This is a genomic window from Pseudomonas sp. 13B_3.2_Bac1 (assembly GCF_025466205.1).
Lineage (GTDB): Bacteria > Pseudomonadota > Gammaproteobacteria > Pseudomonadales > Pseudomonadaceae > Aquipseudomonas > Aquipseudomonas fluorescens_H.
This window is the reverse complement of the sequence record NZ_JANLOG010000110.1, coordinates 1-42,060: the sequence shown is the minus strand read 5'-3', so window position 1 is coordinate 42,060 and position 42,060 is coordinate 1. Positions and strand designations below refer to the sequence as shown.

General features: G+C 60.7%; 42 protein-coding genes. 13 read left to right on the top strand and 29 right to left on the bottom strand.

Translation table 11 applies throughout. The features are described 5' to 3' along the window. The first annotated feature begins 107 nt into the window (after positions 1-107). The 6 genes from NTD85_RS17905 to NTD85_RS17880 all read left to right on the top strand — a co-directional run bounded on the left by NTD85_RS17905 (position 108) and on the right by NTD85_RS17880 (position 6,916). The gene (locus tag NTD85_RS17905) at positions 108-1,001 is read left to right on the top strand and encodes a 2-hydroxy-3-oxopropionate reductase (RefSeq protein WP_003222962.1); all 894 of its coding nucleotides are present in this window, start codon (positions 108-110) and stop codon (positions 999-1,001) included. 161 nt (positions 1,002-1,162) lie between these two features. Continuing rightward, positions 1,163-2,437, top strand: coding sequence for a glycerate kinase (locus NTD85_RS17900; protein WP_201138374.1), 1,275 nt, complete (start codon positions 1,163-1,165; stop codon positions 2,435-2,437). Next, positions 2,434-3,849 carry a pyruvate kinase gene (pyk, locus tag NTD85_RS17895; RefSeq protein ID WP_003222958.1) on the top strand — a complete coding sequence of 472 codons (1,416 nt, stop codon included), beginning with the start codon at positions 2,434-2,436 and terminating at the stop codon, positions 3,847-3,849. The genes NTD85_RS17900 and pyk overlap by 4 nt, the downstream gene beginning before the upstream one ends. 201 nt (positions 3,850-4,050) lie before the next feature. Then, positions 4,051-4,965 (top strand): urea transporter, encoded by a 915-nt coding sequence (locus tag NTD85_RS17890; protein WP_262142821.1) that lies wholly within the window; start codon positions 4,051-4,053, stop codon positions 4,963-4,965. A 22-nt stretch (positions 4,966-4,987) separates the two neighbouring features. Next, complete coding sequence (locus NTD85_RS17885) at positions 4,988-5,812, top strand: ion transporter (protein WP_003222956.1); 825 nt, start codon at positions 4,988-4,990, stop codon at positions 5,810-5,812. 105 nt (positions 5,813-5,917) lie between these two features. After that, positions 5,918-6,916, top strand: a complete 999-nt coding sequence (locus NTD85_RS17880) for a sulfate ABC transporter substrate-binding protein (RefSeq protein WP_003222955.1) — start codon at positions 5,918-5,920, stop codon at positions 6,914-6,916. Between the two features lie 185 nt (positions 6,917-7,101). Here the strand turns inward: NTD85_RS17880 and NTD85_RS17875 are convergent, their stop codons facing one another. Beyond that, positions 7,102-7,722 (bottom strand): DUF5666 domain-containing protein, encoded by a 621-nt coding sequence (locus tag NTD85_RS17875; protein ID WP_262142820.1) that lies wholly within the window; start codon positions 7,720-7,722, stop codon positions 7,102-7,104. A gap of 243 nt (positions 7,723-7,965) precedes the next feature. Between NTD85_RS17875 and NTD85_RS17870 the strand changes: the two genes are divergently transcribed. After that, positions 7,966-9,153, top strand: a complete 1,188-nt coding sequence (locus NTD85_RS17870) for an MFS transporter (RefSeq protein WP_047292599.1) — start codon at positions 7,966-7,968, stop codon at positions 9,151-9,153. A 54-nt stretch (positions 9,154-9,207) separates the two neighbouring features. Here the strand turns inward: NTD85_RS17870 and NTD85_RS17865 are convergent, their stop codons facing one another. Then, a complete protein-coding gene (locus NTD85_RS17865) occupies positions 9,208-9,612 on the bottom strand; it encodes a type II toxin-antitoxin system HicB family antitoxin (RefSeq protein WP_003222952.1) in 405 nt (134 codons plus the stop codon). Further along, on the bottom strand, positions 9,612-9,824 hold the full coding sequence (locus tag NTD85_RS17860) for a type II toxin-antitoxin system HicA family toxin (protein ID WP_262142819.1): 213 nt from the start codon (positions 9,822-9,824) through the stop codon (positions 9,612-9,614). The genes NTD85_RS17865 and NTD85_RS17860 overlap by 1 nt, the downstream gene beginning before the upstream one ends. 267 nt (positions 9,825-10,091) lie before the next feature. On the opposite strand from NTD85_RS17860, the gene NTD85_RS17855 reads away from it, so the two are divergent. Then, positions 10,092-10,979: a LysR family transcriptional regulator gene (locus NTD85_RS17855; RefSeq protein WP_262142818.1), complete on the top strand. Its 888-nt coding sequence runs from the start codon at positions 10,092-10,094 to the stop codon at positions 10,977-10,979. Positions 10,980-11,085: 106 nt separating this feature from the next. On the opposite strand, the gene NTD85_RS17850 is transcribed toward NTD85_RS17855, so the two are convergent. From NTD85_RS17850 to ccmA, 10 genes are all read right to left on the bottom strand, one after another. Beyond that, positions 11,086-11,490: a hypothetical protein gene (locus NTD85_RS17850; RefSeq protein WP_262142817.1), complete on the bottom strand. Its 405-nt coding sequence runs from the start codon at positions 11,488-11,490 to the stop codon at positions 11,086-11,088. 28 nt (positions 11,491-11,518) lie between these two features. Next, the gene (gene ccmI / locus NTD85_RS17845) at positions 11,519-12,721 is read right to left on the bottom strand and encodes a c-type cytochrome biogenesis protein CcmI (RefSeq protein ID WP_262142816.1); all 1,203 of its coding nucleotides are present in this window, start codon (positions 12,719-12,721) and stop codon (positions 11,519-11,521) included. After that, positions 12,718-13,188 (bottom strand): cytochrome c-type biogenesis protein, encoded by a 471-nt coding sequence (locus NTD85_RS17840; protein ID WP_262142815.1) that lies wholly within the window; start codon positions 13,186-13,188, stop codon positions 12,718-12,720. Before NTD85_RS17840 ends, ccmI begins: the two co-directional genes overlap by 4 nt. Then, a complete protein-coding gene (locus NTD85_RS17835; protein WP_210559214.1) occupies positions 13,185-13,721 on the bottom strand; it encodes a DsbE family thiol:disulfide interchange protein in 537 nt (178 codons plus the stop codon). Before NTD85_RS17835 ends, NTD85_RS17840 begins: the two co-directional genes overlap by 4 nt. Beyond that, entirely contained in the window at positions 13,718-15,706 is a 1,989-nt protein-coding gene (locus NTD85_RS17830; protein ID WP_003222946.1) for a heme lyase CcmF/NrfE family subunit, read from the bottom strand. The genes NTD85_RS17835 and NTD85_RS17830 overlap by 4 nt, the downstream gene beginning before the upstream one ends. 3 nt (positions 15,707-15,709) lie before the next feature. Continuing rightward, positions 15,710-16,165, bottom strand: coding sequence for a cytochrome c maturation protein CcmE (ccmE, locus tag NTD85_RS17825; RefSeq protein WP_003222945.1), 456 nt, complete (start codon positions 16,163-16,165; stop codon positions 15,710-15,712). Continuing rightward, positions 16,162-16,338 (bottom strand): heme exporter protein CcmD, encoded by a 177-nt coding sequence (gene ccmD, locus NTD85_RS17820; RefSeq protein WP_003222944.1) that lies wholly within the window; start codon positions 16,336-16,338, stop codon positions 16,162-16,164. The genes ccmE and ccmD overlap by 4 nt, the downstream gene beginning before the upstream one ends. After that, positions 16,335-17,090 carry a heme ABC transporter permease gene (locus tag NTD85_RS17815; protein WP_003222943.1) on the bottom strand — a complete coding sequence of 252 codons (756 nt, stop codon included), beginning with the start codon at positions 17,088-17,090 and terminating at the stop codon, positions 16,335-16,337. The genes ccmD and NTD85_RS17815 overlap by 4 nt, the downstream gene beginning before the upstream one ends. A gap of 78 nt (positions 17,091-17,168) precedes the next feature. Further along, the gene (gene ccmB, locus NTD85_RS17810; protein WP_262142814.1) at positions 17,169-17,837 is read right to left on the bottom strand and encodes a heme exporter protein CcmB; all 669 of its coding nucleotides are present in this window, start codon (positions 17,835-17,837) and stop codon (positions 17,169-17,171) included. Continuing rightward, complete coding sequence (ccmA, locus tag NTD85_RS17805; protein ID WP_262142813.1) at positions 17,834-18,469, bottom strand: cytochrome c biogenesis heme-transporting ATPase CcmA; 636 nt, start codon at positions 18,467-18,469, stop codon at positions 17,834-17,836. The genes ccmB and ccmA overlap by 4 nt, the downstream gene beginning before the upstream one ends. 197 nt (positions 18,470-18,666) lie before the next feature. Between ccmA and NTD85_RS17800 the strand changes: the two genes are divergently transcribed. Both NTD85_RS17800 and NTD85_RS17795 read left to right on the top strand, forming a co-directional pair. Beyond that, a complete protein-coding gene (locus tag NTD85_RS17800) occupies positions 18,667-20,247 on the top strand; it encodes a flagellar hook-length control protein FliK (RefSeq protein ID WP_262142812.1) in 1,581 nt (526 codons plus the stop codon). After that, the gene (locus NTD85_RS17795; protein ID WP_003222939.1) at positions 20,244-20,573 is read left to right on the top strand and encodes an EscU/YscU/HrcU family type III secretion system export apparatus switch protein; all 330 of its coding nucleotides are present in this window, start codon (positions 20,244-20,246) and stop codon (positions 20,571-20,573) included. The genes NTD85_RS17800 and NTD85_RS17795 overlap by 4 nt, the downstream gene beginning before the upstream one ends. Positions 20,574-20,697: 124 nt before the next feature. On the opposite strand, the gene NTD85_RS17790 is transcribed toward NTD85_RS17795, so the two are convergent. The 15 genes from NTD85_RS17790 to NTD85_RS17720 form a co-directional block, all read right to left on the bottom strand. Then, on the bottom strand, positions 20,698-21,090 hold the full coding sequence (locus NTD85_RS17790) for a DUF2802 domain-containing protein (protein WP_003222938.1): 393 nt from the start codon (positions 21,088-21,090) through the stop codon (positions 20,698-20,700). Then, a complete protein-coding gene (locus NTD85_RS17785; protein WP_003222936.1) occupies positions 21,091-21,576 on the bottom strand; it encodes a chemotaxis protein CheW in 486 nt (161 codons plus the stop codon). A gap of 90 nt (positions 21,577-21,666) precedes the next feature. Next, entirely contained in the window at positions 21,667-22,617 is a 951-nt protein-coding gene (locus NTD85_RS17780; protein ID WP_262142811.1) for a CheW domain-containing protein, read from the bottom strand. A gap of 2 nt (positions 22,618-22,619) precedes the next feature. Beyond that, the gene (locus tag NTD85_RS17775; RefSeq protein ID WP_003222933.1) at positions 22,620-23,408 is read right to left on the bottom strand and encodes a ParA family protein; all 789 of its coding nucleotides are present in this window, start codon (positions 23,406-23,408) and stop codon (positions 22,620-22,622) included. 43 nt (positions 23,409-23,451) lie between these two features. Next, positions 23,452-24,342, bottom strand: a complete 891-nt coding sequence (gene motD / locus NTD85_RS17770) for a flagellar motor protein MotD (RefSeq protein WP_003222931.1) — start codon at positions 24,340-24,342, stop codon at positions 23,452-23,454. Positions 24,343-24,357: 15 nt separating this feature from the next. Continuing rightward, a complete protein-coding gene (locus NTD85_RS17765; protein ID WP_003222929.1) occupies positions 24,358-25,098 on the bottom strand; it encodes a flagellar motor protein in 741 nt (246 codons plus the stop codon). Beyond that, a complete protein-coding gene (locus NTD85_RS17760) occupies positions 25,098-26,240 on the bottom strand; it encodes a chemotaxis response regulator protein-glutamate methylesterase (RefSeq protein WP_103520805.1) in 1,143 nt (380 codons plus the stop codon). The genes NTD85_RS17765 and NTD85_RS17760 overlap by 1 nt, the downstream gene beginning before the upstream one ends. Positions 26,241-26,289: 49 nt before the next feature. After that, positions 26,290-28,563 carry a chemotaxis protein CheA gene (locus NTD85_RS17755; RefSeq protein ID WP_262142810.1) on the bottom strand — a complete coding sequence of 758 codons (2,274 nt, stop codon included), beginning with the start codon at positions 28,561-28,563 and terminating at the stop codon, positions 26,290-26,292. Between the two features lie 35 nt (positions 28,564-28,598). Continuing rightward, positions 28,599-29,387: a protein phosphatase CheZ gene (locus tag NTD85_RS17750; RefSeq protein ID WP_003222924.1), complete on the bottom strand. Its 789-nt coding sequence runs from the start codon at positions 29,385-29,387 to the stop codon at positions 28,599-28,601. A gap of 18 nt (positions 29,388-29,405) precedes the next feature. Beyond that, positions 29,406-29,777, bottom strand: coding sequence for a chemotaxis response regulator CheY (locus NTD85_RS17745; protein ID WP_024012118.1), 372 nt, complete (start codon positions 29,775-29,777; stop codon positions 29,406-29,408). A 166-nt stretch (positions 29,778-29,943) separates the two neighbouring features. Next, positions 29,944-30,684, bottom strand: a complete 741-nt coding sequence (gene fliA, locus NTD85_RS17740) for an RNA polymerase sigma factor FliA (RefSeq protein WP_003222919.1) — start codon at positions 30,682-30,684, stop codon at positions 29,944-29,946. Continuing rightward, on the bottom strand, positions 30,681-31,511 hold the full coding sequence (fleN, locus tag NTD85_RS17735) for a flagellar synthesis regulator FleN (protein WP_003222917.1): 831 nt from the start codon (positions 31,509-31,511) through the stop codon (positions 30,681-30,683). Before fleN ends, fliA begins: the two co-directional genes overlap by 4 nt. A 113-nt stretch (positions 31,512-31,624) precedes the next feature. After that, complete coding sequence (flhF, locus tag NTD85_RS17730; RefSeq protein WP_003222914.1) at positions 31,625-32,965, bottom strand: flagellar biosynthesis protein FlhF; 1,341 nt, start codon at positions 32,963-32,965, stop codon at positions 31,625-31,627. 11 nt (positions 32,966-32,976) lie between these two features. Beyond that, complete coding sequence (flhA, locus tag NTD85_RS17725; protein ID WP_003222912.1) at positions 32,977-35,106, bottom strand: flagellar biosynthesis protein FlhA; 2,130 nt, start codon at positions 35,104-35,106, stop codon at positions 32,977-32,979. A gap of 174 nt (positions 35,107-35,280) precedes the next feature. Then, positions 35,281-35,940 carry a hypothetical protein gene (locus NTD85_RS17720; protein ID WP_262142809.1) on the bottom strand — a complete coding sequence of 220 codons (660 nt, stop codon included), beginning with the start codon at positions 35,938-35,940 and terminating at the stop codon, positions 35,281-35,283. A 522-nt stretch (positions 35,941-36,462) separates the two neighbouring features. On the opposite strand from NTD85_RS17720, the gene NTD85_RS17715 reads away from it, so the two are divergent. Beyond that, positions 36,463-36,822 (top strand): DUF6124 family protein, encoded by a 360-nt coding sequence (locus NTD85_RS17715; protein WP_262142808.1) that lies wholly within the window; start codon positions 36,463-36,465, stop codon positions 36,820-36,822. Between the two features lie 163 nt (positions 36,823-36,985). Here the strand turns inward: NTD85_RS17715 and NTD85_RS17710 are convergent, their stop codons facing one another. Beyond that, complete coding sequence (locus tag NTD85_RS17710; protein WP_103522545.1) at positions 36,986-37,228, bottom strand: hypothetical protein; 243 nt, start codon at positions 37,226-37,228, stop codon at positions 36,986-36,988. Between the two features lie 645 nt (positions 37,229-37,873). Between NTD85_RS17710 and NTD85_RS17705 the strand changes: the two genes are divergently transcribed. Both NTD85_RS17705 and NTD85_RS17700 read left to right on the top strand, forming a co-directional pair. Further along, positions 37,874-38,233: a DUF6124 family protein gene (locus tag NTD85_RS17705; RefSeq protein WP_262142807.1), complete on the top strand. Its 360-nt coding sequence runs from the start codon at positions 37,874-37,876 to the stop codon at positions 38,231-38,233. Between the two features lie 343 nt (positions 38,234-38,576). Continuing rightward, on the top strand, positions 38,577-41,525 hold the full coding sequence (locus NTD85_RS17700; RefSeq protein ID WP_262142806.1) for a hypothetical protein: 2,949 nt from the start codon (positions 38,577-38,579) through the stop codon (positions 41,523-41,525). The last annotated feature ends 535 nt before the right edge of the window (positions 41,526-42,060 follow it).

Genomic DNA, 42,060 nt, shown 5'->3' with positions numbered 1-42,060 from the left:
CCAAATTATAGACCCGCCCCCCCCCCCCCCCCCCCCCCCCCCCCGCTCCCACCCAAGGCAACACTCCCTATTTCGCTTGAGCAAGACAAAAACAAGAGGATTTTCTCATGGCTAAAATCGGATTTATCGGCACCGGCATCATGGGCCACCCAATGGCTTCGAACCTGCAGAAAGCCGGTCACAGCCTGTTCCTGTCGGCGCACCACGACGCCGCTCCGGCCGATCTGGTCGCCGCTGGCGCCGTCGCTCTGGCCAATCCGCGCGAAGTGGCGCAGGAAGCTGAATTCATCATCGTCATGGTCCCGGACACCCCGCAGGTCGACGACGTGCTGTTCCGCGCCGACGGCGTTGCTGCCGGCATCGGCAAAGGCAAAGTCGTGATCGACATGAGCTCGATCTCGCCGACCGCCACCAAGGCCTTCGCCAAGAAGATCAACGAGAAAGGCGCGCAATACCTCGACGCCCCGGTATCCGGTGGTGAAGTCGGCGCCAAGGCTGCGACCCTGAGCATCATGGTCGGTGGCGACGCCGATGCCTTCGAACGCGCACTGCCGCTGTTCCAGGCCATGGGCAAGAACATCACTCTGGTCGGTGGCAACGGCGACGGTCAGACCGCCAAAGTGGCGAACCAGATCATCGTCGCGCTGAACATTCAGGCCGTGGCTGAAGCCCTGCTGTTCGCCTCGAAAAACGGTGCTGATCCGGCCAAGGTGCGTGAAGCGCTGATGGGCGGTTTCGCTTCGTCGAAGATCCTCGAAGTGCACGGCGAGCGCATGATCAAGGGCACCTTCGATCCGGGCTTCCGCATCAGCCTGCACCAGAAGGACCTGAACCTGGCCCTGCAAGGCGCCAAGGAGCTGAACATCAACCTGCCGAACACCGCCAACGCCCAGCAAGTGTTCAGCACCTGCGCGGCCATCGGTGGCAGCAACTGGGACCACTCGGCGCTGATCAAGGGTCTGGAACACATGGCCAACTTCTCGATTCGCGACAAAAAATAAAGCCACTGCCCCACCGCTTGAACCTGTGGGAGCGAGCTTGCTCGCGAAGAGGGCGTATCAGTCGACATGGATATTGCCTGATCCATCGCTTTCGCGAGCAAGCTCGCTCCCACAGGGATCTCTACCGCCCTTTCGAATAACAAGAATTCCGGGAGCCCGCCATGTCGGTCGATCCGCAACAACTGCTGCGCGAGCTGTTTGCCACAGCCATCGACGCGGCCCATCCGAACCAAGTCCTCGAAGCCCATCTACCTGCTGATCGCAGCGGTCGGGTGATCGTCATCGGTGCCGGCAAAGCCGCAGCTGCCATGGCGCAGGTGGTCGAGCGCTGCTGGCAGGGTGAAGTATCCGGTCTGGTGGTGACCCGTTACGGTCACGGCGCTCCGTGCGAAAAAATCGAAGTGGTCGAAGCCGCGCACCCGGTGCCGGACGCCGCCGGCCTGGCCGTGGCCAAGCGTGTGCTGGAACTGGTCAGCAACCTGAGCGAAGACGACCGCGTGATCTTCCTGCTCTCCGGTGGCGGCTCTGCCCTGCTCGCCCTGCCGGCCGAAGGCATTACCCTGGCCGACAAGCAGTCGATCAACAAAGCCCTGCTCAAATCCGGCGCGACCATCGGCGAGATGAACTGCGTGCGCAAGCACCTCTCGGCGATCAAGGGTGGCCGCCTCGGCAAGGCCTGCTGGCCTGCCACTGTGTATACCTACGCAATTTCCGATGTGCCGGGCGACCTCGCCACGGTCATCGCTTCCGGCCCGACCGTGGCCGACCCGAGCACTTCTGCCGAAGCGCTGGCGATCCTCAAGCGCTACAACATTGAAGTCCCGGCGTCGGTGCGCAACTGGCTGCAAAGCCCGGAATCGGAAACGGTCAAACCCGGTGACCCGAGCCTGGCCCGCAGTCACTTCCAGTTGATCGCCCGCCCGCAGCAATCGCTGGATGCCGCGGCGGTGAAATGCCGTCAGGCCGGTTTCAGCACACTGATCCTTGGCGACCTGGAAGGTGAGTCACGTGAAGTGGCGAAGGTCCACGCCGGCATCGCTCGGCAGATCATCAACCATGGTCAGCCGTTGGCGGCGCCGTGCGTGATTCTTTCCGGTGGTGAAACCACGGTCACCGTGCGCGGCAATGGCCGTGGCGGACGCAACGCCGAATTTCTCCTGAGCCTGACCGACAGCCTCAAGGGTCAGCCCGGCGTTTATGCGCTGGCCGGTGACACCGACGGCATCGACGGCTCGGAAGACAATGCCGGCGCGATCATGACCCCGGACAGCTACGCCCGCGCCGCGGCCCTCGGTTTGAGCGCCAGCGACGAGCTGGATAACAACAACGGTTACGGCTACTTCGAGGCGCTCGACGCGCTGATCGTCACCGAGCCGACCCGCACCAACGTCAACGACTTCCGCGCCATTCTGATCCTTGAGAACTCTAAATCATGACGCCTGATAAAAAGGTCAAAATCCTCGCCACCCTCGGGCCTGCCGTCGACGGCATCGACGACATCCGTGAGCTGGTCGAGGCTGGGGTCAACATCTTCCGCCTGAACTTCAGCCACGGCGATCACGCCGACCACGCCCAGCGCTATCAGTGGATCCGCGAAGTCGAGCGCCAGCTCAACTATCCGCTGGGGATCCTGATGGATTTGCAGGGGCCGAAACTGCGCGTCGGCAAGTTTGCCGACGGCAAGGTGCAGTTGCATCGTGGTCAGGCGTTCCGCCTCGATCTGGACGCTACGCCGGGCGATGAACGCCGAGTGAATCTGCCGCACCCGGAGATCATCGCCGCGCTCGAAGCCGGGATGGATCTGCTGCTGGATGACGGCAAACTGCGCCTGCGCGTGGTCAGCAAATACTCCGACGCGATCGACACCACCGTGCTCAATGGCGGCGAGCTGTCGGACCGCAAAGGCGTCAACGTACCGCAAGCGGTGCTCGACCTCAGCCCACTGACCGCCAAGGATCGCCGCGACCTGAGCTTCGGTCTGGAGCTGGGTGTGGACTGGGTGGCGCTGTCGTTCGTGCAACGTCCGCAAGACATTCTCGAGGCCCGCGAACTGATCGGCGACAAGGCGTTCCTGATGGCGAAAATCGAGAAGCCGTCTGCAGTTGAACAACTGCGTGAAATCGCCGAACTGAGCGACGCGATCATGGTGGCTCGCGGTGACCTCGGCGTCGAAGTACCCGCCGAAAGCGTGCCGCAGATCCAGAAAAACATCATCACTACCTGCCGCGAGCTCGGCAAACCGGTGGTGGTGGCGACGCAGATGCTCGAATCGATGCGCTTCTCCCCGGCACCGACCCGTGCTGAAGTCACTGACGTGGCCAACGCTGTGGCTGAAGGCGCGGATGCGGTGATGCTCTCGGCCGAAACCGCGTCCGGTGAATACCCGCTGGAAGCGGTGCAGATGATGAGCAAAATCATCCGTCAGGTGGAGAACGGTCCGGACTATCAGACTCAACTCGACGTCAGCCGACCGAAAGCCGAAGCAACGGTGTCCGATGCCATCAGTTGCGCGATCCGCCGCATCAGCAACGTGCTGCCGGTGGCGGTGCTGGTCAACTACAGCGAGTCGGGCAGCTCAAGCCTGCGGGCGGCGCGGGAGCGGCCAAAAGCGCCGATCCTCAACCTGACGCCGAACCTGCAGACGGCACGACGCTTGAGCGTGGCGTGGGGTATTCACTCGGTGGTCAACGATCGTCTGCGTCAGGTCGATGAAGTGTGTTCGACCGCGCTGGAAATCGCCCAGGCTCAAGGAATGGCCGAGCGTGGCGATACGTTGCTGATCACTGCCGGGGTGCCGTTCGGGCAGCCGGGATCGACCAACTCACTGCGGATCGAAACATTGATCTGACTAGCGACACAAAACCTGTGGCGAGGGAGCTTGCTCCCGCTTCGGCTGCGCAGCAGTCGTCGCTTTTAGGGCATGACGGTTTTCACAGAAGAACCGCATTAACCCATGTTGGGGCCGCTTCGCGACCCAGCGGGAGCAAGCTCCCTCGCCACAGTTATTGGCAAGACCCTTTGATTGTCCCACTGCCCAGATTTTTTCAACATGCCTGCCAATCATTTCAACACCCACTGCCCCGACTGGGCCGAGGCTTTGCTCAACGGTTTCAGTCAAATATTCCTCCAGCGCCATCCGCTCTGCGGCCTGTTGTGCCTGCTGGCGATCCTGCTCACTGCGCCGGTGCTGTTTGCCGGCGCGCTGCTCGGTGCGGTCGCTGGATTGCTCACCGCACAACGGCGTAACTATGCCAAGGCTGATCGTCAGGCCGGATTGTTCAGTTACAACGGCGTGCTGCTCGGCTTGTTGCTGAGCCTGTATTTCCCTTGGTCGCCAATGTTGCCGCCGCTGATCCTGGCGGCCGGCGGCCTGAGTGCGATGGTCACACAGCAATGGCTCAAACACGTGTACCGCAGTCGATCGATACCGGCTTATACCTCGCCGTTCGTGGCAATCAGCTGGATCCTGTTGCTGTTCGCCGAGCCGTCCGCGCCGACAGCGCACATCGAGATGAACACGCTGAATTTGCTCGCCGCTGAGTGGCGTGGACTGGGTCAGGTTATGTTCCTTGATCATCCACTGGCCGGCGCATTGATCGCCATTGGCCTGTTGATCGCTGATCGCCGCGCCTTTTGCTGGGCATTGTTCGCGTCGGCCATCGGCCTGGCGTCGAGTCTGCTGCACCACGAAAGCAGCACCGCGCTACTCGGACTGGGCAGCTACAACGCGGTACTCGCCGCCCTCGCCTTCAGTACGCAGCGCCAGCAACCGTGGCTGCCGCTGCTGGGCATCGTCCTTGCGCTGCTGGTCACCCCGTTGTTTGCCGCCCTTGGCCTGGCGACGCTGACCGCGCCGTTCATCCTCGCCGGCTGGCTGATCCGCGCTGGCGCGCAGATGCTCGGCAACAGCGCTGTCGAAAGCCCGTCTTGCGCTCATGGGGAGAATCAACCTAGGCTGCGCTGATTTTATGGCCAGGGCGACTTGCATGAACAACAACGACACGTGGCGCAATCGCCTGTACGTGATCATTTTCCAGACCGACACCGTGGCCGGGCGCCGTTTCGACAGCACCCTGCTGCTGATCATTCTGGCAAGCCTGGTGGTGGTGATCCTCGACAGCATCGATGAAGTCCACCAGAACTACGCCAACGTGCTGGCGTACATCGAATGGGGCTTCACCGTCATCTTCCTCAGCGAATACATCCTGCGTCTGTATTGCTCGCCCAAACCACTGCGCTACGCGTTCAGTTTTTACGGGCTGGTGGACTTGCTGGCGATCGTGCCCGGAATCCTCGCGCTGTATTACAGCGACGCGCAGTACCTGCTGATCATCCGGATCATCCGTATGCTGCGGATCTTCCGGGTGCTCAAGCTCGGCCCGTACCTGAAACAGGCCCACTACCTGCTCGACGCCCTGCGCGGCAGCAAGCAGAAAATCCTCGTGTTCCTGCTCAGCGTCTGCACGCTGGTCACGGTGTTCGGCACCTTGATGTACGTGGTCGAAGGTCCGGAACACGGCTTCACCAGCATTCCCAAAGGCATTTATTGGGCTATCGTGACGCTGACCACCGTGGGTTACGGCGACATCGTGCCCAGAACGGTGTTGGGCCAGATCATTTCGTCGCTGGTAATGATCACCGGTTACTCGATCATCGCCGTGCCGACCGGGATTTTCACCGCCGAACTGGCTACCGCCATGCGCGGGGGTCAGCAGCAACACGACTGCCCGGTCTGCTCGAAAAGCAGCCATGAACACGAAGCTTCGTTCTGCTCGCGTTGTGGCAATGCCCTGTTCAAGAAAATGGAATAAGCACAGAGCTTTTTAATCTTTAAGCGACTATGCCGCCCCGGCTATAGTCGCTGGCAAAACGGTATCACCCCCTACCGTCATCACCGACACAACAAGGAATGCGCAGTGAAAAAACTCTTTGGCGCCTCACTTCTCGCCGCTGGCCTGGCCCTGGGCAACATCGCTCAGGCGGCTCCGACTCTGCTGAACGTTTCCTACGACGTGATGCGCGATTTCTACAAGGACTACAACACTGCGTTCCAGAAACACTGGCAGGCTGAACACAACGAAAACATCACCGTGCAGATGTCCTTCGGCGGTTCGAGCAAGCAGGCGCGTTCGGTGATCGACGGCCTGCCGGCTGACGTCATCACCATGAACATGGCGACCGACATCAACGCCCTCGCCGACAACGGCAAACTGGTTCCGGAAAACTGGGTGACCCGCCTGCCGAACAACAGCGCGCCGTTCACCTCGGCCACCGTGTTCATCGTCCGCAAAGGCAACCCGAAAGCCCTGAAAGACTGGCCGGACCTGCTCAAGGACGGCGTGCAGGTGATCGTGCCGAACCCGAAAACCTCGGGCAACGGCCGCTACACCTACCTCTCGGCCTGGGGCTATGTGCTGAAAAACGGCGGTGACGAGAACAAGGCCAAGGAGTTCGTCGGCAAACTGTTCAAACAAGCGCCGGTGCTGGACACCGGTGGCCGCGCCGCGACCACCACGTTCATGACCAACCAGATCGGCGACGTGCTGGTGACCTTCGAGAACGAAGCCGAAATGATCGCCCGCGAGTTTGGCCGCGACCAGTTCGAAGTGATCTACCCAAGTGTCTCCGCCGAAGCCGAGCCACCCGTGTCGGTGGTCGACAAAGTGGTCGACAAGAAAGGCACCCGCGCCGCTGCCGATGAATACCTGAAGTACCTGTGGTCGCCGGAAGGTCAGGAAATCGCTGCGGCCAACTACCTGCGTCCACGTGACCCGGCAGTGCTGGCGAAGTACACCGACCGCTTCCCGAAAGTCGACTTCCTGTCGGTGGAGAAAACCTTCGGTGACTGGCGTTCGGTGCAAAAGACCCACTTCAATGATGGCGGAATCTTTGATCAGATTTATTCCGGCCAGTAAGGCTTAAGCGATAACGAAAAAGGCGACCTCGACAGGTCGCCTTTTTTGTGGGCATTGGAAATCACACAGTCCCCCCATGTGGGAGCGGGCTTGCTCGCGAAGGCGGTGTGTCAGATACATGTTTTTGACTGACACACCGCTTTCGCGAGCAAGCCCGCTCCCACAGGGGATTGTTTGTCAGCCAGTTACATCGGCGGCGTGACGCCATCCTTGCCGGCGGAAATCGATTGCGCCGTCAACGTGCCGTCTGCGTCCTGGGTCACGAAGCTGACAATCTTTACCCCGACCTTGAGCAAGCTGCGATCCCCCGGCGTCAGATTGACGATCGGCACGTCCTCCGGCACCAGGATCTTCTGCTGCCCGCCCTTGTAATTGACCGTCAGCACACGGCCATTGCTGACCACCAGATCACCGACGCTGCCATTGGTCATGCTGCTGCCCTTGGCCAGGTCGAATGGCCGATGGCCGTCGCCGCTGCCGGCCAGTTCCGGCGGGAACACATGCACTTCGAGCGCTTTCAGGGTTCCGTCCTCCTGGGGCATGGCGGCCGAGCCGATGTAGCTGCCGGGTTTGATGTCCTCGATATTGGCCAGGGTGACGGCGCGAATCCTGGTGTCCGGGTTCAACCGGATCACCACGTTCTCGCCGCTGTTGACGTGGACTTTCAGCGAGTCGGCGCCGACCCCGGTGATCTCGCCGCGCACGCCGAGACGCATACCCGGGGCATCGGCGGCCTGCACCGCAGTGGCACTGAGCAGGCCAAGCAAGGCAATCGTAGTCGTGTGACGCAGCAGCTGACGCAACATGGCAATCCTCCGTTGATGAACAGTAATAGCGCAGAAGCAAACATAAGCACGCTATCGAAGAACATGTAAGTGAATGTATCATCGACCCTCCCCGGCCGGACGCAAGGTTCGCCGATGGACGACACCCTGTTGGAAGCCAATCATTCCGCAACGGAATAACTGATATCGATCGAAGGCTTCTACCGCCGCTTCGGTACGTCCCTTAGCCTCACCGCATTCCCTTTCGCTGGATCGAGAAACCTTATGAACGCCACAACTCACGCAATGACCCGAGGCATGGTGCTGCTGTTCGCCTTCTGCTGCGGCGCCATCGTCGCCAACATCTACTACGCACAGCCAATCATCGGCCTGATCGCGCCAGACATCGGCCTCTCCGACACCATGGCCAGCTTCATCGTCTCGCTGACGCAGATCGGTTATGCGCTGGGCCTGTTCTTCCTGGTGCCGCTGGGCGACCTGCTGGAAAACCGTCGGTTGATGATCATCACCACGGTGGTGGCGATTGCCAGCCTGCTCGGCGCGGCGTTCACCAGTCAGCCCAACGTGTTCCTGCTGATCTCGTTGCTGGTGGGCTTCAGTTCGGTGTCGGTGCAGATCCTGATTCCGCTGGCTGCGCACCTGGCGCCAGAGGAATCCCGTGGCCGGGTGGTCGGCGGGATCATGGGCGGCTTGTTGCTGGGCATCCTGCTGGCGCGACCGGTGTCGAGCGTGGTCGCCGACCATTTCGGCTGGCGCGCGATGTTCATGATTGCTGCGGCGTTGATGGCAGCGATCAGCGTGGTGCTGGCACTGACCGTGCCCAAGCGCCAACCGGATCACAGCGCCACGTATGGCCAGTTGATCGGCTCGCTTTGGACCCTGCTGCGCCAGCAACCGGTGCTGCGTCAGCGCGCGTTTTATCAAGGCTGCATGTTCGCCACCTTCAGTCTGTTCTGGACCGCGGTGCCGCTGGAACTGGCGCGCAACCATGGCCTGTCGCAAAGCGAAATCGCGATCTTCGCCCTGGTCGGCGCCATCGGTGCCATCGCCGCGCCGATCAGTGGACGCCTGGCTGACGCCGGCCACACCCGCATCGCTTCGCTGCTGGCCATGCTGTTCGCCAGCCTGAGCTTCCTGCCCGCCTTCATCCACCCGGCCTACAGCGTGATCGGCCTGGCCGTGACCGGCGTGGTGCTGGATTTCTGCGTACAGATGAACATGGTCCTCGGCCAGCGCGCGGTGTACTCACTCGATGCCAAAAGCCGCGGTCGCCTGAACGCTTTGTACATGACCAGCATCTTCATCGGCGGCGCTTTCGGCTCGTCGGTGGCCAGTGCGGTGTATGAGCACGGTGGCTGGTTGTGGATCGTGATTGTCGGTAGCGCGTTCCCGCTGCTGGCGCTGGTACGGTTTCTGAGTGCGTCGCAGCGTGGTTCTTTGGCAACGGCGTAGGCATCCAGGCTCGCTCCCACAGGTTGCTCAATGGGCCTGAGGGAGCGATGACGCTTAATAGCGAACCAGTTTCTCCATCGCCGCATCCGCCAGAAACGAAGAGCGGCTTTTGACATTGTGTTCACGCACATAACGATCGATGCGCTGGATCACATAACCTGGCAACGTCACGTTGACCTTCTCGGTCTTGCCCATGTACGGCGAGATATCCAGCTCGAGCATCCCCCAGCCCATATCGGCAAACTCCGGATTATTGCGATGGGCCGCTGCCGACGTCGGCATGGGAATCGATTCCCCGTCCGCCGCTATCTCCTGCAGCATGATGTGAGCAATTTCAACGGCTGCGTTGTAGGCGTCCTCGAAGGTATCCCCAGCCGTGACGGCGCCGGGAATGTCAGGTATCTGAATACCGATGGCGGTGTTGTCGTCACCCCATTCGATGCAGATCGGATATTGCATTATGGATCTCCCTTGTTGCTGGCTGGCGGGTGGTGCAACCCGGCACGCCTCCTGATGCTTTTGACCGTCCCCAACGGTAAATCCTTTTTCGGGTGGGGAACGGGAATGGTGTAAGGGTTGTAACGGTGAGTGAAGATGTGATGACTGCCGGTGACTCGATCCAGCGTCCAGCCTGCCTCCTCCAGCTCCTTGATCAATAGACTGCTTTGCACCTGGCGCCTCCTTGCTCCGGCCGAATAAAAGTAACTCTAGAGTTATCTTTACTCAAGCACATAAATCTGCAGAACGACGTTCGGTTGTTTTACAGCATGTGATTGAATGGACGCGGATTACACTCAGCACCCTATTCCCTGTGGGAGCGGGCTTGCTCGCGAAGGCGTCGGATCAGCCAATACCTGTGCTGAATGTCAGACCGCTTTCGCGAGCAAGCCCGCTCCCACAAGGGGACTACGACAATTTTCAGATTTGCAGGAAGACTGATGGACCGCCTCGCCGCCATGGAAACCTTCGTCTACGTGGTCGAAACCGGCTCGTTTTCCGCCGCCGCCCGACGGTTGAATATCGGCCAGCCCGCCGTGTCGAAAACCATCGCTCAACTGGAAAAACGCCTGGCGGTCAGCCTGTTGCTGCGCTCGACCCGCGGCCTGACGCCGACCGAAGCCGGACTCGCGTTTTTCGAACGGGCCAGACGCGCCATCGACGAAGCCAACGAAGCCGATAACGCCGCCCGTGGCAGCGCCGGCGGTTTGCGCGGCAACCTGCGCATCAGCGCGGCGGTGACTTTCGGTCGCCTGCACGTCGTGCCGCAACTGGGGCCGTTTCTCGATCAGCATCCACAGCTGAACATCGACCTGATGCTCGATGACCGCAACATCAATCTGGTCGAAGAAGGCATCGACGTCGCCCTGCGCATGGGCCCGCTCAGCGACTCCAGCCTCACCGCGCGCAAGATCGCCGACTGCCGCCGCGTGGTGCTCGGCACCCCGGCCTACTTCGCCCGCCACGGCGAGCCGAGCTGCCCTGCCGATTTGAATCAGCACCAAGGCATCGTCTACAACCTCAGCGGCGGTGCCACCTGGACCTTCACCCAAGGCCGCGAACAGCAGACGCAAACCCTGACCGGCCGCCTGCGTGTCAGCGCCGCCGAGGGTTTGCGCGCAGCCGTGCTGGCCGATCAGGGCCTGGCCATCGCCTCGCAATGGATGTTCGCCCCGGAGCTGGCAAGCGGTGCGGTCAGGGCGGTGATGAGCGATTGGGGATTGCCGGATCAGGACCTGTGGGCAGTGTTTCCCACGGGGCGGATGGTCAGTGCGAAGGCGCGGGCGTTTGTGGATTATATGCAGGGGTTGTTGACCAGCGAATTGTGAAAAACAGCGAAATCAAAAGATCGCAGACTTCGCCAGCTCCTACAGGGTCATCCATACTGCCGGACAACATATAAAAAACGGCGATCCAGAGATCGCCGTTTTTTCATCACTGCCCGAACTGTTTGCCCAACCCCGGCGGCACGCCGTGGATATCGGTGTCTTCCCATGGGCCGTTGGGGCTGATCGAGCGGCTCCAGCCGTTGTTCCAGCGGAAGTAGGTGCGCTGGCGGTAGAAGGTGTTGGGCTGATCGTCGAGGACATAGACCCCGAGTTGCTGATCCCAGTGGCTGTTGCCGCCCGGTGGCGGGGCGAAGCTGGCTGAGGTGCGTGGGACTGGCTTGGACGGTTTGGCCGGGATGCTTTTGCCCGGGGTCGGCGCGGTCGACGGGGTCGGGCTTGGTTGCGACGGCGGGATCGGCGGCAGACTGGTGGTCGGTTCCGGTCGGTGCACCGCACAGGCGCTCATGCCCAGGGCCATTGTGATGACTGCGATTCGGGCGAGACTGTGCATGGCGGTGCTTTCCTGTGGGTGCCGGTGGTTATTGGTCCGGGCTGTCGATGGTCAGTGTTTGCGGCGCGGTGGTGCTGCTGGCCAGCGGGCCGCTGCGACCCACCCACTCCCCGGCGGTCGGTTGACCGGCTCGGGAAATGCGCGCAACCAGTTGGACTTCAGGAAAGTTCGACAGTTTCAACTGCGGCATCATCGCATCGGCATCGCCCAGTTCGACGGTCACCGGCAGATCCGCCACGGTCAGACGCTTGGCCGCCAGCGGTGCCGGTGGGCCGGAAACGGCACGGGCGAAGATGAACACGCTGTCGCCCGGTTGCACCTTGCCTTTGAGTTCGCTGGCCAGATCGACGCGCACCTTGAGCAGTGCGGCAACCTTGGCAGCCGGCGTGGCGGCGACTTTACCGCCGCTGGCTTGCAGGCGCTCGGTGGCGCGCTCGATCCCGCCTTGCAGCGCAGCACGGGAGTTGTCGTCCGCCGGCAGTTGCGCCAGCAGGCGGCTCCAGTAGTCGATTGCCTGCTGATAACGCTCACCCTCGAACGCGGCGATGCCGAGCAGACCGAGGCTGGTGACTTCTTTCGGATCGGCTTTCAGCGCTTCGTCGGTTAAAGCCTGGATCTTGTCCGACCACTTCTTGCCGTCAGCAAAGTATTGCGCCTGCGCCCACTGGCCGAGCAGTTCCGGCTGGCGACCGGCCAGGTTGGCGGCGCGCTCGAACATCTTCGCCGCATCCGCCGGACGTTCCTGGGCCATGTAGGTGCGCCCGAGGAAGTACAGGCCTTCCGCCGAATCCGGCTGCGCCGCAACAGCACGCTCCAGCCGTCGGGTCATCTCTTCCATCGACTGCGGTGCCTGGGCAAATTCGCGGGTCAGTTCGACTTTGTCGGCAGCACCGAAATGCAGATACAGCCCCAGCCCCAATAACGGCACCAACACCGCCGCCAGCAGCGGCAACGGCTTGCCCAGTTTCGACACACGCGGTGCGGCAACGCCTTCGGTATCGGCGAGCAGCTCACGCGCCGCTTCCGCGCGACCGCTGTCCATTTGCGCCGCATCGAGTACGCCTTCAGCCTGCTGCGCTTGCAGCTCGGCCACGCGCTCCTGATACAGCGCCACGTTCAGGGCAGTTCGATCCTCTTCACGCTGGGCGCGACGGCCACGCAAAACCGGAATCAGCAGAAAACTCAGGGCGACCAGAAGCAACAGCCCTGCGGCAAGCCAGAAATCAATCATTCTTGGTTTTTATCCAACAGTTGGTCGAGGCGCTGACGCTCTTCGGTGGACAGCGATGGCGGGGTCTCGGTGCGCTGCGCGCGACGCCGGCGAACGATCACTGCGATCACCACCAGACCGCCGAACAACAGGCCGGCCGGGCCGAACCACAGCAGTGCAGTCTTGGCATTGAGCGCCGGTTTGTAACGGACGAAATCACCGTAGCGATCGACCATGAAGTCGATGATCTGCTGATTGTCCTTGCCCTCGCCGAGCATGCGAAAAATCTCTTTGCGCAGGTCGGCGGCAATCGGCGCGTTGGAGTCGGCGATGTCCTGGTTCTGGCACTTGGGGCAGCGCAGTTCCTTGGTCAGTTCACGGAAACGCTCGCGATCGCCTTCCTTGGCGAACTCGTAGGTGTCGATCGCGGCATGCGCCACACCGGCCAGACTCAGGCCCAACAAAACGGCAGCCAGAAAACGCTTCATGGCTTGGCCTCATCGACCAGCGCCTGATATTTGGCTGCGAGTTTTTCGCGCCAGACCTGCTCGTCGATCACCCCGACGTATTTGTCGCGAATGATGCCCTTGGCGTCGATGAAGAAGGTTTCCGGCGCGCCGTACACGCCGAGGTTGAGGCCCAGCGAACCTTCGTCGTCACGGATATCCAGCGAGTACGGGTTGTGGAATTCGGCCAGCCACTTCAAGGCATCGGCGTTGGTGTCCTTGTAGTTGATGCCGTAGATCACCACACCGCGCTCGGCCAGTTTGTTCAGCACCGGGTGCTCGACCCGGCAGGAAATGCACCAGGTGCCCCAGACGTTGACCAGCGCCGGTTTGCCGAGAATGTCAGCCTTGGTCAGGGTCTTGTCGCCCTGCACGTTCGGCAGAGTGAACTCCGGGAAGGGCTTGTTGATCATCGCCGACGGCAGCTCCGCCGGATCGAGGTACAGACCGCGATACAGAAACACCGCCACCAGCAGGAAAATCGCCAGGGGTACCAGCATCAACCAACGTCTCATGCAGCCGCTCCTTGCAGGCCGAGGGCTTCACGCACCTTGGCTTTGACCTTGACTCGATAACGCCGATCCAGCGCCGCCAGCAATCCGCCCAGACCGGTCAGCAGACCGCCGAACCAGATCCAGCGCACGAACGGTTTGACGTGAACCCGCACCGCCCACGCGCCGTTTTCCAGCGGCTCGCCCAGTGCAACGTAGAGATCGCGAGTGAAACCGGCGTCGATCCCGGCCTCGGTCATCATCGAACTCTGCACGGTGTACAGGCGTTTTTCCGGGTGCAGCACGCTGACTTCCTTGCCGTCGCGGATCACCCGAATGGTGCCCTTGTCGGAGGTGAAGTTCGGCCCTTCGAAGTGCTTGGCGCCTTCGAAGATGAAGTGATAACCGGCCAGATCCATCGACTCGCCCGGCGCCAGACGCAGGTCGCGTTCGGCACTGTTCTGACTCGACAGCACCACACCGAGGGCGCATACGGCGATGCCGAGGTGAGCGATCTGCATGCCCCAGTAGCTGCGGGTCAGGGTTGGCAGGCCTTTGATCAGGCCCTTGTGGCGAGTCTTGTCGAAGATGTCGCGCACACCGGCGAGCAACACCCACGCGGCGAGCAGGAACGTCGCGATCACCGCCCAGTTGAAATCGCCGTAAGCGATACCGGCCACCACCGCCAATGCGACGCTGCCGAGCAGCACCGGGGTCAGCATGTTCGCCAGCCACTTCACCGGGGTGTCCTTCCAGCGCACGATCACGCCGACCGCCATCACCAGCATCAGCAACGCCATCAGCGGGATGAACAGCGCGTTGAAGTACGGCGGGCCAACCGACAGTTTGGCGCCGCTCAAGGCATCGAGAATCAGCGGATAGAGTGTGCCGAGCAGAATCATCGACGCCGCCACCACCAGCACCAGGTTGTTGCCCAGCAGCAGGGTTTCCCGCGACCACAGATTGAAGCCGACCTGGCTCTTGACCACCGGAGCGCGCAACGCAAACAGCGTCAGCGAACCGCCGACCACGAACAGCAGGAAGATCAGGATGAACACACCGCGTTCAGGATCGGAGGCAAACGCGTGCACCGAAGTCAGCACGCCGGAACGCACGAGGAACGTGCCAAGCAGGCTCAGCGAGAACGCGGCAATCGCCAGCAACACCGTCCAGCTCTTGAACACGCCACGTTTTTCCGTGACCGCCAGCGAGTGAATCAACGCGGTGCCGACCAGCCATGGCATGAACGAGGCGTTTTCCACCGGGTCCCAGAACCACCAGCCGCCCCAGCCGAGTTCGTAGTAAGCCCACCACGAACCGAGGGTGATGCCGATGCCGAGGAAGGCCCAGGCGACGATCGTCCACGGCCGCGACCAGCGTGCCCACGCGGCGTCGAGACGACCACCCAGCAGTGCAGCGATGGCGAAGGCGAACGCCACCGAGAAGCCGACGTACCCCATATAGAGCATCGGCGGATGCACAATCAGGCCGATGTCTTGCAGCAGCGGATTGAGGTCACGACCATCCGCCGGAATCTGCGGCAGGATCCGCGAGAACGGGTTGGAGGTGAGGATCAGAAACAACAGGAAACCGGTGCTGATCATGCCCATCACCGCCAGCACCCGGGCGAGCATGACTTGCGGCAATTGACGGGAGAACACCGACACGGCGAAGGTCCAGCCACCGAGGATCAACGCCCACAGCAACAGCGAACCTTCGTGGGCGCCCCATACCGCGCTGAACTTGTAGTACCACGGCAAGGCGCTGTTGGAGTTCATCGCCACGTAGGCAACCGAGAAATCGTCGGTCATGAACGCGTAAGTCAGCGCGCCAAAGGCAAACACCAGGAACGCGAACTGGCCCCACGCTGCCGGCTGGGCCAGGCTCATCCACAGACGGTCGCCACGCCAGGCACCGAGCAACGGCACCACGGCCTGCACCAGCGCAAAACACAGCGCCAGAATCATCGCCAGATGACCGAGTTCAGGAATAAACAGTGCAGAAGTCATCGATCAACCCTCCTTCGCTTGGGTCGGTGCCGATTGACCACTGTCTTTCAACGCTTTGGTCACTTCCGGCGGCATGTACTTCTCGTCGTGCTTGGCCAGCACTTCATCGGCCACCACTACGCCGTCCGCGTTGAGTTTGCCCAGGGCGACGATGCCCTGCCCTTCGCGGAACAGATCCGGGAGGATGCCGCGGTAGGTGATGGTCACGGATTTGTTGAAGTCGGTCACGATGAACTTGACATCCAGCGAGTCCGGCGAGCGTTGCAGCGAACCCTTTTCGACCATACCGCCGGCGCGGATGCGCGTGTCGTGCGGGGCTTCGCCGTTGGCGATCTGGGTTGGCGTGTAAAACAGGTTGATGTTTTCCTGCAGGGCGCTTAGAGCCAGGCCGACGGCAGCGCCGACCCCGACCAGAATCGCCAGAATGATGATCAGACGTTTTTTGCGCAGCGGATTCACTTGCCGTTCTCCCGGCGCAGACGACGCGCCTCTTGTTGCAGATAGCGCTTGCGGGCCGCAATCGGTGCGACCACGTTGAGGATCAGCACCGCCAGACAGATGCCGTAGGCCGACCAGACGTACAGGCCGTGATGGCCCATGGCGAGGAAGTCGCCGAATGAAGCGAAACTCATCGCGCAGCCTCCAGACTGTTCTGCACTTCTTCTTTCACCCAACTGGCGCGAGCTTCGCGCTTGAGCACTTCAAGGCGCATGCGCAGCAACAGCACCGCACCGAAGAAGCAGTAGAACCCCAGCACCGTCAGCAGCAGCGGCAGCCACATTTCGGCCGGCATCGCCGGTTTTTCGGTGAGGGTGAAGGTCGCGCCCTGGTGCAGGGTGTTCCACCACTCCACCGAGTATTTGATGATCGGAATGTTGATCACCCCGACGATCGCGAGTACCGCGCAGGCCTTGGCGGCGCTGTCACGGTTGCTGATGGCATTGCCCAGGGCAATCACCCCGAAATACAGGAACAGCAGAATCAGCATCGACGTCAGCCGCGCATCCCAGACCCACCACGAACCCCAGGTCGGCTTGCCCCAGATCGCCCCGGTGACCAGCGCCACCGCAGTCATCCATGCGCCGATCGGCGCGGCGCATTGCAGCGCGACGTCAGCCAATTTCATCTTCCACACCAGCCCGACCACGCCGCACACCGCCAGCATCACGTAGATCGACTGCGCGAGCATCGCCGCAGGCACGTGGATGTAGATGATGCGGAAGCTGTTGCCCTGCTGATAATCCGGCGGCGCGAAGGCCAGGCCCCAGACGACGCCAACGCTGATCAACAGCAACGCGGCAATGCTCAGCCACGGCAGAAACCGGCTGCTGATGCCGTAGAACCACTTGGGCGAGCCGAGCTTGTGAAACCAGGTCCAGTTCATACTGTTTCCATCACGGGTGCCGCTCATCGGTGTGAGCGGTCTCAGGGTCTTTGCTGGTTAAATTTTAACCAGACCTCATTATTCGCCGACGCTGATCTTCAGGCCAGCAGCTATTGCAAAAGGTGTCAGGGTGATCGCCAGGGCGGTCAGGCTACCCAGCCACAGCAGATACCCGGTCGCCGGCATGCTTTGCAAGGCGGCCTGCAAGGCGCCACTGCCCAGGATCAACACCGGGATGTACAACGGCAGAATCAGCAACGCCAGCAACAGGCCGCCGCGTTTCAAACCGACCGTCAGCGCCGCGCCCACCGCGCCGAGCAAGCTCAACACCGGTGTACCCAGCAGCAACGACAACAGCAACACCGGCAGGCAGGCGACCGGCAAACCGAGCATCAACGCCAGCAACGGCGAGAGCAGAACCAGTGCCAGTCCCGAAAACAACCAGTGTGCCAGCACCTTGGCCAGCACCAATAGGGGCAGCGGATGCGGCGAAAGGACCCACTGTTCTAGGGAGCCATCTTCGAAATCACTGCGAAACAGTCCGTCCAGCGAGAGCAGGACCGACAACAGCGCGGCCACCCAGACTAACCCCGGGGACAGGTTTTGCAAGACTTGAGTTTCCGGGCCGACGGCCAGCGGGAACAAAGCGATGACAATGGCGAAGAAAATCAGCGGATTGGCCAGTTCCGCCGGGCGACGAAACAGCAGACGGGACTCACGGGCAACCAGCAGGCCGAACACACTCATACTGCCCAGTTCCCCAGATCGATATCACGATAACCGGCCGGCATCCGGCTCAGTGTGTGGTGCGTGGTCAACACCACCAGACCGCCGCGTTCACAGTGCCCGGCCAGGTGTTCTTCAAGTTGCGCCACACCCTGTTTGTCGAGCGCGGTGAATGGCTCGTCGAGAATCCACAGCGGCGGGCTGTCCAGATACAGCCGCGCTAGGGCCACGCGGCGTTGCTGACCGGCAGACAGGGTGTGGCAGGGAACATCTTCGAAACCACGCAATCCTACGGCAGCCAATGCCTGCCAGATCGCCTCGCGGCCGGCCGGCCGATGCAGGGCGCAGAGCCAGGACAGGTTCTCTTCGGGGGTCAGCAGGTCCTTGATCCCGGCGGCGTGGCCGATCCACAACAGGTTGCGCGCCAGTTCGCTCGGCTGGGCGGCCAAGGGCTGGCCGTTGAGCAGCACCTGACCGCTGGTCGGCTGCATCAACCCGGACAACAGGCGCAGCAGACTGGTCTTGCCGCTGCCGTTGGGGCCGCTGATCTGCACCATATCGCCACTGGCCAGTCGCAATTCGAGATTTTCGAAGAGCAGCCGCAGGTCTCGCTCACAGGCAAGGGCAACGGTTTGCAGGACAGGACTGGTCAAGGGATCACGGGCCTTATACGGTTCAAGTCGGCTCTGGCGCGGCCGTTAAAGAGATGCAGGATAAATGCAATGACGGTGCGAATCAGAGAGCTGGATCAAACAATTGCTATGTTTTCTGAACGAAGCGCAAGACGCGCGGCATTATACATGGCGTGCCTTACTCCCAAGCGTGCAATTTCCTCAGGTTGTGTCCGCGTATGACAGGTGAAATGAACATCCTCCCGCTCCCGCCTACCACCCCGGCGAACACGCGTCCGCTGGCGATGAGCGGTGAGTTGCTCAAGCTGCTGACCCCGGTCGAAGGCTTGATCGGCGCCGGGCAAAGCGCGCAGGCCGAGGTGTTGTCACTCAAGCAGGCGGATCAGACCTTTCAACTGCTGCTGAAGTTGACCGTCGACGGCGGCCGGCAGACCACCGTGCAAGCGACCAGCACCCTGCCGCTGCCGACCGGCACCAACCTTGCCGTCACCCAGCCGTCGGCGGGCAATCTGGCGATCACCGTGCAACAGGCGATTGCCAGCAGCGTCGCCGCCCTCACCCGCATTGATACGGCGCAGTTGCCGGTCGGCACGCTGCTGCAAGGCAAGGTGCTGACCTCACAGACGTTGCCGCAAGTGCCGGGGCAGCCGACGGTGTACCGCTCGCTGGTGAGCCTGCTCAACACCGCGCAGAGCGGTGCCACGCTGGATATCGACAGCCCGACGCCGTTGCGCATCGGCACCCTGCTCTCGGCACTGGTCGAAGATTCGCAAACCCTCAAGTTCGTGCCACTGAGCAGCCGTCAGGAGCAATTGGCGGTGAGCCAGCAACTGCTCGGCCAGCAGACTCGCCAAGGTTCGCTGGACGGTTTGCTCAATGCTCTGCAAAACCTGCCGAGCGACGACGATCAGACCTCGCAGGACCTGCGCGCTGCCGTCGTACGCCTGCTCGCCAACCTGCCCGACGTGCAGCAGATGAGCACCGCCAAAGGCGTCGCCCTGGCCCTGGCCGGCAGCGGCGCCTTTCTCGAAGCCAAACTGCTCACCGGACAGAATCCCGCACTGGCCCCGGACATGAAAGCCGATCTGCTCAAGTTGATCGCACAGCTGTCACCGGGTGCGCCGGGCAATGCCAGTTTCAACGCGATCATCGCCGCCAACACCCTGGCGCAAGCGCTGCCGAGCTTCGTGCGCAACGCCCTCGGCACCCTCGGTCAGGTCAGCGCCAAACCGCTGCCGAGCAGTTTCCCGCTGCCCGACCGCCTGCTGCAAAGCCTCGAAGGCGAAGGCGATCTGGAACATCTGCTGCGCCTCGCCGCGGCAGCCGTGTCGCGCCTGCAAAGCCATCAACTGTCGAGCCTGGAACAGACCGGGCTCACCGACGATGGTCGCCTGCTCAGTACCTGGCAGCTGGAAATCCCCATGCGCAACTTGCAGGACATCGTGCCGCTGCAGGTCAAGTTCCAACGTGAAGAAGCGCCGGAAAGAGAACCGCAACCCAACGAACGCCGTGACGAGCGCGAGCCCAAACAACAGCTGTGGCGCGTCGATCTGGCCTTTGACATGGAGCCGCTGGGACCGATGCAGATTCAGGCGCAGTTGATTGCCGGCAGCCTGTCGAGCCAGCTCTGGGCCGAACGCCCGTACACCGCCGACCTGATCGAAACCAATCTGTTCGCGCTGCGCCAGCGCCTGCTCGATCGCGGCCTGAACGTCGGCGATCTCGACTGCCACCTCGGCACCCCGCCGCAAGGCAACCACACCCGCCTCGAACACCGCTGGGTCGACGAAACCGCATGAACGATTCCACTGCTCCACGCCAGGCCATCGCCCTTAAATACGACGGCAACCACGCCCCGACCCTCACCGCCAAGGGCGACGAGGAACTGGCCGAAGAAATCCTGCGCATTGCCCGTGACTGTGAAGTGCCGATCTATGAAAACGCCGAGCTGGTGCGGCTGTTGGCGCGCATGGAACTGGGCGACAGCATCCCCGAGGAGCTGTACCGCACGATCGCCGAGATCATCGCGTTTGCGTGGAACCTGAAGGGGAAATTCCCCGAGGGACAGGACCCGGATGCGCCGATGGTCGAGAAGGACGTTACCGAACGCGGGGATGATTACTGAGGTTTCGAAGGCCCCTTCGCGAGCAAGCCCGCTCCCACATTTGATCGCATTCCTTCAATAGGATCGCGGTCGAATGTGGGAGCGGGCTTGCTCGCGAATGGCGATTTCCGCTTTAGAGCAAAAATCAGCTTCTGTGCAACTTGCGCATCAACTCCGCCTCAGCCTGGGTCAAGCCACAGGACTGAGTCAGCTCATCGACGCTCGCGCCCATCCCCACCAGTTTCGCCGCCTGGGCGAACGACAGGCTCGACGGGTCGCGCTGTTCCAGCGCGACAATCTTGTCCGGCAGAGGGCCGACCACCGAGCGCAGCTCGTGCAGGGCTTCGCCCATGCGCACGTTGCCGTTCTGGTAGTCGTCTACGCGCTTGGCCAGGTCCTTGATGCGCTGATCACGCAGCGCATCGCCCTGAGCCTGTTGCGCAGCGATGACCTTTTGCGCCTTGATGTACGCCAGAAACATTGCCAGCGTGCCTGCCCAGAAGAGGAACAGGACAATGACCGCTACCTCGAGAATCAATCAGATGCTCTCCAGTTCCGACCATTCTTCTTCGCTCATCATCTTGTCCAGCTCGACCAGGATCAGCAACTCGTTGTTCTTGTTGCACACGCCCTGGATGAACTTGGCCGACTCTTCGTTACCGACGTTCGGCGCGGTCTCGATTTCCGACTGACGCAAGTAAACCACTTCCGCCACGCTGTCGACCATGATCCCGACCACTTGCTTGTCGGCTTCGATGATGACGATACGGGTGTTGTCGCTGATCTCGCCGCTGTTCAGGCCGAAGCGCTGACGGGTGTCGATCACGGTGACCACGTTACCGCGCAGGTTGATGATGCCCAGCACGTAACTTGGCGCACCCGGAACCGGCGCGATCTCGGTGTAGCGCAGGACTTCCTGAACGCGCATCACGTTGATGCCGTAGGTTTCGTTGTCCAGCTTGAAGGTCACCCATTGCAGGATCGGATCTTCAGAACCTTTTGCATTCGTCGCCTGACTACTCATACCCTGACCCCTCGAAAAAACCGCACTGGGCGGTGTGTGTTCTGTGTGGAGGCATTGAAAAATGCCTTCGCCTGACTGTTATGTCGGCTGCTATGTCGATTTATGTAGCGGCTTGTGGCCGCCCAAATGCTTTGCCCCACCACTGGCGATCAACTCGGCCAGCGCGGCTACATCAAGCAATGCACACATGTGCTCAATCACCGTGCCGGCGAGCCATGGCCGCTGACCCCGGTGACTTCTCCATTTGATTTCATTCGGATCCAGGCGCAACGAACGGCTGACCTGATGCACCGCCAGGCCCCACTCGTAACCTTGTACCGAAATCACGTACTGCAGGCCCTGACGGAAGTCATCGCGGTAGCGATCCGGCATGACCCAACGCGCGGTATCCAATACTTTGAGATTGCCGGCCTGGCTCGGCAGAATCCCGAGGAACCATTCCGGCTGACCGAACAGCGGCGTCAACTCGTGGCCGGCCAGCGAATAGATCGAACCCAGGCACACCAGCGGCACGGCCAGGGTCAGCCCGGCGACATCGAACAACAGGCATTCGAAGGCTTCCGAAGCCCAGGCCGGACGGCCATCGGTTTCCACCGGTGGCGGCGTGTTGCTCGGCGGCAGGTGCACTTCTACAACCGGCGGCACCAGCGTTTGCTCCACGGGTGCCGGCGCAACCGGCGCAGGTTCGGCCACGACCGGTTCCGGCGCGGTTTTCAGCAATTGGGTTTGCAACAGCGGTGCGAGGGTCGAAACCGTTGCGCGCACCGGCGCTGACTCTTCAATCAATGCGACAGGTGCCTTGGCCACTGGCGCGGCGGCAGACGCAACCATCGGTGCGGCAGGTTTGGCAGCTTTCTGCGCATCACGCGCCTGCTCTTCAAGCACCGCCGCCTGGAATTCATCCAGCGCCGCAGCGCTTTCGACCACCTCGACCTGCACTTCCACTGGCGGCAACTCGTCAGGGATTTCCTGAAGCAAGCTATCCAGATACGACTGCAACGCCAGTTGCGGGCGCGACGTCAGTTTGATCGGCCGGTTCATGCTCAAGCCACCTGCGGAACAAGTTGTTGCGCCAGCAGATGCTTGAGCAGCGCGCGGTAAGCCAGCACACCGCGACTCTTGCCGTCGAACTGCGAAGGTGTGACACCGGCCCGGCTGGCGTCGCGCAGACGGGTATCGACCGGGATGTAACCCTGCCAGATCTCTTCGGGGAATTTGTCACGCAGCACGCGCAAGGTGCCCAGCGACGCCTGGGTGCGGCGGTCGAACAGGGTCGGCACGATGCTGAATGGCAGCGCCTGTTTGCGCGAGCGGTTGATCATCGCCAGGGTGTTGACCATGCGTTCCAGGCCTTTGACGGCCAGGTGCTCGGTCTGCACCGGGATCACCAGTTGCTGGCTCGCGGCCAGGGCGTTGACCATCAGCACGCCGAGCAACGGCGGGCTGTCGATGATCGCGTAATCGAAGTCCTGCCACAGCTGCGCCAGACTCTTGGCGATCACCAGGCCCAAACCACTCTGCCCCGGCGACTGGCGCTCAAGGGTGGCGAGTGCGGTACTCGACGGCAACAGGGAAATACGTTCGTCGCTGGTCGACAGCAGCAACTGTCCGGGCAAGCCTTGCGGCACGCTGCCCTTGTGCAGAAACAGGTCGTAGTTGCTGTGTTCCAGGCTGTCGGGGTCGTAGCCGAAATAGCTGGTCATCGAGCCGTGCGGGTCGAGATCGACCACAACCACGCGCTTGCCCGCCTCCGCCAGCAATCCGGCTAAAGCGATGGAAGATGTGGTTTTACCGACACCACCCTTTTGATTGGCGACTGCCCAGACTCTCATTCGGTTCGTTCCTCCCGGCCGAGATGCTCGACCGAGACATAGCTCAGCGTATTAATGCGGGTGACGGAGAATTGACGGCACTCTCGCGTCCCGGCGTCTTGACCGGGGTCGGTGCAGTTTGTGTGCCAGCGCGCTTCAATGCCGCGTCCGGTTGCGCATTGGCGGTTCCGGTACCGGTCAGACTGCGGCGCACATCGAGGTTGCGCGACACCACCAGCACCACGCGACGGTTTTTCGCCCGGCCTTCGGCGGTGGCATTGTTGGCCACCGGCTGAAACTCACCATAACCCACCGAGGCCAGACGACCAGGGTTCACACCCTGCATCGCGAGCATGCGCACGATGCTCGCCGAACGCGCCGAGGACAGTTCCCAGTTGGTCGGGTACTGCGCGGTGCGAATCGGCTGATCGTCGGTGAAGCCTTCGACATGGATCGGGTTGTCGAACGGTTTGAGGATCGCTGCAACCTTGTCGATGATGTTGAAGGCGATGTCGCTCGGCATCGCGTCGCCGCTGCCGAACAACAGGCTGGAATTGAGTTCGATCTCGACCCACAACTCGTTGCCGCGCACGGTCATCTGGTTGGAGGCGATCAAGTCGCCGAACGCGGCACTGATGTCATCGGCAATGCTTTTCAGCGGATCGCTGGCACCGGCGATACCGGCGTCAACCTGCTCGCTGTCCTTGACCAACGGCTTGGCCGGGGTCACGGTTTTCGGTCGTTCCTCACCGATCGGGATCGGTTTTAGCGAGCGGTCGGAGTCAGTGAAAACCCCGATCAGCGCTTCGGAAATGACCTTGTACTTGCCTTCGTTGATCGACGAGATCGAGTACATCACCACGAAGAACGCGAACAGCAGCGTGATGAAATCCGCGTAGGACACGAGCCAGCGCTCGTGATTAACGTGTTCTTCCTGATGCCTGCGGCGAGCCATAGTCCATTACCCCCATCAATCCATGAAGCCCTGAAGCTTCAGCTCGATAGAGCGAGGGTTTTCACCTTCGGCGATCGACAAAATACCTTCCAACAACATTTCGCGATAACGCGACTGCCGCAACGCGATTGACTTGAGCTTGGCCGCCACCGGCAGCAACACCAGGTTGGCACTGGCCACACCGTAGATGGTCGCGACGAAGGCCACGGCAATACCGCTGCCCAATTGCGTCGGATCAGCGAGGTTGCCCATCACATGAATCAGGCCCATTACCGCACCGATGATGCCGATGGTCGGCGCGTAGCCGCCCATGCTTTCGAAGACTTTGGCAGCCTCGATGTCGCGCGCTTCCTGGGTGTAGAAATCCACTTCGAGAATGCTGCGGATCGCTTCCGGTTCGGCGCCATCGACCAGCAGTTGCAGGCCCTTGCGCGAGTAGTTGTCCGGTTCGGCATCGGCCACGCCTTCCAGACCCAGCAGGCCTTCCTTGCGCGCAGTGAGGCTCCAGTTGACCACCCGGTCGATACCGCCGGCGAGATCCACCCGTGGCGGGAACAGGATCCAGGCGAGAATCTGCATGGCGCGCTTGAAGGCGCTCATCGGCGATTGCAGCAGCGCGGCACCGATGGTGCCACCGAGAACGATCAGCGCCGCCGGGCCGTTGGCCAGCGCGCCGAGGTGACCGCCTTCAAGGTAGTTGCCGCCGATGATGGCGACGAACGCCATGATGATCCCGATAAGGCTTAGAACATCCATCAGATACACGCCTCGACGATGTGCTTGCCGATGTCGTCCAGGCCGTACACCGCGTCAGCCAGATCGGCTTTGACGATGGCCATCGGCATGCCGTAGATCACGCAACTGGCTTCGTCTTGCGCCCATACCGAGCTGCCGCCCTGCTTGAGCAGACGCGCGCCTTCGCGGCCGTCGGCGCCCATGCCGGTGAGGACCACCGCCAGAACTTTGTCACCGTAGGACTTGGCCGCGGAACCGAAGGTGATGTCCACGCACGGCTTGTAATTCAGACGCTCGTCGCCCGGGAGGATTTTCACCGCACCACGGCCGTCGATCATCATCTGCTTGCCACCCGGCGCCAGCAGCGCCAGGCCCGGACGCAGGATGTCGCCATCCTCGGCTTCCTTGACGCTGATGCGGCACAGCTTGTCGAGACGCTCGGCAAACGCCTTGGTGAACGCCGCCGGCATGTGCTGGATCAGCACGATCGGCGCCGGGAAGTTCGCCGGCAACTGGGTCAGCACCCGTTGCAGCGCAACCGGGCCGCCGGTCGAAGTACCGATGGCCACCAGTTTGTAGGCTTTGCGTTTCGGTGCCGGCGACGCAGCGCTGGCAGCCGGCGCGCGAGCAGGTGCTGGAGCCGGGGCCGGACGCGTCGGAGCAGCAGCGCTGTGGCTGCTGAAACTCGAAGCCGCTGGCGCCGGAGCGGGTGCAGGCGTCGGTGCAGCGGCTGGAGCCGGCGCACTGTAGGCACTGAAACGACGATTACTGCGCGAGATGCTGTGAACCTTCTCGCACAGCAGTTGCTTGACCTTCTCGGGATTGCGCGAGATGTCTTCGAAATTCTTCGGCAGGAAATCCACCGCGCCGGCGTCCAGCGCATCCAGGGTGACCCGGGCGCCTTCATGCGTCAGCGAGGAGAACATCAACACCGGAGTCGGGCAGCGCTGCATGATGTGCCGCACCGCCGTGATGCCATCCATCATCGGCATCTCGTAGTCCATGGTGATCACGTCCGGCTTGAGGGCCAGGGCCTGATCGATCGCCTCTTTACCGTTGGTGGCCGTGCCGACCACCTGGATGCTCGGATCCGCTGAAAGAATTTCCGAGACGCGGCGGCGGAAAAAACCCGAATCGTCCACCACCAGGACTTTGACTGCCATAAACACTCCATTAGGCGCAGCGGGACGTCGTCGCCCCGCTGCCCCGGATTCAAATACGCCGTGCGGCGTAACGCTTGAGCATGCTTGGAACATCAAGGATCAGAGCGATGCGGCCGTCACCGGTAATGGTGGCGCCGGACATGCCCGGAGTGCCCTGGAGCATTTTGCCCAATGGCTTGATGACCACTTCTTCCTGGCCGACCAGTTGATCGACGACGAAGCCGATCCGCTGAGTGCCCACCGAAAGGATCACCACATGGCCTTCACGCTGCTCTTCGTGAGCGGCGGAGCTGACCAGCCAGCGCTTGAGGTAGAACAATGGCAGCGCCTTGTCCCGCACGATCACCACTTCCTGGCCATCCACCACGTTGGTGGTCGACAGGTCGAGGTGGAAGATTTCGTTGACGTTGACCAACGGGAACGCAAACGCCTGATTGCCGAGCATCACCATCAGGGTCGGCATGATCGCAAGCGTCAGCGGCACCTTGATGACGATCTTCGAGCCCTGGCCCTTGGTCGAGTAGATGTTGATCGAACCGTTGAGCTGGGAAATCTTGGTCTTCACCACGTCCATGCCGACACCGCGGCCGGACACGTCGGAGATCTCGGTCTTGGTCGAGAACCCCGGGGCGAAGATCAGGTTGTAGCACTCGGTATCGCTCAGGCGATCGGCCGCGTCCTTGTCCATCACACCGCGTTTTACCGCGATCGAACGCAGCACGTTCGGGTCCATGCCCTTGCCATCATCGGAGATCGACAACAGGATGTGATCGCCTTCCTGCTCGGCCGCCAACACCACACGACCGCCGCGGGCCTTGCCCGACGCTTCGCGCTCTTCCGGCGACTCGATGCCGTGGTCGACCGCGTTGCGCACCAAGTGGACCAGCGGGTCGGCCAGGGCCTCGACAAGGTTTTTGTCGAGGTCGGTTTCTTCACCCACCAGTTCCAGGTTGATCTCTTTCTTGAGCTGACGCGCCAGGTCGCGAACCAGACGCGGGAAGCGCCCGAAGACCTTCTTGATCGGCTGCATCCGGGTCTTCATCACCGCGGTCTGCAAGTCAGCCGTGACCACGTCGAGGTTCGACACGGCCTTGGACATGGCTTCGTCGCCGCTGTTGAGGCCCAGGCGCACCAGACGGTTACGCACCAGTACCAGTTCGCCGACCATGTTCATGATTTCGTCGAGACGCGCGGTGTCGACACGAACAGTGGTTTCAGCTTCGCTGGCCGGTTTTTCCGGTGGCGGAGCAGCGGCGGCGCGGGCCGGGGCCGGAGCAGCAGCGGCTGCCGGTTTTGGCGTTTCAGTTTTTGGCTCAGGCTTGGGCGCAGCTTTCGGCGCGGCGGCCGGAGCAGCAGCCGCCTTGGCAGCTGGCGCAGCGACTGTCGACGCGGTGCCCGCAGCAGCGGCGCCGACATCGGTGAACTTGCCTTTGCCGTGCAACTCATCGAGCAGCGATTCGAATTCGTGATCGCTGATCAGATCACTGCCGGCGGCAGCGGCTACCGGAGCGGCTGGCGCAGCCGGTGCCGAGGCAATCGCCGACTCCAGCGCTTCAACGGCAAAGTTGCCCTTGCCATGCAACTGATCGAGCAGTGCTTCGAATTCGTCGTCGGTGATGTCCGAGCTGTCACCGGCAGCCGGTGCCGCCGGAGCGGCCGCTGTCGGTGCCACGGCGTCTGGCGCGAACTGGCCCTTGCCGTGCAACTGATCGAGCAACGACTCGAATTCAGCGTCGGTAATTTCATCGCTCGCTGCCGTATCGGCAGTTGGCGCAAGTGCAGCAGCGGCCGGGGCTTCGGCTTCAGCCTTGACGGCGTTCAGCGAATCCAGCAGCTGTTCAAATTCGTTATCGGTGATGTCGCCGGAATCGCCTTCGACAACCAGCTCTTCGATCATCTCGGCCACTGGCGAAGCCGGGGCTTCGTCCGCCGATTGCGGTTCGGCCAGACGCGCCAGCGCGGCCAGCAGTTCCGGGGTTGCAGCAGTGATCGGTGCACGTTCACGGACTTCGCTGAACATGCTGTTCACCGCGTCCAGTGCTTCAAGCACCACGTCCATCAGTTCTGCATCAACGCGACGCTCACCCTTGCGCAGGATGTCGAACACGTTTTCGGCGATGTGACAGCACTCCACCAGCTCATTGAGCTGAAGGAAGCCGGCGCCCCCTTTTACAGTGTGGAAACCGCGAAAAATTGCGTTGAGCAGATCTGCGTCATCCGGGCGGCTTTCCAGCTCGACCAGTTGCTCGGACAGTTGCTCAAGAATCTCGCCGGCCTCAACCAGGAAATCCTGAAGGATCTCTTCATCGGCGCCGAAGCTCATTAATGGGGTGCTCCTACAGGTCTAAAAACCTAAACTCAAAATCCAAGGCTGGATAACAAATCGTCCACATCGTCCTGACCGGACACAACGTCTTCTCGTTTATCGGCATGAATCTGCGGACCTTCACCCTGCGAGAGATGTTTTTGTGGATCTTTTTCTGCAAGCATCGCAGCACGGTCGTGTTCGATGCCCGCAAAGCGGTCCACCTGACTGGCCATGAGTACGAGTTTGAGCAAATTGCTTTCGACTTCGGTGACCAACTGGGTCACACGCTTGATCACCTGACCGGTGAGGTCCTGGTAATCCTGAGCCAGCAGGATGTCGTTCAGGTTGCTCGACACCGCACGGTTGTCCGTGCTGCTGCGTGACAGAAAACCGTCGACCCGGCGCGCCAGTTCGCGGAACTCTTCAGCCCCGACTTCGCGACGCATGAAGCGCCCCCAATCGGTGCTCAAGGCCTGAGCTTCTTCAGCCAGGCCATTGACCACCGGCGTGGCGCTTTCCACCAGATCCATGGTGCGGTTGGCCGCGGCTTCGGTCAGCTTGACCACATAGCCCAGGCGTTCGGTGGCGTCGGTGATTTGCGACACTTCCTCGGCCTGCGGCATGTGCGGATCGATATGGAAGTTGACGATCGCACTGTGCAGTTCGCGTGTGAGCTTGCCCACTTCCTGATACAGGCCGCGGTCACGGGTCTGATTGAGCTCATGGATCAGTTGCACAGCGTCGCCGAACCTGCCTTTTTCAAGGCTTTCGACCAGTTCGACCGCGTGTTTTTTCAGGGTCGACTCGAAATCGCCCTGTGAAGATTCGTTATGCTCCATAGCTCCCCCGCGCGTTCATCAGCCGATGCGTTCGAAAATCTTCTCGATTTTGTCTTTCAACGCCTGAGCCGTGAAAGGTTTGACCACATAGCCGTTCACACCAGCCTGAGCAGCCTCGATGATTTGCTCGCGCTTGGCTTCAGCGGTCACCATCAGCACGGGCAGATGCTTGAGTTTTTCATCGGCACGCACGTGGCGCAGCAAGTCGATACCGGTCATGCCCGGCATGTTCCAGTCCGTTACCAGAAAGTCGATGCTGCCGCTGTTGAGCACCGGAATGGCGGTAGTGCCATCGTCGGCCTCGACGGTGTTGGTGAACCCAAGATCCCGCAGCAGGTTCTTGATGATCCGCCGCATCGTTGAGAAGTCATCAACGATGAGGATTTTCATGTCTTTGTTCAATTCGACCTCCAAGCAGTCTTAAACGCGCCCAGCACCTGGACGCGCCACTTCAATCAATCGGCGCAGCACTCGAAGACTGTCTGGAGCACAACAGAGCAAGACCGGTGCCGTTCATCACCGCACCAGCCTCGTTCGCAGTGTCCCCACACTGCCTTCAGCGCGCTCGCCACTCCCCCAAACGCCCCCGCAAACGGGCCGCGCACTGGCTGTGTAACTGGCTGACCCGCGATTCACTGACGCCAAGGACTTCACCGATCTCCTTGAGGTTCAGCTCTTCGTCGTAGTACAGCGCCAACACCAGTCGCTCACGCTCCGGCAAATTGGCAATCGCGTCCGCCAGCGCCGCCTGGAAGCGTTCATCTTCCAGATCGCGTGACGGCTCAAGATGAGCACTGGCGCCATCCTCGTGCAGCCCTTCGTGTTCGCCGTCCTGCAACAGATCGTCGAAACTGAACAGCCGGCTGCCCAGGGTGTCGTTCAAAATCCCGTAGTAATCGTCGAGACTCAATTGGAGTTCGGCCGCAACCTCGTGATCTTTAGCGTCACGGCCGGTTTTAGCTTCAATTGCCCGAATTGCGTCACTGACCATACGGGTGTTGCGGTGAACCGAACGTGGCGCCCAGTCCCCTTTGCGTACTTCGTCGAGCATCGCGCCGCGGATCCGGATGCCCGCGTACGTTTCGAAACTGGCGCCTTTGCTGGCGTCGTATTTGGTCGAGACTTCGAGCAGGCCGATCATCCCGGCCTGAATCAGGTCTTCAACCTGCACACTCGCCGGCAAGCGCGCCAGCAGGTGATAGGCAATGCGCTTGACCAGTGGCGCGTAACGCTCGATCAACTCGTACTGCGCGTCACGTGCCGACTTCTTGTAGTAGTTCATACCGCTGGCGGTCATAGCACAGGCCCTGCCGTTTGCTGCACGAGGCGCTCGACGAAAAACTCCAGGTGACCGCGCGGGTTGGCAGGCAGCGGCCAGGTATCGACCTTCTGCGCGATCGCCTTGAACGCCAGCGCGCACTTGGAACGCGGAAAGGCCTCATAGACCGCTCGCTGCTTCTGCACTGCCTTGCGCACGCTTTCGTCGTACGGCACCGCGCCGACGTATTGTAAGGCGACGTCGAGGAAGCGATCCGTGACCTTGGTCAACTTGGCGAACAGGTTGCGCCCTTCCTGCGGGCTCTGCGCCATGTTGGCCAGCACGCGGAAGCGGTTCATGCCGTAGTCGCGGTTGAGCAGTTTGATCAGCGCGTAGGCGTCGGTGATCGAGGTCGGCTCGTCGCAGACCACCAGCAACACTTCCTGCGCGGCGCGGACAAAACTGACTACCGAGTCACCAATACCCGCAGCGGTGTCGATCACCAGCACATCGAGGTTGTCGCCGATGTCGCTGAAGGCCTGAATCAGACCGGCGTGTTGTGCCGGGCTCAGGTGCACCATGCTCTGGGTGCCGGAAGCGGCCGGCACGATGCGGATCCCGCCGGGGCCCTGCAACAGCACGTCGCGCAGCTCACAGCGGCCTTCGATGACATCGGCCAAAGTGCGTTTGGGGGTCAGTCCCAGCAGAACGTCGACGTTCGCCAGCCCCAGATCGGCGTCCAGCAGCATGACCCGACGGCCAAGCTCTGCCAGCGCCAGAGACAAGTTCACTGACACGTTAGTCTTGCCGACGCCACCTTTGCCGCCGGTCACCGCGATCACCTGTACGGGATGCATGCTGCCCATGTTATTTCTTTACCTTGTCTTGCATAGACGGAGGCCACATTACTGGCTGCGCGTTCTCAACCGGAACAATGCATGGCAGACCATCGATGTAGGTACAAAAACTGTTCATTACCTCAGCCAACCTGCTTGGTCGGGCTGTGGTAGATATCAGCGAACATGTCAGCCATGGCTTCTTCGCTGGGTTCTTCCTGCATTTGCACGCTGACGGCGCGGCTGACCAATTGATGACGGCGCGGCAGATGCAGATCATCCGGAATCCGTGGGCCGTCGGTCAGGTACGCGACCGGCAGTTCATGACTGATCGCCAGGCTCAACACTTCGCCAAGGCTGGCCGTCTCATCCAGTTTAGTCAGGATGCAGCCGGCAAGCCCGCAACGCTTGTAACTGTGATAAGCGGCGGTTAGAACCTGTTTCTGGCTGGTGGTTGCCAGCACCAGATAATTTTTTGAACGGATGCCACGCCCGGCCAGACTTTCCAGCTGCATGCGCAGGGCCGGATCGCTGGCCTGCAGGCCGGCGGTATCGATCAGCACCACGCGTTTGCGCAGCAGCGGGTCGAGTGCCTGCACCAGCGACTGGCCCGGATCGACGTGCGTGACCGGCACATTGAGAATCCGCCCCAGGGTCTTGAGTTGTTCCTGGGCGCCGATGCGGAAGCTGTCCATGCTGACCAGCGCGACATTCTGCGCGCCGTACTTGAGCACGTAGCGCGCCGCGAGTTTGGCCAGGGTGGTGGTCTTGCCCATGCCGGCCGGGCCGACCATGGCAATCACCCCGCCCTCTTCCAGCGGCTCGACTTCCGGTACGGCGATCATTCGCGCCAGGTGCGCGAGCAGCATGCGCCAGGCCTGACGCGGTTCTTCGATGTCAGTGATCATCGCCAGCAGGTCGCGCGACAACGGCCCGGACAGACCGATGCGTTGCAGACGGCGATACAGATTGGCTTGTGCCGGACGGCTGCCTTGCAGCTGATTCCAGGCCAGGGTGCCGAGCTGCACTTCCATCAGCTCACGCAGACTGTTCAATTCGAAACGCATCGAATCCAGCGCACGCGGATCAATGCCGGCGGACGACTGGGCAGGCGCTGGCGCCGGACGCGCCGGGGCGGCGTAAGTCGGCTCGCTCAACGGCTCGGCAGCGGTCAGCGGCAGGCCGGCCGTCAACGGCAGCCCGGCGAACAACTGGCGATTGGTGTTGCCATCGGCTTCGCCACGCAGGCTCAGTTCGGCCTGGGCGGTGACGATGCGCGACTGGGTCTTGCGCAGCTCGTCCTCGAGTTCCATGTTCGGAACCCGTGGCGCCAGCGCCGACAATTTGTAATCCAGCGCCGCCGTCAGCTCGACGCCGCCGGCAATGCGGCGATTGCCAATGATGGCGGCATCAGCGCCCAGCTCATCACGAACCAGCTTCATGGCCTGACGCATATCGGCGGCGAAAAAACGCTTAACTTGCATAAACCACTACCTCAGCCGTTGGGCCCTACTGTCGCAACGATGGTCACTTGCTTGTTGTCCGGAATTTCCTGGTAGGCCAGCACGTGCAGCCCTGGGACCGCGAGGCGGCCGAAACGCGAGAGCATCGCGCGGATCGGGCCTGCTACCAACAGGATCACCGGTTGACCTTGCATTTCCTGGCGCTGCGCCGCTTCGATGAGCGAACGCTGCAGCTTCTCGGCCATGCTTGGCTCCAGCAGAACGCCCTCTTCAGAGCCTTGTCCTGCCTTCTGCAGACTATTGAGCAATATTTGTTCCAACCTTGGTTCCAAGGTGATCACAGGCAGCTCGGAGTCAGTGCCTACAATGCTTTGGACGATGGCGCGGGATACCCCGACGCGTACGGCGGCCACCAAAGCGGCGGTATCTTGACTCTTGGCGGCGTTGTTGGCGATGGCTTCGGCAATGCTGCGGATATCGCGCACCGGCACGTGTTCGGCCAGCAGCGCCTGCAGCACTTTGAGCAACTGCGAGAGCGACACCACCCCCGGCACCAGCTCTTCAGCCAGTTTCGGCGAGCTTTTGGCCAGCAATTGCATGAGTTGCTGCACTTCTTCGTGGCCGATCAGCTCGCTGGAGTGCTTGTACAGAATCTGGTTCAAGTGCGTCGCGACCACGGTACTGGCGTCGACCACGGTGTAACCGAGCGATTGCGCCTGCGCGCGCTGGCTGACTTCGATCCACACCGCCTCCAGGCCGAAAGCCGGATCTTTGGCGGTAATGCCGTTGAGCGTGCCGTAGACCTGTCCCGGATTGATCGCCAGTTCGCGATCCGGGTAGATCTCGGCTTCGGCGAGGATCACCCCCATCAGGGTCAGGCGATAGGCGCTCGGCGCCAGATCGAGGTTGTCGCGAATATGTACCGTCGGCATCAGGAAGCCCAGATCCTGCGAGAGCTTCTTGCGCACGCCCTTGATCCGCGCCAGCAACTGACCGCCCTGATTGCGATCCACCAGTGGGATCAGGCGATAGCCGACTTCCAGGCCGATCATGTCGATCGGCGTCACGTCATCCCAGCCCAGCTCCTTGGTTTCCATGGCGCGGGCCGGCGACGGCAGCAGTTCCTGTTGACGCTGAACCTCTTGCAGCGCCTGCACCTTGGCGACGTTCTGCTTCTTCCAGAACAGGTACGCGCCACCGGCAGCCAGCGCAGCCATGCTCAGGAACGAGAAGTGCGGCATGCCCGGGACGAGGCCCATCACGGCCATCAAACCAGCGGCCACCGCCAGGGCTTTGGGCGAGGCGAACATCTGGCGATTGATCTGTTTGCCCATGTCTTCCGAACCGGAAGCACGGGTCACCATGATCGCCGCCGCTGTCGATAACAACAGTGATGGCAATTGCGCCACCAAACCGTCACCGATGGTCAGCAAGGCGTAAACCTTGCCCGCGTCGGCGAAGGTCATGTTGTGCTGGAAGATACCGACGGCCATACCGCCAATGAGGTTGATGAACAGAATCAGCAGGCCGGCGATGGCGTCACCACGGACGAACTTGCTGGCACCGTCCATCGAACCGTAGAACTCGGCCTCTTGCGCGACTTCCTGACGGCGCAGCTTCGCCTGGTTCTGGTCGATCAGACCGGCGTTGAGGTCGGCGTCGATTGCCATTTGTTTGCCGGGCATTGCATCGAGGGTGAAGCGCGCGCTCACCTCGGAAATCCGCCCGGCACCCTTGGTCACCACGACGAAGTTGATGATCATCAGGATCGCGAACACCACGATACCGACCACGTAGTTACCGCCGATCACCACTTCACCGAAGGCCTGGATCACCTTACCGGCAGCGGCGTGGCCATCCTGACCGTGGAGCATCACCACCCGCGTCGAGGCCACGTTCAACGCCAGCCGCAGCAGCGTCGCCACCAGCAGAATGGTCGGGAACACCGCAAAATCCAGCGGCCGCAGCGCATACACGCAGACCAGCAGGACGACAATCGACAGCGCAATGTTGAAGGTGAAGAACACGTCCAGCAGGAACGGCGGCACCGGCAACATCATCATGGCCAGCATGACCAGCAGCAACAACGGCACGCCCAGATTGCCTCGACTGAGGTCGGCAATGTTCGAGCGTGCGCTGTTGATTAACTGAGAGCGATCCACCGGTTTTCCCCGTTCCTTTAAAGCAAACTTTTGACGCCCAAAGCAGGCGCACGGCGGCTACTGCAAGAAGCCTTCCAACTTTTGCGCAGGCAAAAAAAGATCGCAGCCTGCGGCAGCTCCCACAGAGAAATACGCTCTCCTGTAGAAGCTGCCGCAGACTGCGACCTTTTGTGTTCAAGCAGTAAGGATTTGCACCTCGCTGATGGCACCTATTCGCAGCTCACTGCCGATCATGTAACGCGTACCTTTGCGCATCGTCAGCCCGCCAACGTCGACCATATCCTCCGATGCATATCCGACGATCACCGCTGTTGCCGGCGATATGGGCGGATCAACCATTTCGTGCCCTTGCAGCACATTGAGCTCCCAGCCAAACGGGATTATCGGTAAATCCGCGACCTCGATTTCGCGCCCATCCGCCCAGCGGTAATCGCGCCGAGCGGTCACCTGCAAGCCGCCGTCAATGTATTGAAATGCGGGCTTGTGGTATCGATGCTCTAAATCCGCGGTAGCCCAGCTATCGGAATAATATTCGGGATTGGCGAACACCTTGAAAAGCGCCTCACTGGTCTTGATATTGCCAGCCGCGCTGAAAAAGTAGTTATAGGAGAAGTGATAGGCAAACCCGCCCAACTCTGGCCGTATCGCATTGAGTGGATCATCCAGATAGCCAGGAACAAACTGTCCGGTCATCACTACAAAGTTGATGAAATCCAGCGACAGCCTGAACGTCACCGTATAACTGAGGACCTTTCTGTCATCATCCTGCTCAAGCGCGCCAGATACAAATTCCAGCCCCATCTTACCGAGCTGTCTGTAGTTGTCAGCAATCATGTTCACACCCCTTCAATCAGCAGGACGGGGCATCTCGACAAACACTGTGTTTGCAAGAATCCGTCAAAAGGTATGAGGCAATCAAAAGAACTGGCCGTCTACTGTCAGAACTGACAGTCCGTTAAGCATTTCGGATAAACGGTGCCCTTCCCCGAAAGGCGCAGGTCGTATCACAAGACACTTTCCACTGCTGGTTTTTAAACATCAACGTTTAAATAACACGTCAGGATACTTAATAAGGCTACACCTCCTTGCGCCATTGCCTACAGCTACGCCAGAATCCGCCGGCTTGTGCGCCTTGGGGGCGGGTTCTATTGTGGGTCGGTCGCTGATTGTTCAGTGATCGGGTTTAGCAGCCTGGGGTTTCTCTAGACGCACAAATTCCGTTGTCGTTATGGCGGCTTTGCGTGGGGCACTTCGGTGCGCCGGGTTCTAGAGTCCTGGTCTGCTAACCCGCGTACAGCCGCCACCTCCTTCGTTAGCAGCGAACGGTGTCAGCTTCACTACTCTAGAGGCTTCACCATGATCAAACCAACACCCAACCCACCCGAAACCGACGCCACCTCCCCCTACGAATCCCTCGATTCAAAAAAACTCCACGAAGCGGCCGACCGCGCCCTCGACCACTACCTCTGCTCGCCCGGCGCCACGCCCATTCAGCGTAAAACCCGCTCGATGTACGCCGTGACCGCCGACTTCAAAAACGAAGAACTGCTGGCCGATGCCTGCGAAACACTCGCTTCAGCCAGAACCATCGCCAATGACTTCGCCCACCTCATACCGGCGTCGCAGCGCAGGACGCTGCTGGGCATCGCACAACTGATCATGCTCGGCGAACTGGCGGTGAATCGGGCGCTGGATAATCTGGAATTGCCGCAGTAGCACGCTTCTCTGCCCTCCCCTTTAGGAACTGCCGAAAGCTCCGGCCGCGACCGGACGATCTTTTTTTTCAAAAGCCAGATCAAAAGATCGCAGCCTTCGGCAGCTCCTACACCGATCCCTGTAGGAGCTGCCGGAGGCTGCGATCTTTTGGTTTCGGGGGAAACTAATACTTCAGGTTCGTGGCTTCGCCACCAGCCGTTGATGGCTTGTCGAACTCCACCGCTTTATCCTTTTTGATCTTCACACGTCCGGCCTCGGCCAATGGAATGCTGAACGGGTAATCTTCGGCGAACAGAACGCCCGCCGCGGCCGCGCCAAAAGAAAAACCTGTTGATGCAGGCTCTGGATCTGGCGTAATGGTGCCTTTACCGGTTTTCGGGTCATAGCTGCTGAATGTGCCTTTCATTGCCTTGCTCCCTTGCAGTCGCGCGAAGTGCGCGGAATCACCCCGCAATCAAACGGCAAAAGAAAGCTACATGCACCTGTCAGAGTTGACAGGTCACGCCTGCTTTCAGACCAAAGGCATCAGGCTGAGGGCGTAACGGAAAAATTTCGCACCTGGACTGATGCCTTCGCGAGCAAGCTCGCTCCCACAGTGGAAATGCATTCCAAATCCGGAAGTGGAATACATTCCAAATGTGGGAGCGAGCCTGCTCGCGAACGTGTCATTGCAGTCAGCGCAAATTGCTCTTTAAACTTTGGTGTTTAAAAGACACTTCAAGATACGCCTTGCGGGCTACACATCCTTGCGCCGTTGCCTACAGCTACGGCAGAATCCGCCGACTTGTGCGCCTTGGGGGCGGGTTCTATTGTGGGTCGGTCGCTGACGAATCAGCGATCGGGTTTAGCGATCCGACACCTTACAGACGCACCAATGCCCAATCTCAATTGCAGTTTTTCGACCTGCACTTGATTTCATGGTGGCTGTGCGTGGGAGACCTTCGGGTCTACCCGGGGTTTCTGTGACCCGGATCGCTAACCTGCGTACAGCCGCCACCTTTACTTGTTTAGCGATGAGCCGTGGCGGCTAAATCAACCACGGAGCTTCACCATGATCAAACCAACACCCAACCCACCCGATACCGACACCACCTCCCCCTACGAATCCCTCGATTCAAAAAAACTCCACGAAGCCGCCGACCGTGCCCTAGACCACTACCTCTGCGCGCCCGGTGCCACGCCCATTCAGCGTAAAACCCGCTCGATGTACGCCGTGACCGCCGACTTCAAAAACGAAGAACTGCTGGCCGATGCCTGCGAAACACTCGCCTCAGCCAGAACCATCGCCAATGACTTCGCCCACCTCATACCGGCGTCGCAGCGCAGAACGCTACTGGGCATCGCGCAACTGATCATGCTCGGCGAGCTGGCGGTGAATCGGGCGCTGGATAACATGCAGTTGCCGCAGTAACAGGGACCTGTGACAAGCCTTGAATGAGGCGTTGTAGCTGCTGACGTCTTCGCGAGCAAGCCCGCTCCCACAGGGATTGGGGTCGATCACAAACCTGTGCCTACACGCCGAACCGGTGGGAGCGGGCTTGCTCGCGAAAGCGGCCTCACAGCCGACGCATGTCTCCAGGCATAAAAAACCGCCACCTCATTTAACCGGACTGCGGTTTGTCGCCTCTTTCCTTCAGCCCACATGACCACTTGTCGGAAACCCGCCAGCACCTGTCAGATCTGACAGGTGCGCAATTCCTCCAATCCGCGCTCAATAACTCCGTCACCCAGCCCCTCCGACCGGAGTTCGCCAAATGTCCAGCCAAGCAGACCCTACCCCTCAAGCCCTCAGACCTCCGTATTTTCCGGCGCTGGTCAGCCTCAGCCCTGCCGAACACTATAACGGCGGCGTCCCCATCAGAGCCGTGGAAGGCGATCTGCAAGGCGTCATCTCCGCCTGGCAGGACATGGCCATTGGCGATCTGGCCGAGGTGTTCTGGAGCAATGGCAGCGCAACGGTCTGGAGCAAGTCCATCGAGAACGATGCCGAGCTCAACAAGGATGTAGCTTTCACCATTGCCAAGGCGCACGTGCTGGAGGGGGATGCCACGCCAGTGTTCTGCCGGATCAAGCGCAAGAATCAGTCCCCGGAGGACTCGACGCCCGTCCTGACCTTGCTGGTCAAACTCACCCGGCCCGGCGAGTACGATGACATTGCCGGCGATGACGGCCACTCCGATCTCAGGTTCTCCCTCTCCCACGACGAGGTCGATGAAACTTTGCCGCCCAGCGGGGTGACGATGCACATCGTGCCCTACCGCAACCTCACCCGATACGACCGCATTCTCGCCCGCTGGGGTAGCCAGCAAGTGGTGCATATCGTTACGCCGGAACAGGCCCAGGACCCGATCAGCAACCCGATTGAGGTCGTTTTCAGCCGCGCCGTTATCGACGCTGCGGGGGACGGCGATCGTGTCGCGGTGGCTTATCAGGTCATTGATCGCTGCGGTAACTTCCCGGACGAACGCGCGCCCTGGTCGGCGACGCATCATATGCTGGTGGACCTTGGGGGCAATCGGCTGGACGAACCGCAGGCGCTGGTCAACGGAATTCCAACCAACAGCATCGACCTCGATCAGCTCGGGGATGACGATGTGAACGCCCGCGTGTACATCACCAAGGACAATTTTGCGGTAGGCGACAAGGTGCTCCTGACCTGGTTCGGCACCCCGGCGCAAGGGTCGCAAATCATCGTCGGGCCGCTGGAAAAAGAGGTGTTGTACGTACCCTTCCAGCTCGATTTCCCCATCCCCAACGCCGCCGTCAAAGCCATCGCCAAAGGCGCAGCCTCGGTCGGCTATGTGCGCCGTCGCAGCGGTGAAAGCGACCGCCCCTCAAAAAATGCCAGCGTCACCGTGAATGGCGACATCAGCCAGTTAGTCGCCCCCACCGTCGACGAGGCACCGGGCGGCACGCTGCCACCCGAAACGCGCTGGGCGACTGTGCAGATCCCTTGGTATTTCGGTCGCAACAGCAGCGACCTGATCAACCTGATCTGGCAAGCCCAGGCCCCCGGTGGCGGCACCGTTTATTACGAAGACCCGCGTCCGGTCGGCAACGTAGCGGACAATCAGCCCCTCCTGCGCAGCGTGAGCAACGCTGACATCCAGCGTTTCGATGGCCTGCGCGTCAAGGTCTATTACGTCGTCACCAATAGCGATACGGGTCTGTTGAGCGTACGCGAGTCGCTGCCGTTCATGATGCAGGTCGGCGTAGCACTGCCGACGTTCGACCGGCCGGAAGTCGAGGGTGCACCCAATGATGTGCTCGATCCGGACAACGTGCCGCCGACCGGTGCCACGCTGGTGATCCCGTACCTCGACACCCTCGACAAGGACCGCGTGAATTACCGCTGGCGCGGCTCAGCCAGTGGCGGCAGCATCAGCGACCATGTCGACCTCATCCCCGCCACCGCCGGCAAGCCCGTGCGGATTACCGTTGAGAAAAAATACGTGACCGCCAACCTGAACGGTACGGTGGTCGCCGATTACAGTATTCAGCGCGGCGGCGTGCAGTTGGGGCATTCTCGGGAATTGACGCTGCGCATCGGGGCGGCGCTGGGGGAACTACGGCCACCGTTCCTTGTAGCACCGGCCAAAGATCCGATTGACGTATTGGACTACCCGGACGGCGTGACGGTGCGCATCGAATTCCTTGAAGCATTGAGCGGCGACATGGGACGTCTCGTGGAAGTCAACCCACCGGCAGGCTCGCCGCAGTTTCCACTGGTGGAGTTCAACAGCAACAAACGGGTGAACACGGTGTTGAGCCAGACGTTTCTCGCGGCAAGGCAAGGCAAGGAGATAAAACTGCGCTGGAATTTGAATCGCAATGGAGGGCAGGCAGGAAAGTCAGGTCTATTGGAAGTGAACATATTGAAGATTGCAGATGAGGACGCACGACTCCCTACTCCCTTTATCAATCGCGCCTCCGGCGACGATCTCGACGTAACGAAGCTAGAGCCAACAGACACAATATCTGTCAACCCTTGGCCGCACATCCCTGGCGAACTAATCTCGTTAGTACTGGAAGGGGAATATTTTGACGGCACTGATTTCAAATCGGAGCTGGTCAAAAACGAACCAACCACACCTCCCGGCTTCAGCACTCTTCTGCCGCTTGAAGAATTAAAAAAACAAAAAAACAACAGCAACCTCAACATTAAATTTAATACATCCACCGACACTTTAGGCGACTTGATAACAACCAAGTTCCCAGAGAGGAATTACAAAATACAAAACGTGATACTTGAAGAAAATTTCGATGAGGTACCGATTCAATCAATTGGCTTTAACGGAACAATCGAAACCCCAGCCATGACAATCAAATTATTATCCACCGCCACGACACTAGAAATCGCAAAACTGGACACGCTCAATCCGCCGCAACCGAAACCTCCTGCACAGGAGGGGAAAATGTACCAGAATGTTTTATATCTATGGTCAACTTCAGCTGCCAAAATCCTAATAACATTTAAAAAACCCTATTCATCGATTAGCTTTTGGTACAACCAGACAAAGTCGACCACCAAAGTAACTTTTTTTGGACCCAACAGACTTCTCCTTGGCACACAAAACTTTAAAAGTAATGAGTTACCCTCGCAGCTGGACAATATGACTGCCACTTATTCCGAAATAGTAGAAATGGAAATCTCAGGAGCAAATGACGCTTACTTATTAGACTGCTTCACATTCAAACTGTAGATAAAGATAGCAGACAGAGAAGGGTGATATTGCATCCAGAGAGTCACCCGATCTTCTGCGTATTAAGTGGAGGTGTTTAAAAGACACCTCCAGACACGCCTCCAAGGCTACACATCCTTGCGCCGTTGCCTACAGCTACGCCAGAATCCGCCGGCTTGTGCGCCTTGGGGGCGGGTTCTATTGTGGGTCGGTCGCTGACGAATCAGCGATCGGGTCTCGCAGCCCGCTGATTTCTAGACGCACAACTTCCGCCCTTGTTTTATGGCGGCTGTACGTGGGAGACCTTTGGGTCTGCCGGTTCTAGAGTCCCGGTCTGCGACCCGCGTATAGCTGCCACCTCCCTTTCGTATCGCAGCGAAATGTGGCAGCTCCGTCGACTCTAGGAGCTTCACCATGATCAAACCAACACCCAACCCACCCGATACCGACACCACCTCCCCCTACGAATCCCTCGATTCAAAAAAACTCCACGAAGCCGCCGACCGCGCCCTCGACCACTACCTCTGCTCGCCCGGCGCCACGCCCATTCAGCGTA

Coding starts and splice junctions, on each gene's coding strand:
- NTD85_RS17905 (WP_003222962.1), top strand. CDS start 108: ATGGCTAAAATCGGATTTATCGGCACCGGCATCATGGGCCACCCAATG.
- NTD85_RS17900 (WP_201138374.1), top strand. CDS start 1,163: ATGTCGGTCGATCCGCAACAACTGCTGCGCGAGCTGTTTGCCACAGCC.
- pyk (WP_003222958.1), top strand. CDS start 2,434: ATGACGCCTGATAAAAAGGTCAAAATCCTCGCCACCCTCGGGCCTGCC.
- NTD85_RS17890 (WP_262142821.1), top strand. CDS start 4,051: ATGCCTGCCAATCATTTCAACACCCACTGCCCCGACTGGGCCGAGGCT.
- NTD85_RS17885 (WP_003222956.1), top strand. CDS start 4,988: ATGAACAACAACGACACGTGGCGCAATCGCCTGTACGTGATCATTTTC.
- NTD85_RS17875 (WP_262142820.1), bottom strand. CDS start 7,722: ATGTTGCGTCAGCTGCTGCGTCACACGACTACGATTGCCTTGCTTGGC.
- NTD85_RS17870 (WP_047292599.1), top strand. CDS start 7,966: ATGAACGCCACAACTCACGCAATGACCCGAGGCATGGTGCTGCTGTTC.
- NTD85_RS17865 (WP_003222952.1), bottom strand. CDS start 9,612: ATGCAATATCCGATCTGCATCGAATGGGGTGACGACAACACCGCCATC.
- NTD85_RS17855 (WP_262142818.1), top strand. CDS start 10,092: ATGGACCGCCTCGCCGCCATGGAAACCTTCGTCTACGTGGTCGAAACC.
- NTD85_RS17850 (WP_262142817.1), bottom strand. CDS start 11,490: ATGCACAGTCTCGCCCGAATCGCAGTCATCACAATGGCCCTGGGCATG.
- ccmI (WP_262142816.1), bottom strand. CDS start 12,721: ATGATTGATTTCTGGCTTGCCGCAGGGCTGTTGCTTCTGGTCGCCCTG.
- NTD85_RS17840 (WP_262142815.1), bottom strand. CDS start 13,188: ATGAAGCGTTTTCTGGCTGCCGTTTTGTTGGGCCTGAGTCTGGCCGGT.
- NTD85_RS17835 (WP_210559214.1), bottom strand. CDS start 13,721: ATGAGACGTTGGTTGATGCTGGTACCCCTGGCGATTTTCCTGCTGGTG.
- NTD85_RS17830 (WP_003222946.1), bottom strand. CDS start 15,706: ATGACTTCTGCACTGTTTATTCCTGAACTCGGTCATCTGGCGATGATT.
- ccmD (WP_003222944.1), bottom strand. CDS start 16,338: ATGAGTTTCGCTTCATTCGGCGACTTCCTCGCCATGGGCCATCACGGC.
- NTD85_RS17815 (WP_003222943.1), bottom strand. CDS start 17,090: ATGAACTGGACCTGGTTTCACAAGCTCGGCTCGCCCAAGTGGTTCTAC.
- ccmB (WP_262142814.1), bottom strand. CDS start 17,837: ATGAGTGTGTTCGGCCTGCTGGTTGCCCGTGAGTCCCGTCTGCTGTTT.
- NTD85_RS17800 (WP_262142812.1), top strand. CDS start 18,667: ATGACAGGTGAAATGAACATCCTCCCGCTCCCGCCTACCACCCCGGCG.
- NTD85_RS17795 (WP_003222939.1), top strand. CDS start 20,244: ATGAACGATTCCACTGCTCCACGCCAGGCCATCGCCCTTAAATACGAC.
- NTD85_RS17785 (WP_003222936.1), bottom strand. CDS start 21,576: ATGAGTAGTCAGGCGACGAATGCAAAAGGTTCTGAAGATCCGATCCTG.
- NTD85_RS17780 (WP_262142811.1), bottom strand. CDS start 22,617: ATGAACCGGCCGATCAAACTGACGTCGCGCCCGCAACTGGCGTTGCAG.
- NTD85_RS17775 (WP_003222933.1), bottom strand. CDS start 23,408: ATGAGAGTCTGGGCAGTCGCCAATCAAAAGGGTGGTGTCGGTAAAACC.
- motD (WP_003222931.1), bottom strand. CDS start 24,342: ATGGCTCGCCGCAGGCATCAGGAAGAACACGTTAATCACGAGCGCTGG.
- NTD85_RS17765 (WP_003222929.1), bottom strand. CDS start 25,098: ATGGATGTTCTAAGCCTTATCGGGATCATCATGGCGTTCGTCGCCATC.
- NTD85_RS17760 (WP_103520805.1), bottom strand. CDS start 26,240: ATGGCAGTCAAAGTCCTGGTGGTGGACGATTCGGGTTTTTTCCGCCGC.
- NTD85_RS17755 (WP_262142810.1), bottom strand. CDS start 28,563: ATGAGCTTCGGCGCCGATGAAGAGATCCTTCAGGATTTCCTGGTTGAG.
- NTD85_RS17750 (WP_003222924.1), bottom strand. CDS start 29,387: ATGGAGCATAACGAATCTTCACAGGGCGATTTCGAGTCGACCCTGAAA.
- NTD85_RS17745 (WP_024012118.1), bottom strand. CDS start 29,777: ATGAAAATCCTCATCGTTGATGACTTCTCAACGATGCGGCGGATCATC.
- fliA (WP_003222919.1), bottom strand. CDS start 30,684: ATGACCGCCAGCGGTATGAACTACTACAAGAAGTCGGCACGTGACGCG.
- fleN (WP_003222917.1), bottom strand. CDS start 31,511: ATGGGCAGCATGCATCCCGTACAGGTGATCGCGGTGACCGGCGGCAAA.
- flhF (WP_003222914.1), bottom strand. CDS start 32,965: ATGCAAGTTAAGCGTTTTTTCGCCGCCGATATGCGTCAGGCCATGAAG.
- NTD85_RS17720 (WP_262142809.1), bottom strand. CDS start 35,940: ATGATTGCTGACAACTACAGACAGCTCGGTAAGATGGGGCTGGAATTT.
- NTD85_RS17715 (WP_262142808.1), top strand. CDS start 36,463: ATGATCAAACCAACACCCAACCCACCCGAAACCGACGCCACCTCCCCC.
- NTD85_RS17710 (WP_103522545.1), bottom strand. CDS start 37,228: ATGAAAGGCACATTCAGCAGCTATGACCCGAAAACCGGTAAAGGCACC.
- NTD85_RS17705 (WP_262142807.1), top strand. CDS start 37,874: ATGATCAAACCAACACCCAACCCACCCGATACCGACACCACCTCCCCC.
- NTD85_RS17700 (WP_262142806.1), top strand. CDS start 38,577: ATGTCCAGCCAAGCAGACCCTACCCCTCAAGCCCTCAGACCTCCGTAT.